54 protein-coding genes and 1 other annotated feature (2 of these 55 only partly in view) are annotated in these 57,671 nt (G+C 27.0%); of the genes, 40 read left to right on the top strand and 14 right to left on the bottom strand.

The window, feature by feature from the left end:
• From ACQPUY_RS02605 to ACQPUY_RS02595, 3 genes are all read left to right on the top strand, one after another.
• On the top strand, positions 1-586 hold the end of the coding sequence (locus tag ACQPUY_RS02605) for a glycoside hydrolase domain-containing protein (protein WP_430839358.1). The gene continues 3,074 nt to the left of window position 1, outside the view; the window shows 586 of its 3,660 coding nt (coding positions 3,075-3,660); the start codon falls outside the window, past its left edge; its stop codon occupies positions 584-586.
• Between the two features lie 192 nt (positions 587-778).
• Complete coding sequence (locus ACQPUY_RS02600; RefSeq protein WP_430839357.1) at positions 779-1,603, top strand: nitroreductase family protein; 825 nt, start codon at positions 779-781, stop codon at positions 1,601-1,603.
• A 302-nt stretch (positions 1,604-1,905) separates the two neighbouring features.
• On the top strand, positions 1,906-4,167 hold the full coding sequence (locus ACQPUY_RS02595) for a glycogen/starch/alpha-glucan phosphorylase (protein ID WP_430839356.1): 2,262 nt from the start codon (positions 1,906-1,908) through the stop codon (positions 4,165-4,167).
• A gap of 189 nt (positions 4,168-4,356) precedes the next feature.
• Here the strand turns inward: ACQPUY_RS02595 and ACQPUY_RS02590 are convergent, their stop codons facing one another.
• Positions 4,357-5,469, bottom strand: coding sequence for a DEAD/DEAH box helicase (locus ACQPUY_RS02590; RefSeq protein ID WP_430839355.1), 1,113 nt, complete (start codon positions 5,467-5,469; stop codon positions 4,357-4,359).
• Positions 5,470-6,005: 536 nt separating this feature from the next.
• On the opposite strand from ACQPUY_RS02590, the gene ACQPUY_RS02585 reads away from it, so the two are divergent.
• From ACQPUY_RS02585 to ACQPUY_RS02575, 3 genes are all read left to right on the top strand, one after another.
• On the top strand, positions 6,006-11,222 hold the full coding sequence (locus tag ACQPUY_RS02585; protein WP_430839354.1) for a GH92 family glycosyl hydrolase: 5,217 nt from the start codon (positions 6,006-6,008) through the stop codon (positions 11,220-11,222).
• Between the two features lie 30 nt (positions 11,223-11,252).
• On the top strand, positions 11,253-11,609 hold the full coding sequence (locus tag ACQPUY_RS02580) for an LPXTG cell wall anchor domain-containing protein (RefSeq protein ID WP_430839353.1): 357 nt from the start codon (positions 11,253-11,255) through the stop codon (positions 11,607-11,609).
• Positions 11,610-11,747: 138 nt separating this feature from the next.
• Positions 11,748-11,981 carry a hypothetical protein gene (locus tag ACQPUY_RS02575; protein ID WP_430839352.1) on the top strand — a complete coding sequence of 78 codons (234 nt, stop codon included), beginning with the start codon at positions 11,748-11,750 and terminating at the stop codon, positions 11,979-11,981.
• A gap of 67 nt (positions 11,982-12,048) precedes the next feature.
• On the opposite strand, the gene ACQPUY_RS02570 is transcribed toward ACQPUY_RS02575, so the two are convergent.
• The 4 genes from ACQPUY_RS02570 to ACQPUY_RS02555 all read right to left on the bottom strand — a co-directional run bounded on the left by ACQPUY_RS02570 (position 12,049) and on the right by ACQPUY_RS02555 (position 16,641).
• Positions 12,049-12,957 (bottom strand): multicopper oxidase domain-containing protein, encoded by a 909-nt coding sequence (locus tag ACQPUY_RS02570; protein ID WP_430839351.1) that lies wholly within the window; start codon positions 12,955-12,957, stop codon positions 12,049-12,051.
• Between the two features lie 79 nt (positions 12,958-13,036).
• Entirely contained in the window at positions 13,037-15,238 is a 2,202-nt protein-coding gene (locus ACQPUY_RS02565) for a CotH kinase family protein (RefSeq protein WP_430839350.1), read from the bottom strand.
• Between the two features lie 21 nt (positions 15,239-15,259).
• A complete protein-coding gene (locus ACQPUY_RS02560) occupies positions 15,260-15,934 on the bottom strand; it encodes a DUF4956 domain-containing protein (RefSeq protein ID WP_430839349.1) in 675 nt (224 codons plus the stop codon).
• 23 nt (positions 15,935-15,957) lie between these two features.
• The gene (locus ACQPUY_RS02555; RefSeq protein WP_430839348.1) at positions 15,958-16,641 is read right to left on the bottom strand and encodes a polyphosphate polymerase domain-containing protein; all 684 of its coding nucleotides are present in this window, start codon (positions 16,639-16,641) and stop codon (positions 15,958-15,960) included.
• A 262-nt stretch (positions 16,642-16,903) separates the two neighbouring features.
• On the opposite strand from ACQPUY_RS02555, the gene ACQPUY_RS02550 reads away from it, so the two are divergent.
• The 5 genes from ACQPUY_RS02550 to ACQPUY_RS02530 all read left to right on the top strand — a co-directional run bounded on the left by ACQPUY_RS02550 (position 16,904) and on the right by ACQPUY_RS02530 (position 23,463).
• Complete coding sequence (locus ACQPUY_RS02550; RefSeq protein ID WP_430839347.1) at positions 16,904-17,575, top strand: response regulator transcription factor; 672 nt, start codon at positions 16,904-16,906, stop codon at positions 17,573-17,575.
• A gap of 2 nt (positions 17,576-17,577) precedes the next feature.
• On the top strand, positions 17,578-18,777 hold the full coding sequence (locus tag ACQPUY_RS02545; protein WP_430839346.1) for a sensor histidine kinase: 1,200 nt from the start codon (positions 17,578-17,580) through the stop codon (positions 18,775-18,777).
• Between the two features lie 127 nt (positions 18,778-18,904).
• Complete coding sequence (locus ACQPUY_RS02540; RefSeq protein WP_430839345.1) at positions 18,905-21,055, top strand: YhgE/Pip family protein; 2,151 nt, start codon at positions 18,905-18,907, stop codon at positions 21,053-21,055.
• 12 nt (positions 21,056-21,067) lie between these two features.
• Positions 21,068-23,218 (top strand): YhgE/Pip domain-containing protein, encoded by a 2,151-nt coding sequence (locus ACQPUY_RS02535; RefSeq protein ID WP_430839344.1) that lies wholly within the window; start codon positions 21,068-21,070, stop codon positions 23,216-23,218.
• Positions 23,219-23,250: 32 nt separating this feature from the next.
• Entirely contained in the window at positions 23,251-23,463 is a 213-nt protein-coding gene (locus tag ACQPUY_RS02530; RefSeq protein WP_430839343.1) for a hypothetical protein, read from the top strand.
• A gap of 67 nt (positions 23,464-23,530) precedes the next feature.
• On the opposite strand, the gene ACQPUY_RS02525 is transcribed toward ACQPUY_RS02530, so the two are convergent.
• Positions 23,531-23,944, bottom strand: coding sequence for an EamA family transporter (locus tag ACQPUY_RS02525; RefSeq protein WP_430839342.1), 414 nt, complete (start codon positions 23,942-23,944; stop codon positions 23,531-23,533).
• A 347-nt stretch (positions 23,945-24,291) separates the two neighbouring features.
• On the opposite strand from ACQPUY_RS02525, the gene ACQPUY_RS02520 reads away from it, so the two are divergent.
• Positions 24,292-25,056 (top strand): hypothetical protein, encoded by a 765-nt coding sequence (locus tag ACQPUY_RS02520; protein WP_430839341.1) that lies wholly within the window; start codon positions 24,292-24,294, stop codon positions 25,054-25,056.
• A gap of 50 nt (positions 25,057-25,106) precedes the next feature.
• On the opposite strand, the gene ACQPUY_RS02515 is transcribed toward ACQPUY_RS02520, so the two are convergent.
• Positions 25,107-25,238, bottom strand: coding sequence for a hypothetical protein (locus tag ACQPUY_RS02515; protein WP_430839340.1), 132 nt, complete (start codon positions 25,236-25,238; stop codon positions 25,107-25,109).
• Between the two features lie 163 nt (positions 25,239-25,401).
• On the opposite strand from ACQPUY_RS02515, the gene ACQPUY_RS02510 reads away from it, so the two are divergent.
• The 9 genes from ACQPUY_RS02510 (at position 25,402) to ACQPUY_RS02470 (ending at position 32,015) form a co-directional block, all read left to right on the top strand.
• Positions 25,402-26,016, top strand: coding sequence for a class I SAM-dependent methyltransferase (locus tag ACQPUY_RS02510; protein ID WP_430839339.1), 615 nt, complete (start codon positions 25,402-25,404; stop codon positions 26,014-26,016).
• A gap of 42 nt (positions 26,017-26,058) precedes the next feature.
• A complete protein-coding gene (locus ACQPUY_RS02505) occupies positions 26,059-26,733 on the top strand; it encodes a response regulator transcription factor (RefSeq protein ID WP_430839338.1) in 675 nt (224 codons plus the stop codon).
• Positions 26,730-27,749, top strand: a complete 1,020-nt coding sequence (locus ACQPUY_RS02500) for a sensor histidine kinase (protein ID WP_430839337.1) — start codon at positions 26,730-26,732, stop codon at positions 27,747-27,749. Before ACQPUY_RS02505 ends, ACQPUY_RS02500 begins: the two co-directional genes overlap by 4 nt.
• Before the next feature lie 159 nt (positions 27,750-27,908).
• A complete protein-coding gene (locus tag ACQPUY_RS02495; protein ID WP_430839336.1) occupies positions 27,909-28,466 on the top strand; it encodes a GNAT family N-acetyltransferase in 558 nt (185 codons plus the stop codon).
• Between the two features lie 75 nt (positions 28,467-28,541).
• Entirely contained in the window at positions 28,542-29,690 is a 1,149-nt protein-coding gene (locus ACQPUY_RS02490; RefSeq protein ID WP_430839335.1) for a hypothetical protein, read from the top strand.
• Between the two features lie 202 nt (positions 29,691-29,892).
• Positions 29,893-30,333 (top strand): GNAT family N-acetyltransferase, encoded by a 441-nt coding sequence (locus tag ACQPUY_RS02485; RefSeq protein ID WP_430839334.1) that lies wholly within the window; start codon positions 29,893-29,895, stop codon positions 30,331-30,333.
• A 78-nt stretch (positions 30,334-30,411) separates the two neighbouring features.
• Positions 30,412-30,582, top strand: a complete 171-nt coding sequence (locus ACQPUY_RS02480) for a hypothetical protein (RefSeq protein WP_430839333.1) — start codon at positions 30,412-30,414, stop codon at positions 30,580-30,582.
• Between the two features lie 171 nt (positions 30,583-30,753).
• Positions 30,754-31,059: a hypothetical protein gene (locus tag ACQPUY_RS02475; protein ID WP_430839332.1), complete on the top strand. Its 306-nt coding sequence runs from the start codon at positions 30,754-30,756 to the stop codon at positions 31,057-31,059.
• A 143-nt stretch (positions 31,060-31,202) separates the two neighbouring features.
• The gene (locus ACQPUY_RS02470) at positions 31,203-32,015 is read left to right on the top strand and encodes an alpha/beta fold hydrolase (RefSeq protein ID WP_430839331.1); all 813 of its coding nucleotides are present in this window, start codon (positions 31,203-31,205) and stop codon (positions 32,013-32,015) included.
• A gap of 84 nt (positions 32,016-32,099) precedes the next feature.
• Here the strand turns inward: ACQPUY_RS02470 and ACQPUY_RS02465 are convergent, their stop codons facing one another.
• The gene (locus ACQPUY_RS02465; protein WP_430839330.1) at positions 32,100-32,840 is read right to left on the bottom strand and encodes a hypothetical protein; all 741 of its coding nucleotides are present in this window, start codon (positions 32,838-32,840) and stop codon (positions 32,100-32,102) included.
• 252 nt (positions 32,841-33,092) lie between these two features.
• On the opposite strand from ACQPUY_RS02465, the gene ACQPUY_RS02460 reads away from it, so the two are divergent.
• From ACQPUY_RS02460 to surE, 4 genes are all read left to right on the top strand, one after another.
• Positions 33,093-33,863: an ABC transporter ATP-binding protein gene (locus ACQPUY_RS02460; protein ID WP_430839329.1), complete on the top strand. Its 771-nt coding sequence runs from the start codon at positions 33,093-33,095 to the stop codon at positions 33,861-33,863.
• A complete protein-coding gene (locus ACQPUY_RS02455; RefSeq protein WP_430839328.1) occupies positions 33,853-35,847 on the top strand; it encodes an ABC transporter permease in 1,995 nt (664 codons plus the stop codon). The genes ACQPUY_RS02460 and ACQPUY_RS02455 overlap by 11 nt, the downstream gene beginning before the upstream one ends.
• A gap of 131 nt (positions 35,848-35,978) precedes the next feature.
• Complete coding sequence (locus tag ACQPUY_RS02450; RefSeq protein ID WP_430839327.1) at positions 35,979-36,980, top strand: LLM class flavin-dependent oxidoreductase; 1,002 nt, start codon at positions 35,979-35,981, stop codon at positions 36,978-36,980.
• A gap of 188 nt (positions 36,981-37,168) precedes the next feature.
• The gene (gene surE, locus ACQPUY_RS02445; RefSeq protein ID WP_430839326.1) at positions 37,169-37,924 is read left to right on the top strand and encodes a 5'/3'-nucleotidase SurE; all 756 of its coding nucleotides are present in this window, start codon (positions 37,169-37,171) and stop codon (positions 37,922-37,924) included.
• Positions 37,925-37,981: 57 nt separating this feature from the next.
• On the opposite strand, the gene ACQPUY_RS02440 is transcribed toward surE, so the two are convergent.
• Positions 37,982-38,647, bottom strand: coding sequence for an N-acetylmuramoyl-L-alanine amidase family protein (locus ACQPUY_RS02440; protein WP_430839325.1), 666 nt, complete (start codon positions 38,645-38,647; stop codon positions 37,982-37,984).
• A 278-nt stretch (positions 38,648-38,925) separates the two neighbouring features.
• On the opposite strand from ACQPUY_RS02440, the gene ACQPUY_RS02435 reads away from it, so the two are divergent.
• From ACQPUY_RS02435 to ACQPUY_RS02405, 7 genes are all read left to right on the top strand, one after another.
• Complete coding sequence (locus tag ACQPUY_RS02435; protein WP_430839324.1) at positions 38,926-39,486, top strand: TetR/AcrR family transcriptional regulator; 561 nt, start codon at positions 38,926-38,928, stop codon at positions 39,484-39,486.
• Between the two features lie 18 nt (positions 39,487-39,504).
• Positions 39,505-40,296 (top strand): rhomboid family intramembrane serine protease, encoded by a 792-nt coding sequence (locus tag ACQPUY_RS02430; RefSeq protein WP_430839323.1) that lies wholly within the window; start codon positions 39,505-39,507, stop codon positions 40,294-40,296.
• A gap of 256 nt (positions 40,297-40,552) precedes the next feature.
• Complete coding sequence (locus tag ACQPUY_RS02425; protein WP_430839322.1) at positions 40,553-41,326, top strand: hypothetical protein; 774 nt, start codon at positions 40,553-40,555, stop codon at positions 41,324-41,326.
• Between the two features lie 14 nt (positions 41,327-41,340).
• The gene (locus ACQPUY_RS02420; RefSeq protein WP_430839321.1) at positions 41,341-42,426 is read left to right on the top strand and encodes an AAA family ATPase; all 1,086 of its coding nucleotides are present in this window, start codon (positions 41,341-41,343) and stop codon (positions 42,424-42,426) included.
• 11 nt (positions 42,427-42,437) lie between these two features.
• Positions 42,438-43,781 carry a vWA domain-containing protein gene (locus ACQPUY_RS02415; protein ID WP_430839320.1) on the top strand — a complete coding sequence of 448 codons (1,344 nt, stop codon included), beginning with the start codon at positions 42,438-42,440 and terminating at the stop codon, positions 43,779-43,781.
• Between the two features lie 134 nt (positions 43,782-43,915).
• Complete coding sequence (locus tag ACQPUY_RS02410) at positions 43,916-44,572, top strand: hypothetical protein (protein WP_430839319.1); 657 nt, start codon at positions 43,916-43,918, stop codon at positions 44,570-44,572.
• Positions 44,573-44,715: 143 nt separating this feature from the next.
• Positions 44,716-45,585: a methionyl aminopeptidase gene (locus ACQPUY_RS02405; protein ID WP_430839318.1), complete on the top strand. Its 870-nt coding sequence runs from the start codon at positions 44,716-44,718 to the stop codon at positions 45,583-45,585.
• Positions 45,586-45,648: 63 nt separating this feature from the next.
• On the opposite strand, the gene ACQPUY_RS02400 is transcribed toward ACQPUY_RS02405, so the two are convergent.
• A complete protein-coding gene (locus ACQPUY_RS02400; protein ID WP_430839317.1) occupies positions 45,649-45,978 on the bottom strand; it encodes a HesB-like protein in 330 nt (109 codons plus the stop codon).
• Between the two features lie 186 nt (positions 45,979-46,164).
• On the opposite strand from ACQPUY_RS02400, the gene ACQPUY_RS02395 reads away from it, so the two are divergent.
• Positions 46,165-46,908 carry a hypothetical protein gene (locus ACQPUY_RS02395; protein ID WP_430839316.1) on the top strand — a complete coding sequence of 248 codons (744 nt, stop codon included), beginning with the start codon at positions 46,165-46,167 and terminating at the stop codon, positions 46,906-46,908.
• Between the two features lie 22 nt (positions 46,909-46,930).
• Here ACQPUY_RS02395 and leuS read toward each other — a convergent pair whose 3' ends face one another.
• Complete coding sequence (leuS, locus tag ACQPUY_RS02390; protein ID WP_430839315.1) at positions 46,931-49,381, bottom strand: leucine--tRNA ligase; 2,451 nt, start codon at positions 49,379-49,381, stop codon at positions 46,931-46,933.
• A 60-nt stretch (positions 49,382-49,441) separates the two neighbouring features.
• Positions 49,442-49,645, bottom strand: a binding site (T-box leader).
• Between the two features lie 154 nt (positions 49,646-49,799).
• Between leuS and ACQPUY_RS02385 the strand changes: the two genes are divergently transcribed.
• The 4 genes from ACQPUY_RS02385 (at position 49,800) to ACQPUY_RS02370 (ending at position 52,291) form a co-directional block, all read left to right on the top strand.
• Positions 49,800-50,168, top strand: coding sequence for a CoA-binding protein (locus tag ACQPUY_RS02385; protein ID WP_430839314.1), 369 nt, complete (start codon positions 49,800-49,802; stop codon positions 50,166-50,168).
• Positions 50,169-50,201: 33 nt separating this feature from the next.
• Entirely contained in the window at positions 50,202-50,564 is a 363-nt protein-coding gene (locus ACQPUY_RS02380) for a YccF domain-containing protein (protein WP_430839313.1), read from the top strand.
• Positions 50,565-50,671: 107 nt separating this feature from the next.
• Complete coding sequence (locus ACQPUY_RS02375; protein ID WP_430839312.1) at positions 50,672-52,054, top strand: MATE family efflux transporter; 1,383 nt, start codon at positions 50,672-50,674, stop codon at positions 52,052-52,054.
• A gap of 24 nt (positions 52,055-52,078) precedes the next feature.
• Complete coding sequence (locus ACQPUY_RS02370) at positions 52,079-52,291, top strand: hypothetical protein (protein ID WP_430839311.1); 213 nt, start codon at positions 52,079-52,081, stop codon at positions 52,289-52,291.
• Between the two features lie 220 nt (positions 52,292-52,511).
• Here the strand turns inward: ACQPUY_RS02370 and ACQPUY_RS02365 are convergent, their stop codons facing one another.
• The 3 genes from ACQPUY_RS02365 to ACQPUY_RS02355 are packed head-to-tail and all read right to left on the bottom strand — an operon-like array spanning position 52,512 to position 54,546.
• Complete coding sequence (locus ACQPUY_RS02365) at positions 52,512-53,006, bottom strand: hypothetical protein (RefSeq protein WP_430839310.1); 495 nt, start codon at positions 53,004-53,006, stop codon at positions 52,512-52,514.
• A 23-nt stretch (positions 53,007-53,029) separates the two neighbouring features.
• Complete coding sequence (locus ACQPUY_RS02360; protein WP_430839309.1) at positions 53,030-53,650, bottom strand: J domain-containing protein; 621 nt, start codon at positions 53,648-53,650, stop codon at positions 53,030-53,032.
• Positions 53,650-54,546 (bottom strand): DUF5685 family protein, encoded by an 897-nt coding sequence (locus ACQPUY_RS02355; RefSeq protein ID WP_430839308.1) that lies wholly within the window; start codon positions 54,544-54,546, stop codon positions 53,650-53,652. The genes ACQPUY_RS02360 and ACQPUY_RS02355 overlap by 1 nt, the downstream gene beginning before the upstream one ends.
• Positions 54,547-54,718: 172 nt before the next feature.
• On the opposite strand from ACQPUY_RS02355, the gene ACQPUY_RS02350 reads away from it, so the two are divergent.
• The 3 genes from ACQPUY_RS02350 to ACQPUY_RS02340 all read left to right on the top strand — a co-directional run.
• Positions 54,719-55,606: a polysaccharide deacetylase family protein gene (locus ACQPUY_RS02350; protein ID WP_430839307.1), complete on the top strand. Its 888-nt coding sequence runs from the start codon at positions 54,719-54,721 to the stop codon at positions 55,604-55,606.
• A 386-nt stretch (positions 55,607-55,992) separates the two neighbouring features.
• Positions 55,993-57,081, top strand: a complete 1,089-nt coding sequence (locus tag ACQPUY_RS02345; protein WP_430839306.1) for a BMP family lipoprotein — start codon at positions 55,993-55,995, stop codon at positions 57,079-57,081.
• Between the two features lie 141 nt (positions 57,082-57,222).
• Positions 57,223-57,671: the beginning of an ABC transporter ATP-binding protein gene (locus tag ACQPUY_RS02340; RefSeq protein WP_430839305.1), read on the top strand. Its footprint extends 1,072 nt past the window's final position; 449 of the gene's 1,521 nt are visible here — the first part of the coding sequence; it begins with the start codon at positions 57,223-57,225; the stop codon falls past the right edge of the window.

Here is a 57,671-nt window from a genome sequence, read left to right as displayed (position 1 = left end):
AGCAATGCAAATGTTGTCATTTATTAAAGGGAATAAGAGTAATTTAATATCACTAGTTGAAAAAATTGAAACATTAGACTCAAAAGAATACATTGCTGAAACTTGGGATAAACTTAATACGGTTTTAGTAACTGCAAAGAGCGTAATAGCTGATGATAATGCGCTTGAAAAAGAAGTATCATCAACTTATGAAGCTCTTGTTAAATCATTATTAAATTTAAGATTAAAACCAAGTAAGGATAAGCTTAAAGATTTAATAAATAAATCTGAAAGCTTAAATAGTTCTAATTATACTAAAGAAAGCTGGAGTAATTTAGAATCACAATTAATTTTAGCAAAGTCTGTTGTTGAAGATGAAAATTCTACTGAAGAAGAAGTATTAAATTCAGAAAAAATAATAGAATCTGCTTTAGATAGTTTAGTAGCTTTAAGTAATGATAACAATACCAATAATAGTAATGGCAATAACAATGGTGGTAATAATAATCTACCAAATACAGGTGCTCCAATAGGATCTTCTATTATATTTATTTTAAGTACGGCTTGTGTTGTAGGTGGTTCTATTTTAAAAAAGAAAAATAAATAGAAATTAATTTTGTTAATAGTAGCATTGGCGCTTATTCCAATCAGTGCTACTATTAATATAAATCTATAAATTACACAATATATTGTTAAAATCTTTTAACCTATATACAATGGATGTTTTAAGTTGTAAATGATATAATTAAATGAGAATTATTGTAATTAGTTGAGAGTTATAGGGGGAGAGATAATAAGGGTGAGTAATTTATATGTTAAGTCAATAACGGATATTATAATTGAAAGATATTCTGTGAGAAGTTATAATGGGGATTTTTTATCTGAAGAAATTATAGATGATATAGAAGAATACATAAGTAATTTAGATAATCCTTTTAATGTAAACGTAAGAATTAGATTGATAAAAAAAGAAAAATATGATGGCGTAGTAAGTTTAGGTACTTATGGAGTTATAAATGGAGCAAAATATTATCTAGTAGCAGCATGTGAAAATAAAGACTTTGCTTTGGAAGCGCTTGGTTATACTTTTGAAAAGGCTATTTTATATTGTACATCATTAGGTCTTGCTACAGTATGGCTTGGTGGAACATTTAGCAAGGGTGATTTTGAAAAAACTATTAATCTTAGAGACAATGAGATATTGCCAGTGGTATCACCAATTGGATATGAAGGAGGTAAGAAATCTTTAATTGCTTCTTTTATTAAAGAAAATAGAAATAACAGAAGAAATTTTTCAGACTTATTTTATAATAAAGATTTTGATACACCTCTTAATAAGGAAAAAGATGAGTATAGTGAAGCTTTAGAAATGGTAAGGTTAGCTCCATCTTCACTAAATAGTCAGCCTTGGAGAATAGTTAAAAGTGAAGAAAGTCTTCATATATATTGTAATGGAAAAAAGAAAATGAATAAAATTGATATAGGTATTGCACTTTCTCATATTGATTTATATATGGAGGAAAAAGATATAAAGGGAGAATTTAAGTTTATAGATCCCAATTTAAAAACTAAATATAAATATGTAGTTAGTTGGGTTAAAAATAGTGAGATTTATATAAATTAAGAAGTTTATACCTTGACAATTATATAATTCCGAAGTATGAGGAATTATTACATTTAGTATTATAAAAACATATATTATTTTATGGCGACTTGGGGCAAAGCGACGGAGCAAATAAGATAATATATGTTTTATTTTATAATTTAATATGATAAATATACAAATAAAAGAATTAACTTGCAAATTTTATTGTTTAGAGTTGGTATTATTATAATTGAAAAGGATTTAATTAAGCTAGTAACTTATAGCAATAATAAATAATAATATTAATAATGAATGAATTTATTTAAGGGTGGGATAGAAAGATGGTACAAGAAAATTTATCAAAAATTCTATACGAGAGATTTGCAAAGACAATAAAAGAAGCAAGTAATGAAGAAATATATTTGGCTTTATTAGAGTTAACAAAAGAGTCCATTAAAGAAAAAGGTAATACTAAGGGAAAGAAAAAACTTTATTATATTTCTGCTGAATTTTTAATTGGTAAGTTATTATCTAATAACTTAATTAATTTAGGGCTATATGATAAGGTTAAAAATATATTATTAGAAAATGGAAAGTATCTTGCGGAAATTGAAGAAATAGAATTAGAGCCATCTCTAGGTAATGGAGGTCTTGGAAGACTTGCGGCTTGTTTCTTAGATTCAATTGCAACATTAGGATTAAGTGGAGATGGAATTGGACTAAATTATCATTTTGGTCTATTTAAACAAGTATTTGAAGATAATAAGCAAAAGGCTGTTAAGAATCCATGGATAACTAGTGAAAGTTGGTTAAATAAGACAGATATAAAATTTGAAGTGTTATTTGGAGGATTTAAGGTATCATCAACTCTTTATGATATAGATGTTACTGGATACAAGGAGTCTTGTAATAAACTTCATTTATTTGATATAGATACTATAGATGAATCATTAGTAAAAGAAGGGATTAACTTTAATAAGGAAGAAATAAAGAAAAACTTGACTTTATTCTTATATCCTGATGATAGTGATAAAGCTGGAAATTTATTAAGAATTTATCAACAATACTTTATGGTAAGTAATGCAGCTCAGCTTATATTATTAGAATTTGAAGAAAATGAATATGACATTCATAAGTTATATGAACATGTAGTAATACAAATAAATGATACACATCCATCAATGATTATCCCTGAATTAATAAGACTTCTAGGTGAAAAAGGGATAGGTATGGATGAAGCAATTGATATAGTTACTAAGACATGCGCATATACAAATCATACTATTTTAGCAGAAGCTTTAGAAAAATGGCCAATGGAATACTTAGATAGAGTTGTTCCTCAATTAATGCCAATAATAAGAGAATTAGATAATAGAGTAAAGGCTAAATATTTTGATGAAAAAGTACAAATAATTGATAAAGATTGTAGAGTCCATATGGCTCATATGGATATTCACTATGGATTTAGTGTAAATGGAGTTGCTGCTCTTCATACTGAAATTTTAAAACGAGAAGAACTTAAGTCATTTTATGATATTTATCCAGAAAAGTTTAATAATAAAACTAATGGTATAACCTTTAGAAGATGGCTAATTCATTGCAATAATGAACTTTCAAATTATATTAGTGAATTAATAGGTAATGAATTTAAAACTGATGCAACAAAGTTAGAAGATTTATTAAAATATATAGACAATGATGAAGTTTTAAGAAGTTTAGAGGAGATTAAAAAGCATAATAAGATAGCTTTAAAGAAATATTTAAAGGAAACTCAAGACATAGAGATTGATGAGAACTCTATATTTGATATACAAATTAAGAGACTTCATGAATATAAGAGACAACAAATGAATGTACTTTATATAATCCATAAATATTTAGATATTAAGAAAGGTAATATTCCTAAAAGCCCAATTACAATGATATTTGGAGCAAAAGCAGCACCAGCTTATGTAATAGCTCAAGACATAATTCACACTATATTATGTTTACAAGAAATAATTAATAAGGATCCAGAAGTAAATAAATATTTAAAGGTTGTAATGGTTGAAAATTATAATGTAACAAATGCATCTAAATTAATACCAGCTTGCGATGTTTCAGAACAAATTTCATTAGCTTCTAAGGAAGCCTCAGGAACTGGAAATATGAAGTTTATGTTAAATGGTGCAGTAACTTTAGGAACAGAAGATGGAGCAAATGTTGAAATTCATGAATTAGTTGGAGATGACAATATTTATATTTTTGGTGAGTCAAGTGAAGAAGTTATAGAGCATTATAAGAAATTCGATTATATTTCAAAAAAATATTATGAAAAACCAGAAATTAAAGAGCTAGTTGATTTTATAGTAAGTGATGAAATGTTAGCTATTGGAGATAAGGAAAATTTATCTAGACTTCAAAAGGAATTAATTAATAAAGACTGGTTTATGACATTATTAGATTTAGAAGATTATATAAAGACTAAAGAAAAAGTCTTTAAGGATTATGAAGATAGAAAGTCTTGGAATAAAAAGGCTTTAGCTAATATTAGTAAAGCTGGATTTTTCTCTTCAGATAGAACTATAGAAGAATATAATAAGGATATATGGAAACTTAATTAAAAGATTGGTAAGCAATCTTTTAAATTGATAATGCATAATTTATAATGGATAATTGAGGATGTTTTACTACGTAAAACTTTGAATTTAATAGGTGCAAAGCACTCTTTATTCAAAAAAATCCCTAGGGATTTATATCCTTAATTATGCATTATGCATTATCAATTATCCATTATAAAAATACTTGTATTTTTATCTGAAGTTAACTTCACGTTCAGGAATATTAAATTGTAAGTATTCTTCGATTTCTTCTAAAAGATTATAATTTTTAGGATCTGTAATTAGACAAGTATATCCACTATCTCCAGCACGAGCTGTTCTGCCTATTCTATGAATATAGCTTTCAACACTTTCAGGAGCATCATAATTATATATATGAGTAACCCCAGTAACATCAATACCTCTTGAAGCAACATCTGTTGCTATTAAAAATTGTATGTCACAATTTCTAAAAGCTTTCATAATTTTTTCTCTTTTATTCTGAGGTACATCACTATGTATTTTTGAAGCGTTGATACCTTTAGCTGAAAGTTTAATTTCTAATTCATCAGCACGTCTCTTAGTTCTACAGAAAATTATAGCCATAAATGGATTATCTTCTTCTATGATTTTACATAGGGCGTCAACCTTCCATCTGTCAGTAGTTTTAACTACTTCTTGTTTAATATTAGGAATTTCAGATTTTTCATTTTCTGTAATATCTATAATTTCTGGATTATCCATATATCTATAAGCAAGTTTTTTTACTTTAGAATCCATTGTTGCAGAGAAACAAAGAGTTTGAACTTTTTTTGGAGCATAAGACATTATTTTTTCTATTTCATTTCTAAAGCCCATTAAAAGCATTTGATCTGCTTCATCTATAACAATTGTATTTAACTTGCTTAGATTTATGCTTTTTCTCTCTAAATGATCTATTAATCTTCCGGGAGTAGCAATAATAATATGAATACCATTATTAAGCTTTTTTAATTGAGATCCAACATCTTTGCCACCATAAGCAGCTAATATACTTAGATTGTTTACGTTAAACTTATTAGCTTCCTCAGTAATTTGAATAGCTAATTCTCTTGTAGGAGATAAAATTAGAACCTCTGTATTTTTAGAATTATTGCTTATCTTTTGAAGAATAGGTAATAAAAAAGATAAAGTTTTACCAGAACCAGTTTTAGATTTTACTATTAAATCATTCTTGTTAATAATTTTAGGAATAACCTTTTCTTGTACTTTAGTAGGACTTATTATTCCATTATTCTTTAATAAGTCAATTAATTTTGTATTTATTTTTAAATCTATAAAATTCATATATATCCTTTCTATAAAAAACTATAAATAGAGAGGAGCTTGGTATCCGGCGAAAGACAACCCAAGCTCCTCGAATAATTAGCACTTACGTACCAACTGCTTAAATAGAATAACATTAAATTAGAAAATAATCAATAGAAATTTATTTTACAATTTAATTATTATATGAAGTTAAAAATAACTACAAAAAAGTGCATAATAAATACAGATATAATAATTAATGAATATAGAAAAAAATGGGAAAAAACTTACAAAATTTCTAACTTATATTTTGGTAAGGAGCAATTCCTTTTGCAGCTAATTATCCTATTCGTGTTATTAATAGATAAATTTAAAGAGTAATTTAGTATATAAGTAAATTGGAGGGGAAGTATAAGTATGTAGTTTTAGGCAGTAGGTGGTTTAGCAGATGAGCATATCTACTGCTTATTTTCTTAAATATTTTAGAAATGATATGCATTTTAAATGAGAATATATTGAAAATTATAAAATAAAAAAATAATTTTAATAAAGTTAATCTAGAAAGGAAAAGAGAAATGAGAATTAAGGGGAAAAAATTGCTTTCTACTCTTTTAGCTATGACTTTAGCTGTTACTACTATTAATTATTCATCAGTATTTGCTAAAGATTTAACTACAAATGCAAACACAAAATCTGAACAACAGATACTATTTGAAACATCTTTTGAAGAAAATGAAACAGATAAGGAGTTTTTAGTTTCTACTATTGATGAAAAAAAAGGAAGTAATAATGTATCAGGGATATCAAAAGAAGATGCAGAAACAGTTAATAAAATGACAACTACTATTACTAAGGGACCTTCAGGAACATGGAATCAAGCTTCAGGAAAAGGATGGACTGGAACAAAAGCAGTTGAAGTGGCAGGAGTGCATGAAGGAAATGAAAGAGCTTATTCCTATAATGTAATTTATAAGGATTTAGATATTAAAGTAAGTGAAGATACAAGCTTAAGCTATACCATTTTTCCAAGTATGATTGATGAAAGAGATTATGATTATGATTATACTCAAATGCATATTGCAGTTGATGTAGAATTTAGTGATGGATCTTTTTTAAGTGATTTAAATGCAATAGATCAGTATGACACTAAGTTAAATCCTCAAGCACAGGGAGACAGTAAAATACTAACAACAAATCAATGGAACTATATATCAAGCAATATAGGTAGTGTTGCAAATGGAAAAATAATTAAGAATATTTTAATTGCATATGATAATAAAGATAATCCAAAAGAAGATAATGCAAAATTTATAACTTATATCGACGACTTAAAAATTTATAATGAAGAATCAATTACTTTTACACATAAATCTGACTACGTTAATATATTACGTGGTACAAATGATTCTCCAAGTTTTTCCCGTGGATTAACGGCACCAGCAGTAACAATGCCGCATGGCTTTAATTTCTTTGTACCAGCAACTAATTCAAATGATAACAAAATTTATAATTATCAATTAGAGGGTAATACACTAAAACATATAACTATTTCTCATGAACCATCTTATTGGGTCGGAGATCGTGGAACATGGCAATTTATGATAAATACTTCAATTGATGCTACAAAAGTAACTAATGGAGATAAAATAAATGCATCAGCACGTCAGGCAGAATTTACTCATGAAAATGAAACTGCAAAAGCACATTATTATTCAGTAAAATTTAATGAGGGATCAAATGCAAGCAATTCTAAAATAGAAGTTACTCCAACTGAACATGGAGCAGTTTCAAGATTCACATTTGATAAAGACTCCCAAAATAGAAATATAATATTTGATTCTACAAGAGCAGATGGAACATTAAAGTTTAATGATGATGGGACATTTGAAGCATCAAGCAATCATAATAGTAATGGTATGCAAACTATGTATATTTATGGTGAATTTTCCGAAGAACCATACTATACAAGTACACAAAATACTAAACAAGGAATAGTAAGCTTTAATAGCGAAGTTGTTGAAATGAATCTTGCCACTTCATTCATAAGTATAGAACAAGCAAAGAAAAATCTTGAGCTAGAAATTACTAATAATGATGATTTTGATTCTATTTTTACTAAGGCACAAAATACTTGGGACGATACATTAGATATGATAGAAGTCAAAGGTGCAAGTAAAGATCAATTAACAACATTATATTCTAATTTATATAGATTAAATGCTTATCCTAATTTATTATCAGAAAACACTGGAACTAATGATAATCCAAATTGGAAATATAGATCACCATATGGAGATCATGAGGTAGTAGAAGGAACATTATATTATAATAATGGTTTCTGGGATACTTATAGAACAGCTTGGGCAGCGTATGCATTATTTACACCGGAAAAGGATACTGAACTACTAAATGGTTTAGTTCAACATTATCTTGATCAAGGCTATGTGCCAAGATGGATAGCCCCAGGTGGTACTAATTCAATGGTTGGTACAAGTTCAGATGTTATATTTGGGGATGCTATTGCAAAAGGAATAGAATTTGATTGGGAAAGTGCTTATGAATCAGCAATTAAAAATGCAGCTGTTGCAGTTGATTCTGAAAACTTAACAAATGGTGGGCGTGCTAAATTAAATAAATCAATTTTTGAAGGATATACAGCACATAATTTACAACATGAAGGCTTCTCATGGTCAATTGAAGGATATATTAATGATTATGGAATATATCAACTTGCTAAAAAATTAGGAAATGAAGATGAAGCTGAATATTATTTAAATAGAGCATTAAATTATTCTAAACTATTTAGCTCTATTGGAGATAGTGTAAATGATAAATGGTTGAGAGGAAAAGATGAAAATGGAGAGTGGTCATATTCAGATAATGAATTTAATCCGTTCTTCTGGGGAGATGATTACACTGAAACAAATGCATTCAATATGGCAGTTTCTGTACCACAAGATGTTCAAGGTTTAGCTAATTTATATGGAGGAAGAGCTGCCTTAGCTGAAAAAATTGATACAATATTCGAAACTAATGGAGATTATTGGGGGTATGGAGCTACAGAAAGTATAGGTGGTATTCATGAACAAAAGGAAGCGAGAGAGATTAAACTAGGACAATATGGACACTCAAATCAACCGTCTCATCATATTCCATATATGTATAATTATGCTGGAGAGCCATGGAAAACTCAAAAATATGTAAGAGATATATTAGATCGTGCATATGTTGGAAGTGATTTTGGGCAAGGATATATTGGAGATGAGGATAATGGTGAAATGAGTGCATGGTATATATTCTCAGCACTTGGTTTTTATCCAGTATCAATGGGGAATGATGAATATGCAATTGGTTCACCATTATTTGAAGAAATGACAGTTCACTTAGACAATGGTAAAAGTATTACAGTAAAAGCTAATAATAATAGTAATGAAAATATCTATATTCAATCAATGAAACTAAATGGAGAAGATTATACTAAAAATTATTTAAAACACTCAGACATTGCGAATGGTGCAACAATTGAATTTACTATGGGAAGTACTCCTAATAAAAATTGGTGTTCTAGTGAAGATTCTTTACCTACATCAATTACTAAAAATGATGATATCCCAAATCCATTAGAAGATTTAACTATAAAAAGTGTACAGGAGATTGAAAAACCATCTCAAAATGTACATTCTGATAGTATTCATTCTAATATAGAAGATGTCACAAAGCTTTTTGATAATGATTCTAATACTTTTGTAACATTAAACAATAGTGGTAATAGTGAAATTATTTATGACTTCACTAAGCCAAGTAAAGTAAGTATGATTACATTAACATCAGCTAAAGATGGAGATGCTCCAATTGCATATAAATTAAGTGGAAGTTATGATGGGGAAGAATGGGAGCTTATTGATGAAAGAAGTAACTTAGAGTTTGAATGGGGACGATATACAAGACCATTTAAATTACAAGAAGAAAAAACATCTGCGTTTATAAAATATAAATTAGAATTAGTAGGTGGTACAGCTTTATCAGAAGTAGAATTATTAGGGCAAGAAGGTGATACTTCTGGAATCGATATAAATGTATTAAATAAATTAATTATAAGTGCAAAAACAATAGATCAAAGCAATTTAATACAAGTTATTAAAGATTTATTAAATAATGCTATTAAAAATGCAGAAGCTGTTGCTAACAATGAAAATTCTACTCATGATGAAATTGTTAATCAGTATAATGAATTAAGTAGTGCTATTAGAAGAATCAATTCTATAAAAATAGCTAAAGATCGATTAGAAGCAGAAGATTTCAGTTCATCACATTCAAGCATTGTAAATGATGGAAATAATATAGGTGGGGTTAAGAAGGACACCTGGGCTAGATATAATGATATTGCCTTCGATGGAAATGAAAATTCTATAGAATTTTATTATTCAGCACAACAAAAAGATGCAGGCGGATATATTGAAGTTCATATAGATAGTATAGATAGTGAAGTGTTTGCAAAAATAGATGTTCCAGTAACAGGTGCTGATTGGAGTACCTATGTTCTTAAAGAAGGTGATTTGTTAAAGAATATTGAAGCTGGGTTACATGATGTATATTTAGTTTTTAAGAATGAAACAGATAAGGCATACGTATCTAATGTTGATTACTTCAGATTTGGAAATAAAATAGATGTAGATATAACTCAAATTGGTGAAGGAAATATAATCAAAGAAAATGGATATGAGGGTAGACCTTATACAATAACTTTTGATGGAGATGTAAGATATGTGTTTATTAATGGTGTATCAGTAGATTTTAATAAGATAAATAAATTATATACATTAGATAAATTAACATCTGATACTAAGATTGTTGTTGTATTTGGAGAATTAGTGGCTCATAAAATTATAACTGAAGTTCAAGGTGGAGAAGCTGATGTTGAGCTAAGCAAGAATGAAGCTACAGGATATGAAGAAGTAATATTAACAATTAAAAACATCAAAGAAGGAAAGATTTTATCATCAGTGAGATTTAATGGAGAAGAAGTAAAAGTTTCTAATGCTGTTGATGGGGTTTATACTATTAAATTAATAATGCCATTTGAAGATTCTAAAATAGATATTATCTTAGAAGATAAAATAGAAATGGTAAATATTAAAGTAAATCAACCAGAGCATGGATTAATTACTACGACAGCAATAGATGATCAAATAATTAAAGGAAAAGATTTAACAATTAATATAATTCAAGAAAATGGATATAAGATAGAATCATTAGTTATAAATGGAAAGGATGTAACAAGTTTAATCGAAGATAATACACTTGTTTATAAATTTGTATTAGAAGACTTAGAGATTAGCGCTACATTTGTTATAGATAGCGATAAAGAAAGTATAATTCAACTAATTACATCTGCTAATGAAGTAATAGAAAAAGGATTATTAGAAGGGGTTAATCAAAGTATTGTTGATGAATTTAATAATGCCTTAGAAAATGCAGTTAAAGTAAACGAAGATAAAAATTCAACACAACAAGTAATTGATGAAGCAGTAAATACTTTAAGAGTTGCAATTAAAAATGTAATAGACTTTGAAAAAGTTAATAAAAGTGAGTTACAAGACTATGTAAGAGAAGTAGAGAATTTAGATTTAATTCAATATACAAGCGCAAGTGCTATAGAATTTAAGGAGGCACTAGATAACGCAATAAATATATTAAATAATGAGGCTGCTACACAAAATGAAGTAGATGAAGCCTTAAGTAAATTAAAATTAGCAAAGAATTCGTTGAAATTAATTCCAAATAAAAAATAATTAGAAGTATTAATTATTGAAATTGAGAAAATGGATCTTTCAAAATATACAGAGGAATCTGTAAAAGAACTTAAAGCTGCTATTCAAGTTGCAAAAGTTGTTTTGGAAAATATTAATACTGATGAAATTGAAGTAGAAAGTGCAATTAGATTATTAGAAGAGGCAAAAGGAAAACTAGCAAAAATAGAAGATTTAAATATGAATCCAGGTTCTACTCCAGAAACAGAAAATCCAGGAGAAAATAATTCAGAAAAGGATAATTCAAATGAAGAAAATAAGGGTTCATTACTTCCATCAACGGGAGATGATTCATCACTAAAACAATATATTTATATTATGATTAGTTTAAGTGTTGGTTTATATCTAGTACTAAAAAAAAGAAAATAAATATTTAGAAATACTTTAGAATTAACTAAAGTATTTCTTTAGTATTGAAAATATACTTTATCAAGGAAAGATTGAAGGAAAAATGTTGTATTTACTTATTTAGATATTTTCTGTAAAAATAAGATATTATTAAATGAAATGAAAGAACATTATAGAAGAGGTGGATTAGGAGACGTAAAAATAAAGAAGTATTTAAATGAAATATTACAAGAAGAACTTAAGCCTATTAGAGAAAGACGTAATGAGTTTGAAAAAAATAGAGATTATTTATATGAAATATTAAAAAATGGAAGTCAAAGTGCAAGAGAAGTAGCTTCTAATACATTAGATGAAATTAGAAATTCTATAGGAATAAATTATTTTAATAAATAAATATATCAAATTTATAAATAAGATAGTGTTAATATTATTATAAAATTAACACTATCTTATTCTTAGATTAGTTTATATAATTTACAGTAGTAAACATTCCACCTATACCTGGTGCTCCATTATTAGTTACATGATGAGGCATATGACAATGAAGAGGCCATATTCCTGGATTTTTAGCAATAAATTCTATATCCCAAGTTTCACCAGAAGCCACTAACATAGTATTTTTATAAATTTGAGTTTCTTTTCTTATTGGAAAGCCATCTGCTCCAACTACTTTAAATTGGTGGCCATGAAGATGTATTGGATGATGATGCATTTGTATATTACAGTATCTTATACGTACTGCATCTCCGTATCTAACAGGTAATGGTTTAGTTAGGGGATAACATTTACCATTAAATGTGAAGAAATTAAAATCTGGCATTTTAAATGTTAATTCATAATTTCCTTTTGATATATCTCCCCAAGGTAATTTATCTGCTGCCCATTCCTGAAGAACTATTAAATAATCCTTAAAATTTTTTCTTTTATCATCTTTCGGGTCTTCGATTATAAAACCACCAAGCAATCCAGCATTATCTTGAACCATAACATTTACATGTGAATGGTACATATATGTTCCAGGTGGATTATTAATTTTAAAATGATAATCAAAATATTCACCAGGATAAATATAAGGTGAAGGCTCTACAGGAGGAACTCCATCCATATCGTTTGGAACTTCTAATCCATGCCAATGAACACTAGTTTCTTCAGGTAAATTATTTATTACCCTAATACAAACTTTATCATTTGGTCTAACTTTTATAGTAGGACCTGGTACTGAACCATTATATCCCCATGCTTTTACGAAGAGTCCAGGAATAAGTTCAAGATCAACTTCTTCTGCAATTAAAGTAAAATGCTTAATTCCGTCTTTATATTCATAATCTAAATCCTCGATTCCAGGAGTTATAACCATATTAATCTCCATAAAAAAATACTTATACTACAATATATTAGTATAAGCATTTTTTGTGTGATGAAAGAAAATTATTTAAAATATAACCTACTTAATTTCCTTTCTTATAGTTAATTTTTCTTCTTTTAAATAGAGCTACAAATATTAAGGATGCAATTAAAAGTAATATATATCCACCTAATATTAGGAAGTTATTTTTAATATTAGAAGAATTAACTTCGGTATTTGGTATATTTCCTTTCATAAATGTATTATCGGTATTATTAGGATCTTGTATTTGACCTTCTTCAGAAGTAACACTAGTCGGAAAATTCATATCGTTATTACCGTCAGGTCTCTGCATTTGAGCTTGTGTATTATCTTGATTATTATCAGTGCCATTAGGACTTGGCATTTGTTCCCCTTGAGGAGCATTACTTTCTAAACTAGCACTAGTATTTGAATCTACATTGTTATTATAAGCAGGTTTTTGCATTGGATTTTCTTGATTATTAGTATTAGGACTTTGCATTTCTCCCTGATTATTTGTAGTGTTTCCTGTACTAGTATCTACATTATTTATATCATTAGGTTTTTGCATATTCATATCTTTGTCCTTATTACCACCACCTTGGCTACCCATTGTTGTCAAATTAACAGTAGTTTCAATGGTTCCATAGCTAGTTGAAGGCTGACTTCCATCAAGTTGTGCAGATATACTTTTTGCTCTATCTATTCCAAAGTTTATTAACTCAGGAAGTGAAGCTTCATATTCTTCATAAGTATAGAATGCTGTAGCATCATTTTTTACATATTCAGATATAAGTGAATTTACTTGATTTACTGTACTTTCATAAGTTCCATTATTAACATAATCAACAATTTCTTGAAGATATTTATGGTACGTTTCTTTGTACTCATCAACTTCTAATAATTTGCTTATTAAAGGACTATTTTCAAGAGAATCTGTGACTGGGCTATCTATTGGGAAGTTTACAGCATTACTAGCACTTCCAATATTAAATCCAGCAAAAGAAAGATTATAGTCCCAAGGAAGGATTTCGAATACGCCATCTCTTTCATAAAGATAATAATTATGTTTCATATTAGAAGCATAGCTATCTAAATTTACAAGGAATGTATTTACTGCAAAATATCTAAGAATTTCGTCTACATTAAGATACTCTTCTAAATTAGTTCCTTCATTTAGATTTTTTATCATTTCAATAACTTTTTCTTCATCATACTCTGTAGTTGTTTTAAATACTTCATTATCAAATATATCAGAGTAGGAATCTATATTATCATCAGTATAAACTAGATTTCCACCATTAGAAGATCCAATTTCTCCACCACCCATCATTCCACCTCTAAAGCCACTATCTTTAAGAGTTTCATTTGTTTGAGTGTTATTATTTTCATCGCTATTTAAATCTTGAGCTTCTGTATTTTCTCCATTTTGAGAATTTTCCATAGTTGGAGGAACAATATTTTGACCATTTTCCTCATTACTCATAGAAGGAGGAGCGGTATTTTCACCGTTTTCTCCATTGCCTATAGAAGGAGGAGCAGTATTTTCATCATTTTCTCCATTACCCATAGAAGGTGGGGCAGCATTTTCACCATTATTCATATTAGGTTTCATATCTTCATTATTGTTATCTTTAGCACCCATTTCATTGCCTTCTGGTTTATATAGGTTTCCTGATAAAGAGCCATAATTTCTCTCTATAAATTCTTCTTCAATTACTTCAACAGCGAAGTATAATCCCCATTCTTCACTATTTATTTTTATATTTGTAAAGGCGAATGCAGGAGTAGGGACACCCATTTTTTCTAGTAAATCATAAGAAAGATACTCTTTCATGTAGGTTGCATCAGATATTATATTGTTTAATGCAATTTTACTTAAACCATCTAATGTTTGCCCATCCACATATTCATCAAATTTTACCTTAAAGCTATATCTATCAGTGGTATCATCGCTTGCAACAGTAGAAAGACTTGAATTTCCTTTTGCTCTAATACCAACATTATAATATTTAGTTCCGTTAACAGTTATATTAGCAGTTATATATTCTTCATCTGTAGCATTTTGTAAAAGATAATTCCAATTATCTTCATTAACCTCTATATCAATGTCTGTTATTTGTTCTTTATTAAAAACAGTATTAACATAAGTAAAGCTACTAGATGAATTAGTTGCTTCAGTAGTAGTTACATCTTTAGAATTTATATAAATTAAAGTAGTAAAAAATATAGCAATAGCTGTTATTGTAGCTATAATAGCATTTATATATTTATTTGAAATCATTTTATAACACCACCTTAAGGGTTAACTCATATAGTCACCATTGTAGCTTACTAAAACAACGTTATTAACTCCTTCTAAATTATTAATTTCATTTACAAATTTAGTTGACATTTCTTTTAATCTTATTTCAACAGTAAGCTCTATACCATTACTAGCTGATACAGTTTTTGATTTAATAACATGTTTCTTTACTGATTTATTGATATGTTGCATTGCTAAGTTTTCGCTATTATCATCAGTACAATTCACTATTAATATATAAGGGTTGTCTGAACTTTTTTTGTTTACAAATACAAGCATTATAATTCCTATAAAAACAGATCCGAATATAGCTAGAGGAATAAGTCCAGCACCAAGAACTATACCAACACTTACAGACCAGAAAACAAAAGCAATATCTAAAGGTTCTTTAACAGCAGATCTAAATCTTACTATTGATAAAGCACCAACCATACCAAGTGATAACACAACATTTGAAGTTACAGCTAAAATTATAAGTGTTGTTACTAGTGTCATAGCAAGTAGTGATACACCAAAGTTTTCAGAGTACATAACACCTCTAAAAGTTTTTTTATAAACTAAAAATATAAATAATCCTATAGCAAAAGCAAGTGCTAGAGCTATAACCATATCAAGCATATTAAAAGTAGAAGCTTTTTCTAAAAAGCTAGATTTAAAAATATCATTAAAAGTCATTTTTCTTACCTCCAAAATATTAATTATACTGTAAATAATCTACAAGCCGCATATTTTGATACAGCAGTCTGATTACGTGTATTAGTCTGAATTAAATCCCTTATAATATCGGGAAGAAAATTATCATATTTAATTTCTAAAATTATAGGATTATCATTGACTAAGCCTAATGTTGGAAGAGTAGAATCAAAAATATTTGTAGAATATAGACCGCTTTTTATATTACTATCAATTGTTATTCTTACATTTCCAGCATCATATATATAGGCCTCTCTAGTGTAATCCACTATAGTTTTAGGTTTAAGGCATTGGTATCTTAATTTACAATAAAATTCTTTTAATACATCCTTATTAGAATCTTTTAGAAATTCAATATCTCCATTTAATATTTTTTCACACTCATTTTTAGTTAATGGAGCAGAAGATTTATAACATAATCCATTAGATTTACTTTTCTTTTCAAGCCTAATAAAAGAATGATTATGATTATAAAATCTAATTCTAAATTTTTCTCTATTGTTATATCCATTTATTTTTTCCATTAAAGCTTTATCATTAAAATTATCAAAGTATAGACTACGTATATGATAAATTCCATTTTCGCTAGCGTTTCGATCAAGTTTAGCAAAAGTTTTGATTCTATTTCTTATAGAAATATAGTCAGAGTAATTAATGAATACTTTAATTTCATGTCTTGGCTTTACCATAAAATATCACCTCCTGTTAAAATGATATTATTATAGAAAGCTTAATTTAATCTTAAATTCAGTTTAAAATTTAAATTTAATTCTATTTTAAGATTTATATGATAAAATTTTATTAAATAAATATATAAAAATAAGTTAGTAATGTAGGATAGTATAAAATTTAGAATGTATAATTAATAATTAGAATACATTCTAAATTTTATATTTTTAATTAGAACAGTATTGTAGCAGTTAAACTAATTTATTAAGGAGGTTAAATTATATGAAACTACTTTTGATTGAGGACGAAAAAGAGCTATCTGAAGCTTTATTTCAAATTTTAACAAAAAATAAATATATGGTTGATGCTGTATATGATGGAGAAGATGGACTAGATTATGCATTAACAGGAATATATGATGTAATAGTTTTAGATATTATGTTACCTAAATTAAATGGATTAAGTCTATTAAAAAAGATAAGAAAAGAAGGAATTTTAACTCCTGTAATAATGTTGACAGCTAAAAGTCAAATTGAGGATAGAGTTGTTGGACTAGATTTAGGAGCTGATGATTATTTAACTAAACCTTTTGCTGTTGAGGAATTGCTCGCTAGAATTAGATCTATAACTAGAAGAAAGGGAACTGTTATTAATGATAATATATTAGCTTATGGAGATATAAGTTTAAATATAAATACTTATGATTTAGATGTAAATGATGAAAGTATTAGATTAACCTTAAAGGAATTTGAAATTATTAAATATTTTATGGAAAGGCCTAGATGTGTAGTTAGTAAAGATGATTTAATAACTAAACTTTGGGGATTTGATTCAGAAGTAGAATATAACAATATAGAGGTATATATTTCTTTTATTAGAAAAAAATTATCTTATTTAAAATCCAAGGTAAATATAGTAACAATAAGAGGCGTTGGATATAGAATGGAGGACTAACTTTGTTTGACAAGTTAAAGAAAAAATTTATATTAATTAATATGTCGTTATTGACAATAGTATTTGTATTAATTTTTGGAACAATATACATATCTACCGCTATAAGTATAGAAAAAGATTTAGAGCATGAATTAATGAACACAGTATCTAATCCAAGGAAACCAACACCTAATTCTCCTATGATGAGTAGCAGTATAATAATTGAGCTGGATTCTGATAATAATATTGCAAAAGTCAATACTTATTTGGAAATAGATGAAGGTGTGCTTGAAGATACAATATATAAAATAATTAAAAATGAAAATAAGCTTGATAGGGTAAAGATAGATGGAAGTAGTTATGTGTATTTAAAAGAATATTCTAATAAAGGTTTAACAATAGTTCTTATGAGTAGAGAACAGCAAATTGAAGTATTAAATAATCTACTAAAAGTATTTATATCAATTGGAAGTATAAGCCTTATTTTATTACTTTTAATTAGTATTTACTTGACTAATAAAACTATAAAACCAATAAAAGAGACCTTTAAAAAACAAAAACAATTTATAGCAAATGCATCTCATGAACTTAAAACGCCACTTACTATTATAAGAACAAATACTTCATTAGTATTATCAAATAAGAGTTTAAGTGTAGAAAGCCAAAGCAAATGGTTAAATTATATTAACAATCAAATAGAAAGAATGTCAGAATTACTAGATGAAATGCTATCACTAGCAAAGCTTGATACAAATAGAGGACTTGATGAGTTTGTGGTTTTTGATTTAAGTAAATTATTAAATAATATTTTATTAACTTTTGAAGCTGTTATCTTCGAAAATAAAATTCAACTAGAATCTAATATTGAAGAAGATATATCTATAAAAGGTGATAAGGAAAGTATAAAAAAGGTAGTTATAATATTATTAGATAATGCAATTAAGTATACTAACAAAAGTGGAAAAATAGATGTAGAATTAAAACAGGAGAAAAATAAAATAAGACTTAAGGTTAAAAATACTGGAGAAGGAATAAAAAAAGAAGATATAAATAAAATCTTTGAAAGATTCTATAGAGTAGATAGTTCAAGAGCTAGGGAAACAGGTGGATATGGGTTAGGATTATCTATAGCTAAATCTATAGTAGAAAGCAATAATGGAAAAATATATGCTGAAAGTAATATTGGTAAAGATACTACATTTATAATAGAATTTAATAGTTAAAATAAAAATAATTTATTTTAAGGACTAAAATAAGTTGCTAAAATAAGTTGATATTTTTATTCTGTAGGATTAAAATTGTACTAGTTAGTCAAATTGTGATATTTATTTACAAGGGGAAAGATACAGTATGAAAAATATAGCAAAGGTATTTAAAAGAGATTTAAAAAGTATTATAAAAAATCCAGTAGCCATAATCATTGTAGCTGGTGTATGTGTTATACCAGCCTTATATGCATGGGTAAATATAAAAGCATGTTGGGACCCATATGGAAATACAAGTACAATTCCTATAGCGGTAGTTAATAATGATAAAGGCGCAGAGGTTTTGGGACAAGAAATAAATGTTGGACAAGAAGTTATTGATGAACTTAAAAAAAATAATAATATAGGATGGAAGTTTGTTAGTAAAGAAAATGCTGATTCTGGAGTAGTAGATGGAACTTATTTTGCATCTATAGAAATTCCAGAAAGTTTTTCAGAAGATTTAGTTAGTATAACAAGCGATAAAACTAAGAAGGCTGAAATAATTTATAAATTAGATACAAAAGCTAATCCAGTAGCAGGTAAAATAGCAGGAGTAGCTGAGGAAACATTAATTGATCAAATAACAACTAATTTTATTGAAACAGTAAATCAGAAAGCATTTGAAAAAATTGATGGTTATGAAGAGAAAGTTGATAAGAATAAGGTTGATATAATAAAGCTTAAGGACCTTATAATAACTGCATCTAAAGGAATAGATTCTGTTATAAATGTTTTAGATGGTGTAAATTCAAATGCTGGAAATTTAAATAGCTATCTAAAAGAAGTTAAATCAACATTGCCTTTATTAACAAGTGGAATGTCTACAGGTGAGTCTATAATTCAAAATGCACAAAATTTAATAAAAACAACTACAGATAGTTTTACTAATTCAGTTTCTATCTTAAATCAAAATCTAAGTCAAAATAAAGTTTACATAGATAAAATAATATCTATATTAGATACAATAGGAAGTACTGATAGTACAGTAGAAGTTAATAGCCAATTAGGAGATATAAAAAATACATTTACTTCAATAAATGATTCTATAACTTCTAATATAAAGTACTTAGAGGCTATAAATGAAGAAAAACCGAATGAAACTATAGCACAAAATATTTCAGATTTGAAATTATTACAAAGTGATATTAGTGAACAAGAAACTTTATTAGAATCAATATGGAATAGTTATTCTAATGAGAATAAAGAAAATCAAGAAGTTATAAATCAACTAAAGGAAAACTTAAAACAAATTTCTAAAAATATTGAAGACTTTAAAAATAATTTTGAAAGTACAACAGTGCCAATTTTAAATGAGATAAATAATAGTTTAGTTGATGCAACTAAAAAGGCTTATGAACTTCTAGACGATTCACAAAAATCTGTTAGTGGTATAACAAATTTATTAAATACTGCAGAGCAAGGAAGTGGACTTGCAACTAAGGTTTCAGGGGATCTTTTAGAACAATTAGAATATTATAGGGATGACATTAAAAGCTTAGGAGAGCAATTATCTAAGATAAATGATGAGGATTTAAATGGAATTCTTGCAATATTACAAAGTAATCCAGATATGATTTCTAATTTTATTTCAGATCCATTTAATATTAAAGAAGTAAGTGTATATTCTGTACCTAATTATGGATCAGCTATGGCTCCTATATATTCAGTTTTAGCACTATGGGTTGGAGGATTAATATTAACTTCAATTTTAAAAACAGAAGCACCTAAAGTTGATTGGGGAAATGAACCAAATATAAGAGAAAAATATTTTGGGAAAATGGCTACCTTTATATTATTAGCAGCAATACAAGGACTTATAATAGCTTTAGGAAATATATTTTTATTAAAAGTATACTCTGTATCGCCTATTTTAATGGTGATTTTTTCGGTAGTTTCAGCAATTACATTTTCAATAATAATTTTTACGAATGTATCTTTATTTGGAAATGTAGGAAAAGCCATAAATATTGTTTTTATGATAGTTCAATTAGCTGGATGTGGTGGAAGTTATCCAGTACAAGTAGATCCACTTATATTTAGAATACTTCAACCATTTTTCCCATTTACTTATGCAGTAGGTGGATTTAGAGAGGCTATTGCAGGACCACTTGTAAGTAGTGTAATTTTAGATATAATTATTTTATTACTATTCTCAATACTTTATGTAATATTAGGTTTTGTATTTAAGCCAAAATTAAAAAGTGTAGTTAAGAAATTTGAGTTAAAATTCCATGAGTCAGGAATAGGAGAATAGTGAGGTTAAATTATGAAGATGTTATTTAGAATATTTAAAAGAGACTTACTTAAAATTAAAAGAAACTATGCAGCAATAATTATAGTTATAGGTCTTTGTATTATTCCTTCATTGTATGCATGGATAAATATATATGCATGTTGGGATCCATATGCTAACACAAGTAATTTACCAGTTGCTGTAGTCAACAAAGATGAGGGAGCAGTGGTGAATTCAAAGGAAATAAATGTAGGAGAACAGGTTATAGAAAATTTAAAAGAAAATAATTCTATAAAATGGGAAATAGTAGATGAATGGCAAGCAAATAATGCTTTAAATCAAGGAACGTATTATGCAGTAATAGAGATACCAGAAAATTTCTCGAATGGATTAGTAAGTTTAACAACAAATAATCCTAAAAAGCCAAGCATAGTATATAAAGCAAATGAAAAAGCAAATGCAATAGCAACTAAAATAACTAATGTCGCTAAAGATAAACTTACAAAAGAAATAAAGTCAAATTTTGTGGAAACAGTAAACTCAGAAGCATTTAATGCTTTAAATAATATAGGATTAACTTTGGATAATAATCGTTCAAAGGTATTATATATAAAAGATGCTGTAAGTACAGCAATAGTTGATTTGGCAAGTATACAAGATTATATAAATACTTCTGCTGAAAATTCAGAGAGTTTAAAAGAATATATTTATAGTATGCAAAATGATTTACCTATTATTACTGAGCAAATTAATGATTTACAAAAAGCTACAGAATTAAGTAAGGATTTAGTAAATGAAAATAAAAACAATTTAAATAATATAAATAATGATATCAATAACAGTATTATAGACCTTCAGACCTTATCAAAAAAAATAGATAATTCATTAGATAATATAAATATATCATCTGCTACTAAGGATGATATAAATAAAAAATTAGATGAAGTTAATGATTATATTGATAAAATGAAAAATATAATTGATATATCAATTAAAGAAATAAATAAAGTTAACGAGAATATAAATAATGAAAATTTAAATAAATTAGTAGATGAATTAAATAATCTTAATAATATTTTAAATGATCAAGAAAGTTCTATTAATGAATTAAAAACATTAGTCAATAATGGGACAGCAGAAGAAGATTTAAATAAAAAAATAGATGCAATAATTAAAGTTAATGATAAAGTAATGAGTAATATTGTTACTATTTCAAATAATTATTATAAAAATAATAGCAATATTATTAATAATATTTCAGAAGAGTATGCTAATAATTTAGATAGTTTAAATTCTATACTTGAAACATCAAAGATAATAGTTCCACAATTAAATGCATTAGCAAACTATGGAATAGCATCAAGCAATGAAGCTATAGAGGATGCAGAGGAATTAAGTAATAAAATAGCTGATATTCAAAAAAGTGTTTCAGAATTAGATTCTAAGTTAGAAAATTTAAATGATGAAAGTTTAAATCAAATAATTGAGTTACTTACAAAAGATTCTAGTGAAATAGCAGATTTTATATCATCTCCAATAACTGTTAGTCAAGTGGATGTTTATGGGGAAGGAATATTTGGTGTAGGGCTTACTCCATTTTATTCTGTTTTAGCAATTTGGGTAGGTGCTCTTTTAACAGGAGCATTATTAACAACAAATTGTGAGGATTTTGAGGCTGGAAAGCAACCTAATATGCTTCAAAGACATTTTGGAAAAATGCTATTGTTTTTAAGTATAAGTCTAATTCAATCATTTATAGTAATTTTAGGAGACTGGTTAATACTTAAGGTTCCAGTTTATAATGTGCCTTTATTATTTGGATTAGCAATGTTAACATCAATTACATTTACGTTAATAATATTTACCTTAGTTTCTATTTTAGGTAATGTTGGTAAGGCTATAGCTGTTATAATAATGGTATTCCAAATAGCAGGTGCAGGAGGAATATATCCAATACAAACAAACCCAGAGATATTTGGTATGCTATATCCACTTTGGCCATTTACTTATTCAATAAATAGTTTTAGAGAAGCTATATCAGGACCAGTTTGGGAGAATGTTTCTACAAGTGTAAGGGCACTTTTAATATATTGTTTAATTTTTATTATTATTGCAGTATTAAAGAAGCCATTCCATAAATTAACACATTTTATGGAACATAAATTTGAAGAGGCAAATTTATAAGATTTTATAGCAATAAGTAAAAAGGAGAGGTTATGAAAGATAGAGAATATATAGAGAAAGAAGCAAGAATTCTTTATAAATATATAGTTGAAGATAATGAAAAATTTGTTAATAAGAGACAACTATATGCAAGAATATTAAATAATATAAAGAATACAGCTGAATGTGATATAGGTGGAATTGAGACATTAGATTTATCTTTAAGTGAAATAAAAGAAGTAATCAAAAATGTGGTAGAAAATTAAAGAAAAGAAAAACTCAGCAATTTGCTAAGTTTTTCTTTTCTTTAATTTTTGATTATAAATAATTTCACTATAGTATCATAATGAAAGTACCAATAGTAATAAATATACCGCCTAAAATAGTTTTAAAACTAGCAGCTTCTTTTAGTACAACAAAAGCTAAAATCATAGTAATTACGACACTAAACTTGTCAATTGGAACTACTTTAGAAGCTTCCCCAATCTGTAAAGCCTTATAATAGAATAACCAAGACAGTCCTGTTGCAATACCAGATAAAATTAAGAATAGCCAGCTTTTTTGACTTATGTTACTAATTTGATTTATACTACCGTTTATTAGTACTATTCCCCATGCCATTACTAAAACAACCACAGTACGAATTGCAGTAGCTAGATTTGAATTTATGTTTTCAATTCCTATTTTAGCTAATATTGAAGTTAGTGCTGCAAATAAAGCAGATAATAAAGCGTAGATAACCCACATATGAATAACTCCTTTGAAATTAATATTTTTTAACAATAGAAACATCCTCCATCTATAGTTTAAGTATAATAGTATTATATAATATCATTAAATATAAGAAAAGGTGATAGAGTTTTTTAATTAATAAAATACTATTTATACATATATTAGCATAAAATTTGTTAAAATTTTAAAAAATACACATATATTATACATTTTAAGCATTATATATACTAAAGATAGTTTAAATAAAAATTATAATAGAATAATAATTAAGTTATAAAATTAATTATTATAGGGTAAAAAATGAGAGAACAAGCTTATGGTATAGAAATAATAACTGTAACAAATATTATGGAGGGGATAGTATGGTATTATCAACTAATCCGGCAGTTAGACTATACGAAATTTTAAGTGAATCAAAAGAGCTTTGTAGTAATAATACTAAAAAACAAAGGAGATTTAAATCTGTAGCATCAGTTATTTCTGAAATTTTTGATGTAGATATTAATAATGATGAAAAAATATTTAAATCTATACTTCAAGTTGTTGAGATAATAGAAAATATAAAAAAACAAATTAGCAAAATTCAAAGCAATTCAAAAGAAGAACTTATAAAATCTTTGACTAATTTTGAAAAAAAGATTATGGCTATAGGATTAGATGACGATATACAGCAATTAGATACTATAATTACAAATGAAATATTAATATCAATTAATGGATTAGCTTTGGCTTTAGATGTAAGTAATCAATATAAAAATATTGAGGAAGATAATTTAACTATATTTAAGGATAAAATAGAAATATTAATAGAAGAATTAAAGGAATTAGAAGTAAATGAAGAGCTTAAAGTATTTCTAGGTAATGTACTTAGTGATTTGTATAATAAGATAGATGAATATAAAATATATGGTATAGATGGATTGAGGGTTTCTATTGAACAAGGACTTGGTAGTATAATGCTTAATAAAAAGGTTTGTGAAGAAGTCTCTAAAAATAGTAAATTTAAAGAAAACATTAAAAAGGTTTTAGGTTTACTTACAAGTATTAATACTACAATTTCTTTTGTTAAAAATATAATACCAATAGCACAGGAAGCTAATGAAATGGTAAGTAGATTATTAGGATAAAAGTATAAAATACCGTTTATTATTCTAAACGGTATTTTATACTTTTAATTTTATTTATATATAGTATTTGGAGAAGGTTCATCTTCTCCAGTAGGTGTTTTTTCTATAGCCTTATTTCTTATTTTCTCATTATACTTTGGTGAATTTGGATTTATATTATTTTTAGATCCTTTAGTTTTCATTTACAATCCTCCTTAATATAGTTATCAATATTTAGATTTACCAAATTATAAAAAAATATTAAGGTATTTAAATAAATTAACTTTTTATAATATGGTATCTAATAAATAATTAGGATATAATTATATTAAATTGGAATTTACAGATTAAGGGAGAGGGGTTTTGATGAAAAATACTAAAGATTTTTATAATAAAACAGCATCAGAATGGGCTGATAAATGGTATGATGATGAATCATTAATTCCTTATATAAAGGAATTTTTTAATTATTTACCTAAAAAGCCTCGTATTTTAGATTTATGTTGTGGAGCAGGATATGAGAGTATGAGAATGAAAAAACTTGGAGCTGATGTAGTTGGACTTGATTTTAGTGAGGAAAGTATAAAAATAGCAAATGAAAGAAATTCAGGTATTAGTTTTGTTGTTGAAGATATGTTAAATGATTATTCTTATCTTGGTAAATTTGATGGTTGTGTAGTAATAGCAGGATTTGTGCATATTCCTAATGAGAAACTTTCTAAGGCATTTGAGAAAATTGATAATGTATTAAATGATAATGGATTTCTATTTATTGTTGTTAAAGAAGGAACTGGTAAGAATGAAAAATCAAGTTATGCAACTATTGATGGTGAGGATTATGATAGAGATTTTTATTTGCATACTCTTGAAGAACTAAAAGGATATTCGTCTGGTAAATTTGATTTTGTAAAGGAATTGGTATTTGAAAATGCTTCTCAATGGGAATACTATATTTTTAAAAAGTGCAGTACTAACAAGTAGTTTAAAGATGAATGAAAAGCATAGAATTTAGAAGGTGATTAAATGGATACAAATAAGATTTTTATTATTGAAGATGATGAGAAAATAAGAAGTGAATTATGTACATTTTTAAATAGATATGGTTATGAAACTACATATTCATTAGATTTTGAACATGTTATAGATGAAGTTTTAAGGGAGAAATATCACTTAATTTTATTAGATATTAACTTACCTTATTTTGATGGATATTACATTTGTAGAGAAATAAGAAAAAAAAGTTCAGTACCTATAATAGTGGTAACTAGTAGGGATAGTGAAGTTGATGAACTTATGAGTATGAATTTAGGAGCTGATGATTTTATAACAAAACCTTATAATACACAAATTCTTTTAGCTAGGATATCATCCTTGTTAAGGAGAACTTATAACAATCATGAATCAGAAATCTTAGAATATAGGAATCTTCAACTTAACTTATCTAAAAGTGAAGTAGAATATAATAGAAACAAAATAGAATTAAGCAAAAATGAAAGTAAAATTTTATATGTACTTATGAAAAATAAAGAGAAGATAGTGTCTAGAAATGAAATCATAGAGTCATTATGGGAGTCTGATGATTTTATTGACGATAATACATTAACTGTTAATATTAATAGACTTAGGAAAAAGTTGGAGGAAATAGGTGCAGTAAATTTTTTGAAAACTAAGAGGGGCCAAGGTTACATAATAATATGAAATTGATAGATTTTTTTAAAGAAAGAATATTATTTATAATAATTAGCTTAATAATTTCAATCTTTACTTCAATTCTACTTTCAACTTTAAAAGTAGATTTTTATGCAATTATATTTGTATTTATAATAAATTTTATAGGTATTTTAATTTATCATATCTATGATTATTTTAATAGAAAAAAATATTATGATGAGCTAATTAATAATTTAGAAGCTTTAGATAAAAAATATTTAATTTCTGATATCATAGACGAGGGAAGTTTTTTAGAAGGTAAAATTTTATACTATATAATTAATGAAACAACTAAATCCATGAAAGATGATATATCGGATCTACGAATAAATAATAAAGAATATAGAGAATATATTGAGCTTTGGGTTCATGAAGTAAAGACACCAATTGCAAGTAGTAAGCTTCTGATAGAAAATAATAAATCAGAATTAACTAAAAGTATAGGCGAAGAAATAAGCAAGGTTGAAACGTATATTGAGCAGGCATTGTTTTATGCAAGAAGTAATACATTAGAAAAAGACTATATTATTAAGGAAATTGATTTAAAGTCAGTAGTTAATAAAGTAATAAGAAGAAACTCAAAGGTATTAATTGAGAAAAAAATTAAAATTGAAATATTAGATATAGAAAAAATGGTTTATACAGATAGTAAGTGGTTAGAATTTATTATAAATCAAATAGTATCTAACTCAATTAAGTATATAGATAACAATAAATTAGAAAATATAATTAAATTCTACACAAAAAATATTGAGGAAAATATAGTTCTTTATATTAAGGATACAGGAATTGGAATGAATGAAAGAGATGTAGTTAAAGCTTTTGAAAAAGGATATACAGGTGAAAATGGACGTAGGTTTGGAAAGTCTACAGGAATTGGATTATATCTATGTAAAAAGTTAACGCAAAAACTTGGATTAGGAATTGGTCTAGAATCAGAAATTAATAAAGGAACCCAAATAGCAATAGTATTTCCTATAAATAAAATGATGATATTTGAATAAAGTACGAGGGTAATATAATATTGTTTTCTCAGTCACGGGCTACAAGTCGAAACAATATTATATTATCCTCTTTTTATTTATTTGAATATTATATTATTGGTAAAATATGTTATAATCAATTGTAATAGAATTATATGATGAATAAAAAGGGGGAAGAAAATGAGGGATATAATTACAAGTAGACTAATATTAAGACCTTGGAAACTTAGCGATAGTAAAGATTTGTATGAATATGCTCAAAGTGAATTAGTAGGTCCAAAGGCTGGTTGGAAGCCACACAAATCTGAAGATGAAAGTAAAGACATAATAAAAATGTTTATAAGTAATAATGATTCATATGCAATAGTTTTAAAGGAAGAAAACAAGGTAATTGGAGGAATAGGTTTACATAATAGAAAACCTGATGTTTCTTTAGATCATTTAGAGCAAAGAGAAATTGGGTATGTTTTAAATCCTAAATATTGGGGAAATGAATATATTCCCGAAGCAGTAAAAGGATTAATTAATTATGGGTTTAATAAAATGAATTTAGACTTAATATGGTGTGGACATTTTGATTTTAATAATAATTCCAAAAGAGTCAATGAAAAATGTGGCTTTAAGTATAAATTTACAAGAAAAGAAAATCTAGAAAGATTAGATAATATAGAGGTTAATGTGCTATATTATAATATTTTAAGAGATGAATATCAAGATAGGTATGTGAAGAATGAATAATATTAATATATTGTAATTAATTTTAATTAATATATCAGTAGGGGATATATTGCATGAGAATTTATAGAGGAATTTATGTTAAGTGATTTAAAGATAATGTTAGATGTTAATAATGAAAAAAAGGAAATACAAGTAGAATCAGAGATAAATTTTTCAGATAATGTTTATAATTTAAAATTAATACTAAATGAAGGTCTAATTTTAAATAAAATAACTGATTGGAATGGTAACGAAGTAATATATAATGAAGAATTAAATGCAAATGCATTATTTATACAATCAGGTAAAAGAGTAACTTTAAAAATACCTGAAGGTACAAAGTCGATTACAATGATTTATAGTGGAAACATTTCAGGATGGCATAATACAATTACTGATAATTATATAGCATTAAACTTCTATTCTGCATGGTATCCTATTTTTGAAGATTATGATATGGAAATAGCAAAGAAGGTAACAGTAAAGAATATTAGTGATTTTACTGTTGTAAAGGGAAGAAAGAATAAAGAAGATTGGGAATATGAAAGCAATGATTTTGATTGCAATATCTTAGCAGTTAAAGATTGGAATAGTATTTCTCTTGAAAACTTTAGTCCAAAACTTAATATATATTTCAATAATAGACAAATAGAAGAAGTTAAGGAGCTCTCTAAGTCATTTAGTAATATAATAAGTTATTTTACAGGACTCTTAGATGTAGAAAGTAATATTAATGGTACTTTTGATATTGTAATTCCAAGCTCGGATGAAGGGGGATATTGTAGAGAAGGGCTTATTGTATTAGGTGATTTGCCTAGTGATAGGATAGATGTAGATGATTTTCTTGCCCATGAATGTGGTCATATTTGGTCAACAGGGGCTGATGTAAACTCGTGGGAAGATTGGCTAAATGAAACTTTTGCTGAGGTATTATCATTAAGCTTTATTAAGAAGAAATACGGTGTTGAAGCGTATAAGAAGAGAATAAACGATATAAGAGAGATAGCTAAAAAATCTCCACAAATTAAAAGTGAAAATGGGGAAAGGCCAGATGGAGTTCACTTTAAAGGAACTTATTTAATGCATAGATTAAGTGAGATATTTGGTGAAGATACATTAATTGAGATAGTTAAGTTATTTGTTAGATTACAAAATAAAACAACGGAAAATTTATTAAGAGAAATAAAGTTAAAAGTTGGAACAAAAGTATCTAAGTTTATTGAAGAGAAATTAACAGAAAGATGAATAGTGTTTTTTAGTTAGTAATTTAAAAGCAGTTACAGGTAATAAATAAAATTATTCTTTTACATATAATATGCATATTATATTCAATTTAAAGAAATAAGAGGGAGTTTATTCAAATTCGTGTTTGTATTAAATTGTGAGCGATAAATAGGAATTTATCTAAGAATCTTAAGTATAACGAAATTAAAAAGCAGGTGAAAAAATGAAATTTGAGGTAATTAAGCTAACAAGTAAGTATTTAGATGAATGTGTGGATTTATTTATAGATACCTTCACAAGAGAGCCTTGGAATGATGAGTATGATTCTAAGGAGCAAGTGGAAAATTTCTTTATAAACCACATGAAGAATAATTATTTTCTAGGATATATAGGATTAATTGATGAAAAGGTTGTTACATTAAGTGTAGGTATGAAAAAGCCTTGGATAGCAGGGGTGGAATATTATATAGATGAATTCTGTATTGGTCATGAATTTCAAGGAAAAGGTATTGGAAGTATGTTCATTAAGAAAATAGAGGACTCATTGGCAGATGAAAATATTAATGGAATGATTTTAAATACTGAGAGGGGTTATCCTTCCTTTGAATTTTATATTAAGAATGGATTTAAAGTTTTAGGTGATTTGGTTGTTTTAGGGAAATAGTGGAGGAGAAAGTGATAAAATAAGGAATCAATTGGATTATATAATTTATTATATGTGTATAAAAAAGGAGAGAGAGTTATGATAAAAAAAATCCTTTATGCTTTACTTATTGGAGCTGGTGTTGGCTTAACAGGAACATTCCTATATATTAATTTTAAAACACCCATAAAAATATTAGGTATTACGCTATCACTTTGTATGTTAATTAGTGGGATGCTTCTTAATTATAGAAGTAACCTAAAAAAATAAATTTCATTATCAAACTAATACATTGTATAAGTAAAAATCTTAATATATTACGAAGCAATTATTAAAAATGTGGTCTGAAAATTGAATTAAATATAATTGGGAAATATCATATAATCAATTATGGGTATAGTACTATTACGAATTATATAAATATAAAAAGGAGTAAGTAAAGTGTTAGTAGCTATTATGATATCATGTTTTTTATCTACACTAATATTTAGCTATTTGTTCTATTGGTTAAATAAAAGTAAATTTGGATTATTTAAACAAATTCAAAGTAAAATTGATACTTTGAATGAAAAGAAGAAAAATAAATTAAAATTAATTACGTACATTTTCGTGATTATAGTATTGTTTTTTTTATTACTAAATAATATAAATAGGATTATGATTGGGGTTATTGCAGGAATTATAATATCATTTAGAGATATATACTTTAGAAATACTTTTATAGATATTTTAAAAAATGATCAATAATTTTAAGATAGTATAAATCACTTAATAAATTTTATTTTTGAAAATTAAATATTTAGATATAAAAATAAGTACATGTAATTCATATATTTATATATACTGGAATAATCTATTAATAAAAAAGTTATATTAATGGAGGTATTTATATGGGGTACTATATTAGAGTAGAGCCTAATGTAGCAATTTATGTAGAGGATCTTAACCCATACGGAAATAAGACAATATTATTTTTACATGGTTGGCCTGGAAGTCATAAACTATTTGAGTATCAGTTTGATCAGCTTCCCAAAATGGGATATAGATGTATAGGAATCGATACTAGAGGCTTTGGTGATTCAAGTAAGCCTTATGAAGGTTATGACTATGATCGTTTGTCAGACGATGTTAGAAGTGTAGTTGACACATTAAAGTTAAAAGATTTTACAATAGCAGGACATTCAACTGGTGGAGCTATAGCTATTAGATATATGAGTCGTCATAGGGGATACGGAGTATCTAAACTTGCTCTTTTTGCAGCAGCAGCTCCTAGTCTTATTAAACGTCTAAATTTTCCATATGGTCTAGAAAAAGAAGTGGTGACTGATATTATTCAAGGAACCAATAATGATCGTCCTAAAATGCTAAGAGATTTTGGTGATATATTTTTCTTTCAGAATATAACACAACCATTTTCTGAGTGGTTCTTTCAATTGGGGTTACAGGCAGCAGGCTGGGCAACTTCAGCCATTGCAAATACTTGGATAGATGAAGTTCTATTTTCAGATTTAGGAACAATAAATGTACCTACTTTAATAATTCATGGTATTCATGATAAAGTTGTTCCATTTGAACTAGGTGAGATACAAAATAAAAGCATTAAAAATTCAAAACTTATACCATTTGAGTATAGTGGACATGCATCTTTTTATGATGAACGAGATAAATTTAACGAAGAATTGATGAAATTTATAGAAGAGTAAAGTTTTTGTTACTTAGAATTTTGCTTCGCAAAATTCTAAGTAGGAGTAACTTCGACTGACTAAATAAAAGATTCAGAGTCTTAGTTAAATTTTCTTTAATATAAAACTAATTAATAGATTTATTGAGGAAAATATTACTGAAATTATTAATACATTAGTTAAAAGTAAATTGTATTTAACCATATTTAAATAAGATAATAAGTTAAAATTAATGATATTAAATATCAATAATATTAAGAAGATAAATATAACACCAATAAATGCTCCTTTAATATCTGCTTTACTTAAAGAAATGTGAGAGCATATGCTAAATACTAAGTATAAAAACAAATAAAACTCTGGTCTTTTAAAATTTTCTAATGAAAATATATTTTTTAAAAATATAAATAAACCATTAGCACTTAATAAATCATTTGTAGATTCTAAAGAAGCTGGTACAAATATTTTAAGTAGCAAAATAATAAGTAAGCTTCCACATAGAATAGGTGCTATACCTATAAAAAAGTTACCTATTTGATGATATATATTCTTAGGATTATATGAATGATTAACATATCCTAAAGTTCCATCTCCATTATTAGCTTGAAAGAATTTAACTTCTTTAATTTTATGTCCAAATAACTTAGCCACAATAAGGTGGCTAAGTTCATGAACTGGAACTCCAACGATACCTGTAACATAAATAGCTTTTTTACCAAACTTTTTTTGGTAGTTATTCATAGAAGTATTTCTTAAAAGACCAAGGACTAGCCCAATAATAACTATAGCACCAGTAAACCAGAATAAATCTACTAATGTCTTTATTAATATATTTTCAATTTTCATAAGTTAACGTACTCCCTTTTTATAATTTCCATCCTTCAGTTTTGAAGTTATAAATTAATTGTTAAATTAAATTTTATAATAATATTATATTTTAGTCCAATCTTTTAATGAGATTAAGTGATTTTATATTAAAAAATTTTATATAATAATGTTTATATTACAAAAATGTAAGGTTTATGTTATATACTTCAATGGATGTAGGATAAGAATAATAATACAATAGTCCTATAGTAAGAAATAGGAGGATTAATTATGGGAAAAGAAATATTAAGAGTAGATAATATAGAAAAGTACTATGGTAGAAAAGGAAATATAACTAAGGCCATAGACAATATAAGCTTTACTGTAGAAGAAGGAGAGTTTGTTGGAGTGATGGGTGCTTCAGGAAGTGGTAAGACTACACTCTTAAATTGTATATCAACTATTGATAAAGTAAGTAGTGGACATATTTATATTTCTGGAAATGATATTACAAAATTAAATTCTAAAAAAATATCAAAATTTAGAAGAGAAGAGTTAGGTTTTATATTTCAAGATTTTAATTTACTAGATACATTAACAGCTTATGAAAATATAGCTCTTGCCTTAACTATAATGAGAGTTAATCATAAGGAAATAGATAAAAGGGTTAGGGATATAGCTAAAAAGCTAAATATAGAAGAGGTTTTAAATAAATATCCTTATGAGATGTCAGGTGGACAAAAACAAAGAGTTGCATCAGCAAGAGCAATTATAACTAAACCTTCGTTAATACTTGCAGATGAACCAACAGGAGCATTAGATTCCAAAGCAGCAAAAATGCTACTTGAAAGTATGGAAGACTTAAATGAAAACTTAAATGCAACTATTATGATGGTTACTCATGATGCATTTTCAGCTAGTTATGCAAGAAGAATTTTGTTTATTAAAGATGGTAGGATATTTAATGAATTAGTAAGAGGAAATGATTCAAGAAAGGAATTTTTCGATAAGATAATTGAAGTTATTACACTTCTTGGAGGTGATCAAAATAATGTATTCTAAGTTAGCTTTTAGGAATTTAAAAAGAAGTTTTAAAGATTATGCAATTTATTTCCTAACATTAGTTTTTGGTGTTTGTATATTTTATACATTTAACTCAATACAATCTCAAAGTATTATGCTTGAATTAAATGAAGTTCAAGCAATGGCCTTTGAGCAAGTAGATCAAATAATGGGTTTTGCATCAATATTTGTATCATCTGTATTAGCATTTTTAATTGTTTATGCAAATAATTATTTAATAAAGAGAAGAAAAAAAGAGTTCGGAATATATATGACTTTAGGTATGGATAAAGGTAATTTATCTACAATTATATTTTTGGAAACCTTATTAGTAGGTATAATATCTTTAGTAGTTGGTTTAGGAATAGGCATTATTTTATCTCAAGGATTATCAGTATTAACTGCTAAAATGTTTCAAGTTAACTTTCTTAAATTTAAATTTGTTTTTTCATATAATGCAATGATAAAAACTTTAATGTCCTTTGGAATTATTTATATATTGGTTCTTATGTTTAATTCAATATCTATTAGAAAGATACAATTAATAGATTTATTAAACTCCTCAAAGAAGAATGAAAATATAAAAGTAAGAAATGTTTGGATTTCTGTAATTGTATTTATAGTAAGCTTAATAATGGTTGGATCAGCTTATTATATTGTACTAGACAAAGGAGCTTCAACTGTAGGAATTAATGTGAATGGAACAAGTATTTTGCTTGGAGCTGTTGGGACGTTTTTATTCTTCTTCTCATTGTCAGGATTTTTATTGAAACTTGTTCAATCAAAGAAAAAATTCTATTTGAAGGATTTAAATATGTTTGTATTAAGACAAATTAATAGTAAAATTAATACAGTTTTTGTTTCAATGTCCTTTATATGCCTATCTTTATTCGTAGGTATATGCATGCTTGCAGGAGGTCTTGGAATTAATAGTGCTATAAATGCTGAATTAAAAGATCTAACTCAATATGATGAGACAATTTGGAGTTTTGAAGGTGTAGATATAGAGGAATATTTAAATGAGAGAAATGTTGATATAAGAGATTACTCAAAGGACTATGTTAGTTATATAAATTATAAAGGAAACCTTAAATATAGTGATTTATTATCTGAAAAAGATATAAATAAATCAAAGGATTTGTATCCTATTGCAACAGATACTGAAGTTCAAATTATTCCATTAACAAAGTTTAATGAAATATTGGAAATGGCTAATAAGAGTCCTATAACATTAAATGATGGAGAATATGCCTTATTTTCGGATATAGATAGTTTAATAAATCCTCTAAATAATGCATTAGAGGATAATAGAGAAATTAATATCAATGGTAATATTTTAAAACCAGGTATTAAGAAGGCGATAGAAGTAGTAGCTTATAATCAAATGATGAAAAGCAATCTTTGTACTATAATAGTAAAAGATGATATTGTTAGTGGACTTACTCCATGGACATCATATTTAAATTTTAATTATAATCAAGATAATGGAAATGTTATTAATGAAAAACTAAATATTATTAGAGAAGAAGCTATAAAGGAAAAGGAAAATCTATTGTATTCTATTACGAAAGAGGAATTAATTGCAGGTTCTACTAGTACTGGTGCTATAATATCTTACTTAGGAATATATATCGGAGGAATATTCTTAATTGTTTCAGCCGCAGTATTAGCTTTACAACAGTTATCAGAATCTACAGATAATATTTCAAGATATAATTTATTAAAGAGGATAGGTGTAGATGAAAAGATTATTAATAAGTCTTTATTAACTCAAATAGCTATTTACTTTTTAATGCCTTTATCATTAGCTTTAATACACTCAATAGCAGGATTGGAATTTTCAAAAAGAATTATAACTTTATTTGGTAGTATAAGTATTATGAAAAATATTTTAATTGCTTTATCAGTACTAGTAATAATTTATGGAGGATATTTTATTGCTACTTATTTAGGGGCAAAAAAGAATATTAATAATATAATTTAATAATTTATAATTATAGGAGAGCTTTATAAGTTCTCCTTTTATTATTTTAAATATGTACTTGAAAATATTTCTCAGAGGTTTATAGTTATATAATAAGAATATAAAATAAACATTTGAGAGGAGGCACTGAAATGAATATAAAATTAAGTGCATTAGATCAATCTCCTATAAGAGAAGGTTCAACAGCTACAGAAGCATTGACTAATACTATAATTCTTGCTCAAGAGCTAGAAAAGTTAGGATATTATAGGTTTTGGGTATCAGAACATCATGATACAAAGAGTTTAGCAGGATCAAGCCCGGAAGTACTTATTTCAAGTATTGCAGCAAAAACAAATAAGATTAGGGTAGGTTCAGGTGGTGTTATGTTACCTAATTATAGTCCATATAAGGTTGCTGAAAATTTTAAAGTTTTAGAGGCATTATATCCTAATAGAATTGATTTGGGATTAGGTAGAGCACCTGGTGGTATGCCATTAGCAACTAAGGCTTTAATGCAGGGAAGAAGTATTTTCAGTGATGATTATGAGGAAAAGGTATTAGATTTAGTAAGATATATTTATGATATAGTTCCCGATAATCATGAATTTAGTGGACTTAAAGCAACTCCATCAATTAATACTTATCCAGAAATTCACATACTTGGCTCTAGTGGGGGAAGTGCAGGACTTGCAGCAGGTATTGGTGCATCTTATGCCTATGCCCAATTTATAACTGGAGGTATGGGAGTTAGTTCTGTTAATTGGTATAGAGATAATTTTAAAAAATCTATTGTATCTGAAAGTCCTAATACTATTATTTGTAGTTTTGTTATTTGTGGAGAAACAGAAGAAGAGGTTAATAATCAAGTAGCAGTTATGGATTTAACATTGCTTTTAGTAGAGATGGGAAAATCTTTAGGAGTACCAACTTTAGAAAGAGCATTAGCATATGAGTATTCAGAAGCTGAAATGCAAATTGTTAATAGAAATAGGAAAAGGATGATAGTTGGAACTCCGGATAAGGTTAAAGAACAAATTGTTAATATGAGTAAAATTTATAATACTAATGAATTTATGATAATTAATTTAAATACAGACTTACAAAATAAAATAAAGTCTTACAGATTAATAGCTGAAGCCTTTAGGGAATAACTTTTTACAAATTCCTTTCTTCAGTTTTAAAGTACACATATTAATTTTTCAAATGATTTGGAACCTAGAAACAGAACAAAAATTCATAATTCCGAGAAATGAGAAATTATTACCTTTACTTCTTTTTATAATATAAAATTTTATGGTAGTATATTATATATAATAAAAGTATTTTAAGGAGGACTCATATGAAGGTTTTAATTACTAATGATGATGGTATAAATGCAAGGGGAATATTAGAATTAGCAAAAGAGATTTCAAAGAAACATGAAGTTATAGTTGTAGCACCTAGGGATCAAAAAAGTGCATCTAGTCATTCTATTTCAATTCATAATCCAATAAGAATCAGAGAAGAAAAGTTAGATGAAAAATTTAAATCATATAGTTTAGTTGGAACTCCTGCTGATTGTACCCAAGCTGGGTTATCATTATTATGTAAAGATATAGATTTGGTTATATCAGGGATAAATAGGGGGTTAAATTGTGGTACAGATATATTATATTCAGGAACTGTATCAGCAGCAGTAGAAGGAGCAATTTATAATGTACCATCTATTGCAATTTCTATGGAAGTAGATTGGGAGAGATATGATGAGGATTATACAAAAGCAGCTAAATGGATAAGCAAAGTTGTAGATATAGCTGAAAATAACTATTTAAGAAATGATGTTGTTTTAAATGTTAATGTACCAAATGTAAATGAAGATGAAATCAAAGGAATTAAGGTGTGTAAGCTTGGAAAGTCTACATATAAGAATAGTTATGTATTATTAGAAGAAGATGATGATATGGTTTATGAAATTAAAGGAACAAGAAATGATATATGTGAAGAAGATTCAGATCTTTATTTCTTATCAAAAGGGTATGTTACATTAACTCCATTGCATTTTGATTTTACGAATTTCAAGATTATAGATGAGGTAAAAAATATATTTGAAAATTAGGTGATGTATGGGCACTAAAAAACCTTAAGTTTTTTAGTGCCCTATAACTGAGACAGCCTATTTTTTCCTTTCTTCTGATATAATATCTTTATTTTCTTCAATATATTGTAATAAGGATCTACTTATAGCCTTTGCTACAGCTTCTTGGCCTCTATCGGATTTTAAATATTTTTCATCATATGAATTACTTAAAAATCCTAATTCAACTAATACAGGGATATTTTTATTTAATTCTAAAACTGCTAAAGCATCATCTTTACTTTCATAAGTTTTTAAACCTCTATCTTCTGTATAATTTAATTCTGTTAAAGTATTTTGAATAGTTTGTGCTAGGTTTTTGCTATTTTCATCATTATTCTTATACCAAGTTTCAATTCCCTTGGAATCCTTATTATCATGATTACTGTTACAGTGAATAGAAATAAATAAGTCTGCTTTAAATATTTCAGATATTTTTATTCTTTCCTTTAAGCTATCATTAGCAGTTTCAACCCCGGGAAGTAAATCATTTGTTCTTGTATAAATTACCTTGATTTCATTTTCTTCTAGTATCTTACCAAGCTTCAATGAAATATCTAAGACTATGTTTTTTTCAAGAGATCCTGAGGATCCTTTAGCCCCTGTATCCCAATCTCCATGACCTGGGTCTATACAGACTATAGTTTTATCTTCATCATTAGAAGAAAATGCAATTTTTTTATTAACGTAATTTTTATTATTCATCAATAAAATAAGTGATAATATGCAAATTCCGCTTAATATAATACATAAGCGAAATATTAATTGCCTTTTTCTTTTACGTTTATATAGGAGTTTTCTTTTGTGTGTAATATCAAATTTTGGCTTTTCCATAACATACTCCTCTTATTTTATATATATTCTACATAATATAATTATACTAAGAGAAATAATATTTGTAAATAAATGGAAAAAATAAGTGACATATCATTAGTTGATAATATAGAAAGATTGATATAAACTATAATAAAGGAGGAAGGTCTATGCCTAAGATTTTACAAAATCCAAGAGAAACAATATTAAAGGAAGGATATGCATTATTAGAAGAAAAAGGATATAAAAGCTTTAGTATGAGAGAATTAGCTAATAGATGTGAAATAGGCCTTGGAACAGTTTATAATTATTTCGAAAATAAAATGGCTATAGTAGGAGAAATATTTAGCTCTACTTGGAATGAAATAATAGACAATTTAAAAACTGTTAAAGATAAGGATATATCCTTTGAAGAAAAAATAAAATTAATTTATCTAGGGTTAGAAAAATTTCTAGTATATCATAAAGAAGTATTTTTTGAGTTGACAAAAGAGGAAAAAACTATAGAAAATAAGAAATCTTATTCGTGTACTAAATATGATGTATTAGATGAGTTATATATAATAGTTGATGAAATAATAGATTTACATAAAGATACTAAAGATATAACTATGAATATAGAAACTAGAAAGTTAACTTCGTTTTTAATAAACAATATGATAGCTATATCTATGAAAAACACTGAATTTTCTATAGAAGATTTATTATATATAGTTGGAAATAAATTGTAAAGGAGAAATTTTAGTATTATGAATTGGTTGAATAAGCTAGAGAGAAAAATAGGAAAATTTTATATAAGAAATTTAATGTTAATTATAATATTTGGTACTGCACTTGTTTATGGTTTTACACTCTTAAGTGGAGATAACACATTAATTAATAATATTGAATTAGTACCATCTAGAGTAATGGAAGGAGAAGTGTGGAGACTTGTAACCTTTATATTTGTTCCAACAAGTAGTGGTATAATATCTTTTATGTTTTCTATGTATTTTTATTATTTAGCAGGAACCGGATTAGAGCATGAATGGGGAGAGTTTAAGTTTAATTTATATTACTTAATTGGAATGCTTGCAACTATAGTTCTTTCAATGATAACAGGTGGAACAGCAACAGGAACATATATTAATCTTTCGCTATTTTTAGCTTTTGCTAGGATTTATCCTAACTTCGAAATTTTATTATTCTATATAATACCTATCAAGGTTAAATATTTAGCTATTTTTAACTGGGTTATTATAGGCTTTAACTTCTTATTTGCAGGTTCTTTTGCTGGAAGAATATTGATTTTAATTCCAATAATTAATTTTTTCATATTCTTTGGAAAGGATATATTTACTGGAACGAAGAGTGGAGCAGTTAATTATAAAAGGCAACAAAAGTTTAAATCACAAGTAAGACAAAGAGAAATACTTCATAAATGTGAAATTTGTGGAATAACTGAAAAAGATGATCCTAAAATGGAATTTAGATATTGTTCTAAGTGTTCAGGAAAAAAGTGTTATTGTATTAACCATATAAGAAATCATGAGCATAAATAAAAATTAGTAAAATATATAAATAGTGTTTAAGGCAAAGGTATTTAGAAATACTTTTGCTTTTTTAATTTATAGAAAAATACAAATTAAGGCTTTGCTTAAAAAATAAGAGGCGTAATCGTTTTAATATTTAATAATCAAGAATAATTATTAAGTGATAGTAATAGTAATTATTAATTAAATATAGTATAATGAAATTAAATAAAATGAATAATAATTTAAAATATAGATAAGTTTTATTGATAAGAAGGGAATAAAAATGGAAAGTAACGATTTAAAAAAGATATATGATAATCCTATGTATATAAGATATATAGATAATCCAAGTAATGAATTAATATTAGAAGCTGTTAAGAAAAATGGTTTAGCAATAAGATATATAAATAACCCAACAAAAGAAATGAAGGAAGTTGCAATTAAAAATAATCCTTTATCAGTTGAATATATTAATGATTTAGAAGAAGATAATGCAGTATTAGCTGTTAAATTACTTTGGAATTCATTAAAGTATATTAAAAATCCAACAGATAAAGTTAAGCTAGAAGCCGTAAATGCAAAAGGATGGGCCATTCAATTTATAGCAAATCCTACAGAGAAAATGCAATTAAAGGCAGTTTCAAAGGATTATGATTCGATTAAATATATAAAAGAACCATCAGAAGAAGTTCAGTTAGCTGCCATAAAGAAATATTGGGCTGCTATAAAGTTTATAGATAATCCTACTTTAGAAGCAAGAAGAGAAGCAATTAAGGGGAATGAAGAAGCAATTAATTATATTAACTTTAATTTAGATGAATTAAGAGTTTTAGTTGGAGATAATATAAAGGTTGTTAAATATGTATATGATTCTATTGATGTTGATTTTGTAGTTAATGTAGTTATAGACAAGGTTAAAGAAGAGTCAGTTGATGAAAAGTATATAAAGGATTTTTTAGAGCTTGAAATATTGGAAATGGATAAGATAAATTTTATTAAAGAATATGGAAGTAAAAAGTCTAAAGTTTTATTAGTTGATTATAAACTTTCAAGATAAAAAGAGGTGAGAATATGAAGTTTTCAGAAGCAATAAGTACTGTGGAATTAGTTATAGAATCAGGATGTGTTCCATTAATAATAGGTGAAGCTGGTATAGGTAAGACTTCCTTAGTTAAAAGAATATGCAATAAGGATAATTATTATTTAGTTAATATAGATGCTAATCTTTTAAAAGAAGGTGAAATTGGAGGACTTCCAATAGTTGAAGGTGGAAGAACTAAATATGCAACTCATTACAAGCTTATAGAAATTGAAAAGGCAGTATCAGATAACAAGTATAATGGTGTTTTATTATTTATAGATGAACTTAATAGATGTGAACATGCTGTTCAACAAGAACTTATGAATCTAATATTAAATAGAGAGATTAATGGATATAGATTACATGATAATGTAAAAATAGTAGCTGCAATGAACCCATCAAATAAATATGATGGCTTTGAAGATAGTGATTATCAAGTTGTAGATATGGATAAGGCCCAAGAAGACAGATTTGTTTGGATTCAATTAACTTCAGATATAAAAGAATGGATAAAGTGGGCTATGAGTGGAGAAGCAGATGTACATGATCATATAATTGAATTTTTATCAAATTTTCCAGAGTATTTAAATGTACCAAATTCAAATGAATCTATAAATGCCACTCCAAGAAGTTGGGAGAGAGTTGCAAAGGCCTATAATGTATATTTAAAAAATACAGAGATATACCCAATAGATATATTTTATAACGTAGTTAAGGGTAATCTTGGAATAAGTATAGCTACTGATTTTATTAATTATATTAAGAATATAAAAAATCCGTTAATTAAGCCTGAAGATCTTTTCTCTTATATGATATTACCAATAGAAGTAAAGGAAGAAGTAAGAGGAGAAAGCCATTCAAGACTTTATATATTGGCTAAAAACTCTCTACGATATTTAAGTGAAAATAATAATGAAGTAAATAGAAAGCTATTTTCAGATTTACTAACTTGTTATCCAAAAGATTTAAGACTTGGGATTATGAAAGAAATAAAAGGTGACGTAAAAGAAGAGGTGTACATGGATTTATTAAATGAGGATATGTTCTTAGATGCCTTCTTTAGTATTTATGAATAGGAAGAATGATTATGGTATTTGAAGAAAAAAGAGATAATTTATTAAAGCAAGCCCTAGAAATAAAAGAAAATGGAAAAGTATATAGTAGCTTTGAAAGAGAGTTTTTTTCTTTAGTTGAAAATATAATTATAGATATGCTTGAGGGAGAAGATAGCTTTTTTGGACAATTTTTAGTAAGGATAGAAAGAAGCATTAGGTTTAATATTACTTGGCCGTTAGCTACTGTTCCAAAGATGCAAGGATTTAAGATGTATTTTAATCCAGTACTTTTCCTTTATTATGATAAAAGGGAAATGCAAGCCTTATTTAAACATGAAATTTATCATATAATGTACGGGCATCATGAAAGAGAAAGAGTACTTAAAAATAAATATACAACAATGGCTGTTAATTTAGCTTTAGATATATCTATAAATCAATTTATAAAAAATCTTCCTATGGATAGTTATAAGCTTGAAAGAGTTAACTTGGAATATGGGTCTAACCTTCAAGAAGACAAACCTATAGAAGTATATGCTGAACAAATAGAAAAGGCTATTAAATCAAAGTTGACTCAAAGTATAAAGAATGAAAAAAATGATTCTATTGGTGATATGATAGATTTATCAAAGGCTCATGATGTATGGGAAGAAAGTAATTTAAATAAGGATTCCATAAGAGATATAACTAAGAAAACTGCAATAAGTTCTTATAATGGTAAGGCACCAAAAGATATAGTAGGAATAATAAATGCTTATTCAGAAAAAGCAGAGATATCATGGCAAGATGCTTTAAAAAAAGTTATTCCATCTTTAAGAGCAGGTGAAAGAAAAACTATTATGAGAAGAAATAGAAGGCAACCAGATAGATTAGATTTAAGAGGAACACTACCTAATAATGTCCCAGAAATAATAGTTGCGTTAGATATAAGTGCTTCTATGAGTGAGAAGGAGTTTAATAAAATATTAATAGAAGTTCTTGAAATAACTAGGACTAGAACTAACAAGATCACTGTAATTGAATGTGATAATGAAATAAGAAGAATATATGAGATAAAATCTAAAAATGATATTAAAAAAAGATCAGCAAAAAATGGAGCTACAAAGTTTTCACCAGTATTTAGATATATAAAAGAAAATAAATTAAGAAATTCAGTACTTATATATTTTACAGATGGAATAGGGGAAAAAGAATTAGAAGTTAGGCCTTTTAAACCGAATACTATTTGGGTATTAACTGGAGAAGATGAATTATCATTAGAAAATCCATATGGAGAGATTAAGAGAATTACTACTAAAGCTGAAAAAGGCGAGGGTGGTACCGCTGGATTAGATATGATAAAAGAATATCAGCAGGACCATGGAAGATACTTTTAGGAGCTGCCTTTTAGGCAGCTCAAATAAAAAATTAATATTTTTCATTAGGTAATAGCTACTAAATCCCCTAATACTATAAATACTAGAAAATATGAAGAAATTATGATATAATGATATTTATGTGGGGGTGTTTTATGAAATCTTACAAAATAAGTAAAAATAATAGTGTTATTTTAATAATTTTTGTATTGTTGGTTAGTTTGATTATAAACGTTTACACTTCAATTATGAATTCAAGGTATAAGGTATTGATAGGGAAAGAAACCTATAAGAGTGTAGAAGAAATTAGAAATAGAAATGAGAGTTCCTTGACTACCTTAGATCAATGTATAAAAGCTAAAAGTGTTAGTAATGAGGAATTATTATCATTATATAAAAATTATAGTTCTATATCAGAAGAATTCATCAATTTGTGGTCAAACTATATGAATTATGGTAAAGAAGAAATTATATCTTTAAATAATAAATCTAAAAAATCTAACGAAGTACCTAATGAGGTATATACAAGAATTGAGAGTTTATTATTTGAATACTTGAGTTTAGAGATGAAAAATCATAATGAAAAGATTATTCTAGATGGAGAAGTTTTAGCTAACTTTACGGCTATATATAATATGGCAAATGAGTTAAATGATTATTATAAAGAATTCAATGAAACAAATCTTAAAGGTGTGGATATAGACAAAAAGGAAACTACATATATTAAAAATCATTATTGGTTAGATATTCTAAAAGGTATAAACTCTATAATGGACTCTTATGTAAATTATGAGTTTACAGTTAAACAATAATAGTCGAGATTAAAAAACTATAGAATAAATAGTTTTTTAATCTCCTTTTTTCTTTATTTTGTGATATATTAATTATATAAATATAACAAATAATACTATGTAAAAAATATTATTAATTAAATATAGTATTAAGGAGGTAGGAAATGAATTTAAATAGAAATGATTTATGTTGGTGTAATAGTGGTAAAAAATATAAGAAGTGTCACTTAGAATTTGATGAAAAACTTGAGCATTTAAAAGCAAATGGATATGAAGTACCAACAAGAGATATGATAAAAAATAAAGAACAAATTGAAGGTATAAAGGAAAGTGCTAAAATTAATAATGCAGTATTAGATTTAGTACAAGAAAAAATTAAATTAGGAATGAATACTGAGGAAATTAATAAATTAGTTCATGATTTTACTGTTAATAGTGGAGCTATACCTGCACCATTAAATTATGGTGGATTTCCTAAAAGTGTTTGTGTATCTATTAATGATGTAGTTTGCCATGGTATACCAAGTGAGGAGACTATTTTAATGGATGGTGATATAGTTAATGTTGATGTATCAACTATCTATAATGGATATTATTCAGATGCTTCTAGGATGTTTATGATCGGCAATGTAAGTGAAGAGGATGAAAAGCTAGTTAGAGTTGCAAAAGAATGTTTAGATAAGGGATTAGATGCAGTAAAGCCTTGGGGATTCTTAGGTGATATTGGAGCTGCTATACAAGAACATGCAGAATCAAATGGATTTTCAGTAGTTAGAGCTTTTGGTGGTCATGGTGTTGGAATAAAGTTCCATGAAGATCCTTTTGTAGCTCACGTGGGTGAAAGAGGAGAAGGAATGGTTTTAGTACCTGGAATGGTATTTACTATTGAACCTATGTTAAATCAAGGTGACTATGAAGTATTTATAGATGAAGATGATGATTGGACAGTATTTACTGAAGATGGTGGATATTCTGCACAATGGGAGTACACAGTTTTAGTTACTGAAGATGGAGCAGAAATTATTTCTTGGTAATATTAAATTAATTAAAAAAACTCAAGCCTAAAAAGCTTGAGTTTTTTTTATTATGTTATGAAATTAGTGACATCCGCCACCACAAGATCCACATCCACCTTCAACTTCAATAACAGGTTTTAGAGATAATCCTCTTCCTTCATTTTCATCAGTTGAAAGTAACTTAAATCCGCCAAATTCATCTATTAATTTTTCTTCTACAACGAAAACTAAATCATTTACCTTTTGAGTAACGTCTCCATCTCTTGCTTCATCAACAGATATATTAAAAGCAGGACCGCTACAACCAAATCCAGCTAAATTGATTCTAATGCTATAGTTATCAACTTCATTTTCGTCTAAGAATTCTTTAAATTCTTTATATGCTTCTTCGCTTATTAAAATTTTATCCATATTTACACCTTCTATTTCTAAATGATAATTTATATCACTAGTATAACATAGTAAGATTAAATAGCAAGAGTTTTTTAGTACAAAATATAGTAAATTTTAATAAATAGTTATTGTCTTTAGATTATATCATAAATATAATAGTTATTATAAGCAGATAAAGACTTATTTAGAAGGGATGTTTTTATTTTGAAACCGTATGATAAGAATTACTTAAATGAAAAAATAAATGAATATAATAATTTAATATCTTTAGGTAGGGTTGGAAATTTTGAAATAAAAAAATTGAATAATAATAGTGAGTATATAGATGGATATATGTATAGAAAAAAAGATAGAATAAACTTAAATGTTTTGGAGTTACATGGTCCTAATAATATTTGGATGAGGATTTCTCCTATAGAAATAGAAAGTTCATACATGTTTATTAAGTATGCAAAAGGAAAAGTTGGGGTAGTAGGGTTAGGACTTGGATATGTAGTTCAAGAGCTAGCTAAAAAGCAAGATATAGATGAAGTGATAGTCTATGAAATAGAAAAAGATATTATAGATTTATACTATTTAAACTTTAAAGAAGATAAGAAAATAAAGATAATAAACAAAGATGCTTTTGAAGTGGAAGGTGAAGAATTCGATTATTTTTATGTAGATATTTACGAATATAAATTTGATTATAGAGTTGTTGAAGATTACGAAAAGTTTAATAATATTCATAAAATTAATGAATATCTATTCTGGGGAATAGAGCATTTTCTTTTAAGTTGCAAATATGAAGAAATTGTTTGGGTGTATGTGCCTGAACTTTGGATGGAAATGAGTAAGAAAATATTCTCAGCATTGCAAGAAGCAGATTTATTAAAGTGCTACAGACAGTTAGATGAAAACTTGGTAAGTAAAGTATTAAGTAGATTTAAAGTTCTTTTAGATGAATAAAAAAAGGGCAATAAGCCCTTTTTTATTTAACAACTATATTTACTAATCTTCCTTTAATAACTATAACTTTAACTATATTTTTACCTTCAGTTGCAGCTACAATATTTTCATTAGCTAATGAAGCAGCTTTAATGCCTTCTTCATCTAAATCAGTTGGAACGTTTATCTTAGCCTTTATTTTCCCATTAACTTGAATTGCAATTTCAACTTCATCCTTAATTAAAGCCTTAGGATCAAACTCTGGCCATTTTTGATTGAAAATTGAGTACTCAAGTCCTAATAAACTCCATTGTTCTTCAGCAAAATGAGGAGCAAATGGTGCTAAAATCTTTAAGAAGTCAATACAAGAATTTTTTAAGAACTCTAAGTTTTTAACATCTTCTTGTAGATATTTAGATAAAGCATTTACAAATTCCATCATTCTTGCAATTGCAGTATTGAATTGCATTTTATCAGCATCTTCAGTAACTCCTTTAATTGCATTGTGTAACCAGAATTTTAATTCTTTTTCTGCTTTATCAACAGTAGTTTTATTATTTTCACCTTTTTCTATTGCTTCTCTAGCTATTTCTAGATATCTTTCAATTCTATCTACGAATCTTGCAACAGATTTAAGTCCATCATCACTCCAAGCTCCGCCTTCAACATAAGCAAAACCAAACATTAAATACATTCTAAATACATCTGAGCCATATTCTGAAATATAATCATTTGGAGATATAGTATTTCCTTTAGATTTACTCATCTTTAATCCATCTGGTCCTAAAATTAATCCTTGGTGAGTTAGAGATTTAAATGGTTCATCAAAATCTAGGTATCCCATATCTCTTAAAGCCTTAGTAATAAATCTAGCATATAATAAGTGCATACAAGCATGCTCAGGGCCACCAACATATTTATCTACTGGAAGCATTTTGTTTACTATATCTTTATCAAAAGCTTTTTCTGAGTTTTTGCTATCTGGATATCTTAATTGATACCAAGATGAACAAACGAAAGTATCTAAAGTATCTGCTTCTCTCTTAGCAGGTTTTCCACACTTTGGACAAGTTGTATTTATAAATTCATCACATTTAGCAAGTGGTGATTTCCCATCTGGAGCAAATTCAACATTGTATGGAAGCTCTACTGGTAATTGACTTTCAGGAACAGCAACAGTTCCACAGTCTTCACAGTGAACTATAGGAATTGGAGCACCCCAATATCTTTGTCTAGATACTAGCCAATCTCTTAATCTATAATTAACTTTTGAAGAGCCTAAACCAATTGAAGATAATTTTTCAACAATTTTTTCTTTTGCTTCTTCTGTAGTTAATCCATCAAATTCTCCAGAGTTAACTAGTTTACCGTATTCGCAATATGGTAACTCATTATCTTCACCATTTTTGCTAGTTATAACTCTTTCTATAGGAAGATTAAACTTGCTTGCAAAAGCAAAATCTCTTTCATCATGAGCTGGAACAGCCATAACAGCTCCAGTACCATAAGTAGCTAAAACATAATCGCCTACCCATATAGGTACTTCCTTATTATTTATAGGGTTAATTGCGTAAGAACCTGTAAATACTCCAGTTTTTTCTCTAGATAAAGATTGTCTTTCTATATCTGATTGTTTTTTAGCTTCTTCCTTATAATCTTCAACGGATTCCTTATATTCTGTAGTAGTTAACTCATCAACTAATGGATTTTCAGGTGCTAAAACAACATAAGTAACTCCGTTTAAAGTATCAACTCTAGTAGTAAATACATCAAATTTAATGTCTGAATCTTTTACTTTAAAAGTAACTTCAGCACCAGTAGATTTTCCTATCCAATGTTTTTGCATAGCTACTGTTTTTTCAGGCCAATCTAAAGTATCTAGCTTTTGTAATAATTCATCAGCATAATCAGTGATTTTTAAGAACCATTGAGTTAAGTCTTTCTTAGTTACTTCAGTTGAGCATCTTTCACAAAGACCTTCAACAACTTGTTCGTTTGCTAAAACTGTATTACAAGAAGGACACCAGTTTACAGGAGCTTTTTTTCTGTAAGCTAATCCTTTTTCATATAGTTTTAAGAATACCCATTGAGTCCATTTATAGTAATCAGGGTTACAAGTTATAACTTCATTTTCCCAATTAAACATAGCTCCCATAGCTCTTAATTGCTTTTCCATAGTTTCAATGTTTTTATCAGTTGAATCTTTTGGATGAATTCCAGTTTTTATTGCAAAGTTCTCTGCTGGAAGTCCAAAAGCATCGAAGCCCATAGGTTGAAATACATTATATCCTTGCATTCTTTTCATTCTAGCCCAGGAATCAACAGGTCCGTAGTTAAACCAGTGACCAGCATGTAATTGACTTCCTGAAGGATACGAGAACATTTCTAGAACGTATAATTTTTCTCCTTCTTTATTTGGGTCGAATTTATAAAGATTAGTTTCTTCCCACTTATCTTGCCATTTTTTATCAATGGAAGTTCCATATTTAGCCATAATCAGTCCTCCTATAAAATAACATTTGTAAAAAATAATATAAAAAATCCCTCATCTCAATTAAGAGACGAAGGATATATTCGCGGTACCACTCTTATTAGAAAATAAAATTTTCTCACTCAAAATTATAACGGGGGTATCCCGTACTTGTTTTTAACAAGTAAGCTCCTAGGCAAGTTCTTATAATTTATACACTGTTTCGCAGCAACCAACAGTTCTCTTGAGTATAGGGATTATAGTACTACTCCTAATCATAGCAATAAATATATAATTTTAATATAACCAATTATATATTTTATTATAATATAAGTCAATGTTTAGGTAAAAGTAAAATAATATTTTATTAATAAAATTATATTATATAATTGTATATGTTGTATATATTATATAATAAAGAGAATATAAATGGAGGTTAAATATGGATATTAAAGAATTAATAAAGGTTGATAACTGGGTTGTTATAGGAGATGTAAGTAATACATCTAAATATGCTTACAAGATTCTTAATAAATTTAAAGAAAAAGATTATGTTGTAAGCGGAGTTCATCCTAAGGGAGGCAATGAAGTTTATAAGAGCCTTAAAGAAGTTCAATATAAAATTAATGCTATAGACTTGTGTATAAATCCAAAACTAGGATTGGAATATTTAAAAGAAGCAAAAAGTTTAGGTATAGAAAATGTTTTAATTCAGCCAGGCGCTGAAAGCAAAGAAATATTAAGATACTGTAAGGAAAATAATATAAATGCTATAGAAAATTGTGCTTTAGTTCAATTAAGAAGTTTGTAATGTGTATTAACTTATAAAAAAGGGGAAGTTTTAATGTCTTGTTTGGGAAATATAATATGGATTATTTTTGGTGGCTTTTTTAATGCAATAGGATGGTTTGCGTTTGGATGCTTATGGTGTATAACTATAGTTGGTATTCCAATTGGATTACAGTGTTTTAAAATGGCAAGGCTTCAATTTGCACCTTTTGGTAAAGATATAGTCACAAATAATGATAGCAGTATCAGTTTATTTTTTAATATACTTTGGTTAATATTTGGTGGACTTGAACTTTGTATTGCAAATTTAATAAGTGCTTTTTTATTATGCATAACTATTATTGGAATCCCTTTTGCTATGCAATCATTAAAATTAGCTAAATTATCTTTAATGCCATTTGGAAAAGAGATAGTATAATGCAAAATTTAAATTTTCATTTTTGAATAGTAGTATATTTCTTATATCTATATTTACAATTAATGGGGTTTGTATAATAAAGAAATATATAGAAGGAGAAAGATTTTATGACTAAAGCTAAAATGAACTTAGGTGAGGGCTCTATAGGGAAACTATTAATAAACTTAGCATTTTCAGCAATTATAGCTCAAATTGTTAATGTCTTATATAACATAGTAGATAGAATATTTATTGGAAGAATGGCAAATGGAGAAATAGCTATGGCAGGAGTTGGAGTAGCCTTTCCATTACTAATGATTATTTCAGCCTTTTCAGCTCTTATTGGTATGGGAGGAGCTCCACTTGCAGCGATAAAAATGGGAGAAAAAGATAATGATGGTGCAGAAAAAATTATTAGTAATAGTTTTTCAACATTAGTTATCATTGGTGTTTTGTGTACAATTGTATTTTTAATTTTTAGAGAAAATTTACTATTTGCTTTTGGAGCTAGTGAAGCAACTATTGGATATGCAATGGAGTATTTAACTATATATTTATTGGGAACAGTATTTGTTCAAATAGCACTTGGTATGAATCCTTTTATTAACACTCAGGGATTCGCCAAAGTGGGAATGTACACTGTAGTTATAGGAGCAATTATAAATATTGTGTTAGATCCTATATTTATATTTGTTTTTGATTTAGGTGTAAGAGGTGCCGCTCTAGCTACAATATTATCACAATTTGTATCTGCAATATGGGTTTTGTTTTTTCTTTTTAGTAAAAAGAGCATTCTAAAAATTAGAAAGGAATATTTGATTCCAGACTTTAAAGTATTACTATCAATAGTTGCCTTAGGTGTATCACCATTTATCATGCAAGCTACTGAAAGCATAGTGTTAATTAGTTTGAATAATCAGCTTCAAATGTATGGAGGTGATTTAGCAGTAGGGGCAATGACAATAATGAGTAGTATAATGCAAATTGTTACACTACCTCTTTTAGGATTATCTCAAGGGGCACAGCCTATAATAAGTTATAACTTTGGTGCCCAAAATATAAAAAGAGTTAAAAGAACTTTTAAATTACTTTTGATTAGTTGCTTAGTATATACTATAACTATGTGGGCTTCACTAATGATATTCCCAGAGTTTTTTGTTGGAATATTTAATAAAAAGCCAGAATTAATTGAAATAACAGCTTGGGGTATGAAGATTTACTTTGCTGGAATATTAATTTTTGGTGCGCAGATAGCATGTCAGCAAACTTTCTTAGCATTAGGTCAAGCGAAGTTATCACTTATAATGGCTTTATTAAGAAAAATAGTATTACTTGTACCACTAATATTTATACTACCATCATTAGTAAGTGAAGGAAATAAATTAATGGCTGTATTATGTGCAGAGCCTATTTCGGATATACTAGCTGCTATAACTACAGTTATTGTATTTACTATATTCTACAAAAGGACTTTTACAAAAAATGTAGAAGATAATAGTAAGATAACATAATACTTATGTTTGGGGGCGAGGATTTTGAAGGATAATGAAAATAAAATTGTTTTTAAAGAAATAAGAACATATGAAGAAGCTTATTATTATAATTCTGATCCTATTAGTAGAAAGAACTATGATAATAGTAAAGAGAAAATAGTAAAAAAGGAATCTAAAATTAAATACGGCGTTCTAGAATTTATAGGCTTGGTTTTTGAAGGCGCTTTAGAAATTTTATTTTCCATATTAGATTAATAATAAAAGAAGAGGTTATTGTACAATGTATAATTTCCTTCCTTTAGCTCGGAAGTGCTTCTATTAATTTTAATATGACTTGGAGCATAGAAACGAAATAAAAATTCATAATTCCGAGTAAGGAGGAATTAGCATCTTGAGTTTGTAGAAGTAAATATGTTGTGTTAGGTCGACTTGGAGCTTGCGACGGAGAACCTAATATAACATATTTACTTCTTTTTTATATTTTTTTGTGAATTTTTTCTAAATAAAAAGAAATTAATAATGTTAATGCATAGTCAAAAACTAAAAAAACAATTTGAGCAATTATTACAAATAACCAAATGGGAAGTTTAGTTATTTCTATTGCAATAAAGGATTTAAATATGAAAAATGATATAAAAAATATTATATTAAAAAATATTATTTTTAATAGTATCTCTAAAGAAATTTTATTTATTTTTTCAATATAGTATTTTATTATACCGTAAATTCCAAAGAATAATATATATAGCATTATTATATTTATAGGAAGTGTAAAAAAACCTATAATAGATGAAGCTACATATACCAAAATAGCACTTTTCATTGATCCCCTTATTAATGCAATTGGTATTAATAAAGATGCTAGTGTAAGAATGCTTATTGTACTTATAGGTAATAGTAAATTTAAATATAAAATAATAATTGTAAGTGCAACTAAAGCTGCACTTAATGTAATTTCTTTAGCTTTCATATACTAAACACCACCTAATAAATTTAACAACATCCAATAAGGTCTCCACCCATACATTCACACATAGTATCTAAACAATAAAGATTCAGACAACAATCACAAGCATTTGTGGAAGAACCACCAGTAGTTCTATAATAATTACCACTGTAGGCTGAAGTTCTTTGATGTAAAGAATTTAAAGTTTGTCGATACTCAAAATTATTTGGGTCCATATTTACTGCAATTTGAATATGTTTAAGGCCTGCATCAAACCAACCTTTATTGGTTAAAACAAATCCATATAAAAAGTTCCATTCTGCATTTCTATTTTGAATAGAATTTAATCTGCTTTCAGCTTCAGCAAAGTTTCTATTTTGAATTAATCTTCTAATTTCTGAAAGAGCATAGCTATCATTTGAATTATTAGAATAGCTATTATTAGAAGTGCTGGAACTACTATATGAATTATTATAAGAATTACCATTATTTTTTGTTAACATATCATAAGCTGTATTAATTTCTCTCATTTTTTCTTCAGCTAAGTTTTTTAAAGGGTTATCACCGTATTGATCAGGGTGATATTGCTTAATTAAGTTTCTATATGCTTTTTTTATTTCTTCTTGACTTGCGCCAGGCTTTAATCCAAGAACTTCGTATGGGTTCATTATTTGACACTCCTTTTATCTTCTCTAGTATTATTTAAAATTCCTAAGTATTTATCCATCATACCTAGTTCTAACACATTTTTTAGTATATCTTCATTTCTCTTTAAAGGTAACTTTTCAAGGATTTCTTTACAATTATAAGAACAATTAAGTATAGTAAATTCTAATCTATCTTTTATTAAAGGTAATAGTTCATCATAGGATTTATTTTCACTATTGAATAAATAATTAATTGGATTAAACTTAGTATCTTTCATATCCTTTTTTAAATCATCAAAGGCATCAATTAAATAAATCCATTTTCCTAAAGTATATCCTAGACTATACAAATTATTTCTTAACTCATCACCATCATTTATTAACTTTTTAGGATAATTTTTAAGTATATTACCAACTATATCACTAAAGGGATGACATATCTCATCTATAGAAGAAAAATTTTTATTGTTTTCAAAATTTCTAAGATCTTTAAGATTAGATTTAATAGTATTATTTATAGCATCTATAGATTTATTTATTTTTTTTTGATAAGGATATAAGATTTTTTCAAGTACCTTGCTTTTTATATCATTATCATCTTCTATGTCATCTTTTATTTTATGATAATAAAGAGTTAAGTTCATTGCAGCAGCATATTGAAGAGCATCGTTATTCATAATAACAGGTTTTTTGTCCTTTGGGTGAACAATACAACGCTTAAGCTCAAAATTAGGTTCCTTAATAGATAAGGAATCTAGTAGTACTGCTAAAAATGTCATATCATAATTTAAAACCATTCTAGGTATATTACCTGCACCACTTTTTAAATGCAGGCATAATCCGCAATAATAACTTCTGAATTTTGCAAAGTCCTTTACTTTAAGTTCTGCTTTTAGAGGAGTTACGTATCCAAACAATAAAAAACACTCCTTAATATTAGTTTAGATTAATTATACAAAAATAAAATATCATTAACAATAATTTAAGAAAAAATTAGGAATTATTAAAAAAATAGAAACAATTAAATTATATTGACAAAAAAATATTAGGATGGTATATTTTGGGAGTATTTGTCAAAAAGGAGGAATTATGAAGAAGTTTTTTATAGTGATTTCAATAATAGTATTTATAATATTTTTATTAGCCTTTGTAGGGAGACATTTTTATGAGAATAATATCAAGGAAAATTATGAAGAACAAACGAACAATGATAAAAATACAATAATCGAAAATAATGAAAGTAATAATGTTGACAAGCCTAATGAAGAGGATATAGAAGAGAAAAATAATGATTATATAATTTTAGATGTAAATGAAGTGAGAATTCCAATACTTATGTATCATTCTATATCAGATTCAGATCTTAATAATAATTTATTGGTTCCGATAAAAGAATTTGAGGCGGAAGTTAAATGGCTAAAAGAAAATAGGTTTACTCCAATGTTATTAGATGATGTATTAGAAGCTTATAATACTGGATATGTTCCTAAAAGGCCAGTTGCAATAACTTTTGATGATGGATATGCAGATAATTATACAGATGCGTATAGAATTTTAAATGAAAATAAGATGAAGGCAACATTTTTTATTATTACAAATAATACAGACACAGATAGTTTTTATATGAATTCAAACATACTTAAAGAAATGAAAGATAATGGAATGGGGATTGAAAATCACACCTCTAGACATATGGAATTTACCAATATTTCTAGAGATGAAAAAGCTATGATAATTCAAGAAGGTATTGATATATTAAAGGAAAAGCTTGGAGTAGATAGTAAATTTGTTTGTTATCCAGTAGGAAGATATGATGAAGAAACTATAGAAGTAGAAAAAGAGTTAGGAATAAAAGCGGCAGTTACAACAGAACCTGGAATATCTAGTCTTAATGATGGAATATACTCTTTAAAAAGAGTTAGGATGACTCCGATGGAAATTGATTCATTTAAAGAAATATTTCAAGAGTTTTTATAAAAAAATGAAATTTGAGGAGGAGCTAAAATTTAGTTCCTTTTTTGTACTTATAAATTAAAAAGTAATATAGCTATAATATGTGATTAGTTTTAGAAATTATATATGGTATATCTAGTAGATTAAAAGGAAACAATACAATCGTAATGATGATTTTAGTAAATTTAGTAGGCAGTTTACTTATATATATTTAGGATTAAATATATTATTATAAGTAAAATATAAGTAAATTAAACAAAATTACAAAAATACATTTTAATATTTTAAAAAAAGACGATTAATAGGTAAAAATAATATTATTTGTTGAAATAACGAATTATATATTGTATAATCTCTTTGAAAGTTCGAAAAAAATGAGTTTTTAGGCACTAACGATAAGGAGGATTTTTATGAAGAAAAAAGTAATAGCTTTAGCATTATCCGCATTAATGGTTACAGGTTTAGTAGGCTGTGGTAACACATCAGGTGCAGAGGGAGAAAAATTAAAAGTAGGTATGGTTACTGATGCAGGAACAATAGATGATAAATCATTTAACCAAGGTACTTGGGAAGGTATATTAAAAGCTACAAAAGAGTTAAGCGTTGATAGTAACTATTTAAAGCCTTCTGGAACTACTGAAGCAGATTACATGAAAGAAATAGGGAATCTTTATGATACAGGATATAAATTTATAGTAACTCCTGGATTTAAATTTGAAACTGCAGTATTTAATTCTCAAGATAAATATACAGATGCTAAATTTGTAATAATTGATGGTATTCCAAACAATGGTAAGACTGGTGATGAAAATGTAACTAATGTTGGAGAAAATACAGTTTCTATTTATTTCGCAGAACAAGAAGCTGGTTTCTTAGTAGGTGTTGCAGCTGCTGTTGAATTAAAAGAAGGAGACTTAGGATTTATAGGTGGTATGGAAATTCCATCAGTTCAAAAGTTTAACTGGGGATTCCAACAAGGAGTTAAATATGCTAATGAAAACCTAGGTACTAACATGACTATTAAAAAAGAAAACGTAGTTTACCAAGGTTCATTTGATAATGTTGCAGCAGGACAACAATTAGCAGCTACTATGTATGATAATGGCGTTAAAGCAATATTTGTAGCAGCTGGTGGTGTTGGAGTTGGTTCAATAAACGAAGCAAAAGCTAGAGTTGCAGCTGGAAAAGAAGCATGGATAATTGGTGTTGATGTTGACCAATATGATGATGGTAAATATGATGGAGATAAGTCAGTAGTATTAACTTCAGCAATGAAAAAAATAGATACAGCAACTTTTGATGTTATTAAAGATGAGTTAGAAGGAAATTTCCCAGGTGGAGAAACATTAACTTTTGATATAAAAAATGATGGCGTTGGTCTTCCAGAAGAAAATCCGAACTTAAGTGCTGAAACTATTTCAAAAGTAGATGAAGTTTATAATAAAATAAAAAATGGTGAAATAGTAGTTAAGAGTGAGCAAGGGGATTTAATTAAGTAATTTATAAAAGCTTAATAAATATAGAAGAAAGGCGGATTAACCGTCTTTTTCTTCTATAAAGATGTGATTAGATTAATTTAACATAAAAAGATAATCTAACCATAATATATGTAAAAAGTAAATAAGATAGGGAGGATACTCATGAGTTATGTAGTGGAAATGCTTAATATCCGTAAAGAATTTCCTGGTATTGTAGCAAATGATAATGTTACTTTACAACTTAAAAAGGGAGAAATCCACGCTCTTTTAGGGGAAAACGGAGCTGGTAAATCTACATTAATGGGAATGTTATTTGGAATGTATCAACCTGAAGCAGGACAAATTAAAGTAAATGGAAAGCAAGTTAAAATAACAAGTCCAAATGTAGCAAACGAATTAGGGATAGGTATGGTTCATCAACATTTTAAATTAGTTGAAAACTTTACTGTAACTGAGAATATTATTTTAGGTCTTGAGCCTAAGAAGTTCTTAACTGTGGATATAAAGAGTGCAGCAAAGAAAATAGAAGAATTATCTAAGGCTTATGGATTAAATGTTGATCCATATGCAAAAATTGAAGATATATCTGTTGGTATGCAACAGCGTGTTGA

It is taken from the genome of Clostridium nigeriense, from assembly GCF_050585245.1.
GTDB classification, from domain to species: domain Bacteria; phylum Bacillota; class Clostridia; order Clostridiales; family Clostridiaceae; genus Clostridium; species Clostridium nigeriense_A.
The sequence above is the reverse complement of the archived record's forward strand: the minus strand, read 5'-3'. Positions and strand labels throughout refer to the sequence as shown.

Coding starts and splice junctions, on each gene's coding strand:
- ACQPUY_RS02465 (WP_430839330.1), bottom strand. CDS start 32,840: ATGAAAATTGAAAATATATTAATAAAGACATTAGTAGATTTATTCTGG.
- ACQPUY_RS02585 (WP_430839354.1), top strand. CDS start 6,006: ATGAGAATTAAGGGGAAAAAATTGCTTTCTACTCTTTTAGCTATGACT.
- ACQPUY_RS02420 (WP_430839321.1), top strand. CDS start 41,341: ATGAAGTTTTCAGAAGCAATAAGTACTGTGGAATTAGTTATAGAATCA.
- ACQPUY_RS02550 (WP_430839347.1), top strand. CDS start 16,904: ATGAAACTACTTTTGATTGAGGACGAAAAAGAGCTATCTGAAGCTTTA.
- surE (WP_430839326.1), top strand. CDS start 37,169: ATGAAGGTTTTAATTACTAATGATGATGGTATAAATGCAAGGGGAATA.
- ACQPUY_RS02410 (WP_430839319.1), top strand. CDS start 43,916: ATGAAATCTTACAAAATAAGTAAAAATAATAGTGTTATTTTAATAATT.
- ACQPUY_RS02580 (WP_430839353.1), top strand. CDS start 11,253: ATGGATCTTTCAAAATATACAGAGGAATCTGTAAAAGAACTTAAAGCT.
- ACQPUY_RS02565 (WP_430839350.1), bottom strand. CDS start 15,238: ATGATTTCAAATAAATATATAAATGCTATTATAGCTACAATAACAGCT.
- ACQPUY_RS02450 (WP_430839327.1), top strand. CDS start 35,979: ATGAATATAAAATTAAGTGCATTAGATCAATCTCCTATAAGAGAAGGT.
- ACQPUY_RS02360 (WP_430839309.1), bottom strand. CDS start 53,650: ATGAACCCATACGAAGTTCTTGGATTAAAGCCTGGCGCAAGTCAAGAA.
- ACQPUY_RS02525 (WP_430839342.1), bottom strand. CDS start 23,944: ATGTGGGTTATCTACGCTTTATTATCTGCTTTATTTGCAGCACTAACT.
- ACQPUY_RS02440 (WP_430839325.1), bottom strand. CDS start 38,647: ATGAATAATAAAAATTACGTTAATAAAAAAATTGCATTTTCTTCTAAT.
- ACQPUY_RS02515 (WP_430839340.1), bottom strand. CDS start 25,238: ATGAAAACTAAAGGATCTAAAAATAATATAAATCCAAATTCACCAAAG.
- ACQPUY_RS02535 (WP_430839344.1), top strand. CDS start 21,068: ATGAAGATGTTATTTAGAATATTTAAAAGAGACTTACTTAAAATTAAA.
- ACQPUY_RS02595 (WP_430839356.1), top strand. CDS start 1,906: ATGGTACAAGAAAATTTATCAAAAATTCTATACGAGAGATTTGCAAAG.
- ACQPUY_RS02555 (WP_430839348.1), bottom strand. CDS start 16,641: ATGGTAAAGCCAAGACATGAAATTAAAGTATTCATTAATTACTCTGAC.
- ACQPUY_RS02480 (WP_430839333.1), top strand. CDS start 30,412: ATGATAAAAAAAATCCTTTATGCTTTACTTATTGGAGCTGGTGTTGGC.
- ACQPUY_RS02415 (WP_430839320.1), top strand. CDS start 42,438: ATGGTATTTGAAGAAAAAAGAGATAATTTATTAAAGCAAGCCCTAGAA.
- ACQPUY_RS02520 (WP_430839341.1), top strand. CDS start 24,292: ATGGTATTATCAACTAATCCGGCAGTTAGACTATACGAAATTTTAAGT.
- ACQPUY_RS02540 (WP_430839345.1), top strand. CDS start 18,905: ATGAAAAATATAGCAAAGGTATTTAAAAGAGATTTAAAAAGTATTATA.
- ACQPUY_RS02430 (WP_430839323.1), top strand. CDS start 39,505: ATGAATTGGTTGAATAAGCTAGAGAGAAAAATAGGAAAATTTTATATA.
- ACQPUY_RS02505 (WP_430839338.1), top strand. CDS start 26,059: ATGGATACAAATAAGATTTTTATTATTGAAGATGATGAGAAAATAAGA.
- ACQPUY_RS02485 (WP_430839334.1), top strand. CDS start 29,893: ATGAAATTTGAGGTAATTAAGCTAACAAGTAAGTATTTAGATGAATGT.
- ACQPUY_RS02510 (WP_430839339.1), top strand. CDS start 25,402: ATGAAAAATACTAAAGATTTTTATAATAAAACAGCATCAGAATGGGCT.
- ACQPUY_RS02400 (WP_430839317.1), bottom strand. CDS start 45,978: ATGGATAAAATTTTAATAAGCGAAGAAGCATATAAAGAATTTAAAGAA.
- ACQPUY_RS02350 (WP_430839307.1), top strand. CDS start 54,719: ATGAAGAAGTTTTTTATAGTGATTTCAATAATAGTATTTATAATATTT.
- ACQPUY_RS02570 (WP_430839351.1), bottom strand. CDS start 12,957: ATGGAGATTAATATGGTTATAACTCCTGGAATCGAGGATTTAGATTAT.
- ACQPUY_RS02575 (WP_430839352.1), top strand. CDS start 11,748: ATGAAAGAACATTATAGAAGAGGTGGATTAGGAGACGTAAAAATAAAG.
- ACQPUY_RS02590 (WP_430839355.1), bottom strand. CDS start 5,469: ATGAATTTTATAGATTTAAAAATAAATACAAAATTAATTGACTTATTA.
- ACQPUY_RS02380 (WP_430839313.1), top strand. CDS start 50,202: ATGTCTTGTTTGGGAAATATAATATGGATTATTTTTGGTGGCTTTTTT.
- ACQPUY_RS02405 (WP_430839318.1), top strand. CDS start 44,716: ATGAATTTAAATAGAAATGATTTATGTTGGTGTAATAGTGGTAAAAAA.
- ACQPUY_RS02495 (WP_430839336.1), top strand. CDS start 27,909: ATGAGGGATATAATTACAAGTAGACTAATATTAAGACCTTGGAAACTT.
- ACQPUY_RS02345 (WP_430839306.1), top strand. CDS start 55,993: ATGAAGAAAAAAGTAATAGCTTTAGCATTATCCGCATTAATGGTTACA.
- ACQPUY_RS02385 (WP_430839314.1), top strand. CDS start 49,800: ATGGATATTAAAGAATTAATAAAGGTTGATAACTGGGTTGTTATAGGA.
- ACQPUY_RS02455 (WP_430839328.1), top strand. CDS start 33,853: ATGTATTCTAAGTTAGCTTTTAGGAATTTAAAAAGAAGTTTTAAAGAT.
- ACQPUY_RS02425 (WP_430839322.1), top strand. CDS start 40,553: ATGGAAAGTAACGATTTAAAAAAGATATATGATAATCCTATGTATATA.
- ACQPUY_RS02375 (WP_430839312.1), top strand. CDS start 50,672: ATGACTAAAGCTAAAATGAACTTAGGTGAGGGCTCTATAGGGAAACTA.
- leuS (WP_430839315.1), bottom strand. CDS start 49,381: ATGGCTAAATATGGAACTTCCATTGATAAAAAATGGCAAGATAAGTGG.
- ACQPUY_RS02470 (WP_430839331.1), top strand. CDS start 31,203: ATGGGGTACTATATTAGAGTAGAGCCTAATGTAGCAATTTATGTAGAG.
- ACQPUY_RS02460 (WP_430839329.1), top strand. CDS start 33,093: ATGGGAAAAGAAATATTAAGAGTAGATAATATAGAAAAGTACTATGGT.
- ACQPUY_RS02365 (WP_430839310.1), bottom strand. CDS start 53,006: ATGAAAGCTAAAGAAATTACATTAAGTGCAGCTTTAGTTGCACTTACA.
- ACQPUY_RS02500 (WP_430839337.1), top strand. CDS start 26,730: ATGAAATTGATAGATTTTTTTAAAGAAAGAATATTATTTATAATAATT.
- ACQPUY_RS02435 (WP_430839324.1), top strand. CDS start 38,926: ATGCCTAAGATTTTACAAAATCCAAGAGAAACAATATTAAAGGAAGGA.
- ACQPUY_RS02530 (WP_430839343.1), top strand. CDS start 23,251: ATGAAAGATAGAGAATATATAGAGAAAGAAGCAAGAATTCTTTATAAA.
- ACQPUY_RS02490 (WP_430839335.1), top strand. CDS start 28,542: ATGTTAAGTGATTTAAAGATAATGTTAGATGTTAATAATGAAAAAAAG.
- ACQPUY_RS02560 (WP_430839349.1), bottom strand. CDS start 15,934: ATGACTTTTAATGATATTTTTAAATCTAGCTTTTTAGAAAAAGCTTCT.